This window comes from Sphingomonas folli (assembly GCF_019429525.1).
In the GTDB taxonomy this organism is placed as follows: Bacteria; Pseudomonadota; Alphaproteobacteria; order Sphingomonadales; family Sphingomonadaceae; genus Sphingomonas; species Sphingomonas folii.
Map to the genome: position 1 here is coordinate 53,104 of NZ_JAHXZL010000010.1, position 57,083 is coordinate 110,186.

General features: G+C 70.3%; 48 protein-coding genes and 1 tRNA gene (2 of these 49 only partly in view). 21 read left to right on the forward strand and 28 right to left on the reverse strand.

All coding sequences use genetic code 11. The features are described from left to right. Positions 1-644, reverse strand: partial view of an SDR family oxidoreductase gene (locus KZ813_RS15175; RefSeq protein ID WP_219755825.1) — the 5' portion only. Its footprint begins 355 nt before the window's first position; the window shows 644 of its 999 coding nt (coding positions 1-644); it begins with the start codon at positions 642-644; its stop codon lies beyond the left edge, outside the window. A 254-nt stretch (positions 645-898) separates the two neighbouring features. Between KZ813_RS15175 and KZ813_RS15180 the strand changes: the two genes are divergently transcribed. Further along, positions 899-4,018 carry a PAS domain S-box protein gene (locus KZ813_RS15180; RefSeq protein WP_258046839.1) on the forward strand — a complete coding sequence of 1,040 codons (3,120 nt, stop codon included), beginning with the start codon at positions 899-901 and terminating at the stop codon, positions 4,016-4,018. Positions 4,019-4,084: 66 nt separating this feature from the next. On the opposite strand, the gene KZ813_RS15185 is transcribed toward KZ813_RS15180, so the two are convergent. From KZ813_RS15185 to KZ813_RS15210, 6 genes are all read right to left on the reverse strand, one after another. Then, complete coding sequence (locus KZ813_RS15185) at positions 4,085-4,951, reverse strand: NmrA/HSCARG family protein (protein ID WP_219755826.1); 867 nt, start codon at positions 4,949-4,951, stop codon at positions 4,085-4,087. Between the two features lie 362 nt (positions 4,952-5,313). Beyond that, positions 5,314-6,015, reverse strand: coding sequence for a hypothetical protein (locus KZ813_RS15190; RefSeq protein WP_219755827.1), 702 nt, complete (start codon positions 6,013-6,015; stop codon positions 5,314-5,316). After that, on the reverse strand, positions 6,012-6,812 hold the full coding sequence (locus KZ813_RS15195; protein ID WP_219755828.1) for a metallophosphoesterase family protein: 801 nt from the start codon (positions 6,810-6,812) through the stop codon (positions 6,012-6,014). Before KZ813_RS15195 ends, KZ813_RS15190 begins: the two co-directional genes overlap by 4 nt. A gap of 27 nt (positions 6,813-6,839) precedes the next feature. Continuing rightward, entirely contained in the window at positions 6,840-7,760 is a 921-nt protein-coding gene (locus KZ813_RS15200) for a hypothetical protein (RefSeq protein WP_219755829.1), read from the reverse strand. 557 nt (positions 7,761-8,317) lie between these two features. Next, on the reverse strand, positions 8,318-8,473 hold the full coding sequence (locus KZ813_RS15205) for a hypothetical protein (protein ID WP_219755830.1): 156 nt from the start codon (positions 8,471-8,473) through the stop codon (positions 8,318-8,320). Positions 8,474-8,766: 293 nt separating this feature from the next. Next, positions 8,767-9,942 (reverse strand): glycerophosphodiester phosphodiesterase family protein, encoded by a 1,176-nt coding sequence (locus KZ813_RS15210; RefSeq protein ID WP_219755831.1) that lies wholly within the window; start codon positions 9,940-9,942, stop codon positions 8,767-8,769. A 397-nt stretch (positions 9,943-10,339) separates the two neighbouring features. Here KZ813_RS15210 and KZ813_RS15215 point away from each other — a divergent pair, with 397 nt between their 5' ends. Next, the gene (locus KZ813_RS15215) at positions 10,340-10,537 is read left to right on the forward strand and encodes a hypothetical protein (protein ID WP_219755832.1); all 198 of its coding nucleotides are present in this window, start codon (positions 10,340-10,342) and stop codon (positions 10,535-10,537) included. A gap of 1,186 nt (positions 10,538-11,723) precedes the next feature. Here the strand turns inward: KZ813_RS15215 and KZ813_RS15220 are convergent. The 10 genes from KZ813_RS15220 to cpdR all read right to left on the reverse strand — a co-directional run bounded on the left by KZ813_RS15220 (position 11,724) and on the right by cpdR (position 22,254). Then, positions 11,724-12,791: an AAA family ATPase gene (locus KZ813_RS15220; protein ID WP_219755833.1), complete on the reverse strand. Its 1,068-nt coding sequence runs from the start codon at positions 12,789-12,791 to the stop codon at positions 11,724-11,726. A 13-nt stretch (positions 12,792-12,804) separates the two neighbouring features. Continuing rightward, on the reverse strand, positions 12,805-13,017 hold the full coding sequence (locus tag KZ813_RS20495) for an AAA family ATPase (RefSeq protein WP_373369285.1): 213 nt from the start codon (positions 13,015-13,017) through the stop codon (positions 12,805-12,807). 121 nt (positions 13,018-13,138) lie between these two features. Then, positions 13,139-14,290, reverse strand: a complete 1,152-nt coding sequence (locus tag KZ813_RS15230; RefSeq protein WP_219755835.1) for a restriction endonuclease subunit S — start codon at positions 14,288-14,290, stop codon at positions 13,139-13,141. Beyond that, positions 14,277-16,394, reverse strand: a complete 2,118-nt coding sequence (locus KZ813_RS15235) for an HsdM family class I SAM-dependent methyltransferase (protein ID WP_219755836.1) — start codon at positions 16,392-16,394, stop codon at positions 14,277-14,279. The genes KZ813_RS15230 and KZ813_RS15235 overlap by 14 nt, the downstream gene beginning before the upstream one ends. Positions 16,395-16,689: 295 nt before the next feature. Next, positions 16,690-17,664 (reverse strand): hypothetical protein, encoded by a 975-nt coding sequence (locus KZ813_RS15240; RefSeq protein WP_219755837.1) that lies wholly within the window; start codon positions 17,662-17,664, stop codon positions 16,690-16,692. 120 nt (positions 17,665-17,784) lie between these two features. Next, positions 17,785-18,360 (reverse strand): recombinase family protein, encoded by a 576-nt coding sequence (locus tag KZ813_RS15245; protein ID WP_219755838.1) that lies wholly within the window; start codon positions 18,358-18,360, stop codon positions 17,785-17,787. A 756-nt stretch (positions 18,361-19,116) separates the two neighbouring features. Then, positions 19,117-19,932, reverse strand: coding sequence for a phage replication initiator YdaU family protein (locus KZ813_RS15250; RefSeq protein WP_219755839.1), 816 nt, complete (start codon positions 19,930-19,932; stop codon positions 19,117-19,119). Positions 19,933-20,583: 651 nt separating this feature from the next. Next, complete coding sequence (locus KZ813_RS15255; RefSeq protein ID WP_219755840.1) at positions 20,584-21,441, reverse strand: site-specific integrase; 858 nt, start codon at positions 21,439-21,441, stop codon at positions 20,584-20,586. A gap of 302 nt (positions 21,442-21,743) precedes the next feature. Continuing rightward, positions 21,744-21,818: transfer RNA gene (locus tag KZ813_RS15260), tRNA-Val, on the reverse strand. 58 nt (positions 21,819-21,876) lie between these two features. Then, a complete protein-coding gene (cpdR, locus tag KZ813_RS15265) occupies positions 21,877-22,254 on the reverse strand; it encodes a cell cycle two-component system response regulator CpdR (protein ID WP_219755841.1) in 378 nt (125 codons plus the stop codon). Positions 22,255-22,409: 155 nt separating this feature from the next. Between cpdR and KZ813_RS15270 the strand changes: the two genes are divergently transcribed. Next, on the forward strand, positions 22,410-23,252 hold the full coding sequence (locus KZ813_RS15270) for an N-formylglutamate amidohydrolase (protein ID WP_219755842.1): 843 nt from the start codon (positions 22,410-22,412) through the stop codon (positions 23,250-23,252). A gap of 186 nt (positions 23,253-23,438) precedes the next feature. Here the strand turns inward: KZ813_RS15270 and KZ813_RS15275 are convergent, their stop codons facing one another. The 3 genes from KZ813_RS15275 to KZ813_RS15285 all read right to left on the reverse strand — a co-directional run bounded on the left by KZ813_RS15275 (position 23,439) and on the right by KZ813_RS15285 (position 26,345). Continuing rightward, positions 23,439-23,981: a cytochrome b gene (locus KZ813_RS15275; RefSeq protein WP_219755843.1), complete on the reverse strand. Its 543-nt coding sequence runs from the start codon at positions 23,979-23,981 to the stop codon at positions 23,439-23,441. Positions 23,982-24,002: 21 nt separating this feature from the next. After that, on the reverse strand, positions 24,003-24,770 hold the full coding sequence (locus tag KZ813_RS15280; protein ID WP_219755844.1) for a SapC family protein: 768 nt from the start codon (positions 24,768-24,770) through the stop codon (positions 24,003-24,005). 81 nt (positions 24,771-24,851) lie between these two features. Further along, entirely contained in the window at positions 24,852-26,345 is a 1,494-nt protein-coding gene (locus KZ813_RS15285) for an FAD-binding oxidoreductase (RefSeq protein ID WP_219755845.1), read from the reverse strand. 31 nt (positions 26,346-26,376) lie between these two features. Here KZ813_RS15285 and KZ813_RS15290 point away from each other — a divergent pair, with 31 nt between their 5' ends. From KZ813_RS15290 to KZ813_RS15305, 4 genes are all read left to right on the forward strand, one after another. Further along, positions 26,377-26,850: a hypothetical protein gene (locus KZ813_RS15290; protein ID WP_219755846.1), complete on the forward strand. Its 474-nt coding sequence runs from the start codon at positions 26,377-26,379 to the stop codon at positions 26,848-26,850. Between the two features lie 307 nt (positions 26,851-27,157). Beyond that, positions 27,158-28,591, forward strand: a complete 1,434-nt coding sequence (locus KZ813_RS15295; protein ID WP_219755847.1) for a DEAD/DEAH box helicase — start codon at positions 27,158-27,160, stop codon at positions 28,589-28,591. A 62-nt stretch (positions 28,592-28,653) separates the two neighbouring features. Continuing rightward, complete coding sequence (gene ppk2, locus KZ813_RS15300; protein ID WP_219755848.1) at positions 28,654-29,454, forward strand: polyphosphate kinase 2; 801 nt, start codon at positions 28,654-28,656, stop codon at positions 29,452-29,454. 457 nt (positions 29,455-29,911) lie between these two features. Further along, on the forward strand, positions 29,912-32,041 hold the full coding sequence (locus tag KZ813_RS15305; RefSeq protein WP_219755849.1) for a M3 family metallopeptidase: 2,130 nt from the start codon (positions 29,912-29,914) through the stop codon (positions 32,039-32,041). Positions 32,042-32,310: 269 nt separating this feature from the next. Here the strand turns inward: KZ813_RS15305 and KZ813_RS15310 are convergent, their stop codons facing one another. Genes KZ813_RS15310 through KZ813_RS15320 form a run of 3 tightly spaced genes read right to left on the reverse strand, consistent with a single transcriptional unit; the run spans position 32,311 to position 36,106 of the window. Beyond that, positions 32,311-34,086 carry a heparinase II/III family protein gene (locus KZ813_RS15310; RefSeq protein WP_219755850.1) on the reverse strand — a complete coding sequence of 592 codons (1,776 nt, stop codon included), beginning with the start codon at positions 34,084-34,086 and terminating at the stop codon, positions 32,311-32,313. 4 nt (positions 34,087-34,090) lie between these two features. Then, a complete protein-coding gene (gene rpe, locus KZ813_RS15315) occupies positions 34,091-34,753 on the reverse strand; it encodes a ribulose-phosphate 3-epimerase (RefSeq protein ID WP_219755851.1) in 663 nt (220 codons plus the stop codon). Positions 34,754-34,783: 30 nt separating this feature from the next. Continuing rightward, complete coding sequence (locus KZ813_RS15320; protein ID WP_219755954.1) at positions 34,784-36,106, reverse strand: RsmB/NOP family class I SAM-dependent RNA methyltransferase; 1,323 nt, start codon at positions 36,104-36,106, stop codon at positions 34,784-34,786. 84 nt (positions 36,107-36,190) lie between these two features. Between KZ813_RS15320 and KZ813_RS15325 the strand changes: the two genes are divergently transcribed. After that, on the forward strand, positions 36,191-36,352 hold the full coding sequence (locus KZ813_RS15325) for a DUF1674 domain-containing protein (RefSeq protein WP_219755852.1): 162 nt from the start codon (positions 36,191-36,193) through the stop codon (positions 36,350-36,352). A 29-nt stretch (positions 36,353-36,381) separates the two neighbouring features. Here KZ813_RS15325 and KZ813_RS15330 read toward each other — a convergent pair whose 3' ends face one another. Beyond that, the gene (locus KZ813_RS15330) at positions 36,382-37,803 is read right to left on the reverse strand and encodes an alpha-L-fucosidase (protein ID WP_219755853.1); all 1,422 of its coding nucleotides are present in this window, start codon (positions 37,801-37,803) and stop codon (positions 36,382-36,384) included. A gap of 301 nt (positions 37,804-38,104) precedes the next feature. Between KZ813_RS15330 and KZ813_RS15335 the strand changes: the two genes are divergently transcribed. After that, a complete protein-coding gene (locus KZ813_RS15335) occupies positions 38,105-40,228 on the forward strand; it encodes a TonB-dependent receptor (protein ID WP_219755854.1) in 2,124 nt (707 codons plus the stop codon). Then, positions 40,228-41,310 (forward strand): PepSY-associated TM helix domain-containing protein, encoded by a 1,083-nt coding sequence (locus KZ813_RS15340; protein ID WP_219755855.1) that lies wholly within the window; start codon positions 40,228-40,230, stop codon positions 41,308-41,310. The genes KZ813_RS15335 and KZ813_RS15340 overlap by 1 nt, the downstream gene beginning before the upstream one ends. Positions 41,311-41,526: 216 nt before the next feature. Here the strand turns inward: KZ813_RS15340 and KZ813_RS15345 are convergent, their stop codons facing one another. The 3 genes from KZ813_RS15345 to KZ813_RS15355 form a co-directional block, all read right to left on the reverse strand. Then, on the reverse strand, positions 41,527-43,005 hold the full coding sequence (locus KZ813_RS15345; RefSeq protein ID WP_219755856.1) for a UxaA family hydrolase: 1,479 nt from the start codon (positions 43,003-43,005) through the stop codon (positions 41,527-41,529). Between the two features lie 188 nt (positions 43,006-43,193). Continuing rightward, entirely contained in the window at positions 43,194-44,225 is a 1,032-nt protein-coding gene (locus KZ813_RS15350; protein ID WP_219755857.1) for a ferritin-like domain-containing protein, read from the reverse strand. Positions 44,226-44,236: 11 nt separating this feature from the next. Then, positions 44,237-45,220, reverse strand: a complete 984-nt coding sequence (locus KZ813_RS15355; RefSeq protein WP_219755858.1) for a ferritin-like domain-containing protein — start codon at positions 45,218-45,220, stop codon at positions 44,237-44,239. Positions 45,221-45,471: 251 nt separating this feature from the next. Here KZ813_RS15355 and KZ813_RS15360 point away from each other — a divergent pair, with 251 nt between their 5' ends. From KZ813_RS15360 to KZ813_RS15370, 3 genes are all read left to right on the forward strand, one after another. Then, positions 45,472-47,259, forward strand: coding sequence for an aspartyl protease family protein (locus KZ813_RS15360; RefSeq protein WP_219755859.1), 1,788 nt, complete (start codon positions 45,472-45,474; stop codon positions 47,257-47,259). 117 nt (positions 47,260-47,376) lie between these two features. Then, a complete protein-coding gene (locus tag KZ813_RS15365) occupies positions 47,377-49,110 on the forward strand; it encodes a GMC family oxidoreductase (protein ID WP_219755860.1) in 1,734 nt (577 codons plus the stop codon). Further along, positions 49,107-49,811 (forward strand): gluconate 2-dehydrogenase subunit 3 family protein, encoded by a 705-nt coding sequence (locus KZ813_RS15370; protein WP_219755861.1) that lies wholly within the window; start codon positions 49,107-49,109, stop codon positions 49,809-49,811. Before KZ813_RS15365 ends, KZ813_RS15370 begins: the two co-directional genes overlap by 4 nt. Positions 49,812-49,824: 13 nt before the next feature. Here KZ813_RS15370 and KZ813_RS15375 read toward each other — a convergent pair whose 3' ends face one another. Further along, a complete protein-coding gene (locus tag KZ813_RS15375; protein WP_219755862.1) occupies positions 49,825-51,174 on the reverse strand; it encodes a NupC/NupG family nucleoside CNT transporter in 1,350 nt (449 codons plus the stop codon). 520 nt (positions 51,175-51,694) lie between these two features. On the opposite strand from KZ813_RS15375, the gene KZ813_RS15380 reads away from it, so the two are divergent. The 8 genes from KZ813_RS15380 to rdgB form a co-directional block, all read left to right on the forward strand. Then, positions 51,695-52,366, forward strand: a complete 672-nt coding sequence (locus KZ813_RS15380) for a queuosine precursor transporter (RefSeq protein WP_219755863.1) — start codon at positions 51,695-51,697, stop codon at positions 52,364-52,366. 38 nt (positions 52,367-52,404) lie between these two features. Further along, the gene (gene argB / locus KZ813_RS15385; protein ID WP_219755864.1) at positions 52,405-53,319 is read left to right on the forward strand and encodes an acetylglutamate kinase; all 915 of its coding nucleotides are present in this window, start codon (positions 52,405-52,407) and stop codon (positions 53,317-53,319) included. Between the two features lie 239 nt (positions 53,320-53,558). After that, positions 53,559-53,867: a YggT family protein gene (locus KZ813_RS15390; RefSeq protein ID WP_219755865.1), complete on the forward strand. Its 309-nt coding sequence runs from the start codon at positions 53,559-53,561 to the stop codon at positions 53,865-53,867. 32 nt (positions 53,868-53,899) lie between these two features. Next, positions 53,900-54,166, forward strand: coding sequence for a DUF167 domain-containing protein (locus KZ813_RS15395; protein ID WP_258046851.1), 267 nt, complete (start codon positions 53,900-53,902; stop codon positions 54,164-54,166). Continuing rightward, a complete protein-coding gene (gene folD, locus KZ813_RS15400; RefSeq protein ID WP_219755866.1) occupies positions 54,163-55,032 on the forward strand; it encodes a bifunctional methylenetetrahydrofolate dehydrogenase/methenyltetrahydrofolate cyclohydrolase FolD in 870 nt (289 codons plus the stop codon). The genes KZ813_RS15395 and folD overlap by 4 nt, the downstream gene beginning before the upstream one ends. A gap of 1 nt (position 55,033) precedes the next feature. Beyond that, complete coding sequence (locus tag KZ813_RS15405) at positions 55,034-55,651, forward strand: MarC family protein (RefSeq protein WP_219755867.1); 618 nt, start codon at positions 55,034-55,036, stop codon at positions 55,649-55,651. A gap of 130 nt (positions 55,652-55,781) precedes the next feature. Beyond that, a complete protein-coding gene (gene rph, locus KZ813_RS15410; protein WP_219755868.1) occupies positions 55,782-56,495 on the forward strand; it encodes a ribonuclease PH in 714 nt (237 codons plus the stop codon). After that, positions 56,492-57,083, forward strand: the 5' portion of a protein-coding gene (gene rdgB, locus KZ813_RS15415; RefSeq protein WP_219755869.1) for an RdgB/HAM1 family non-canonical purine NTP pyrophosphatase. It continues 35 nt past the right edge of the window; the window shows 592 of its 627 coding nt (coding positions 1-592); it begins with the start codon at positions 56,492-56,494; its stop codon lies off the right edge, out of view. Before rph ends, rdgB begins: the two co-directional genes overlap by 4 nt.

The following is a 57,083-nucleotide window of genomic DNA, read 5'->3' on the forward strand; positions in this document are numbered from 1 at the left end:
ACCGGCGGCGGCAGCAGCGCGGCGCCGTCGAGATGGTTCGCGGCGTGCTCGGCGATCGGCGTGTCGATCCCCGAGGGCTTCACCAGCGTCACCGAGATCGGCAGGCGATCGCCCTCGATCTCGATGCGCAGCGAGCCGACATAGCCCTTCACCGCGTGCTTGCTCGCGGCATAGGCGCCCATGCCGGCGGTGGGGATGTCCGACACGATCGAGCCGACCGTGATCAGCGCCCCGCCGGCGCGCTGGAGCTGCTCGACCGCGGTGAGGCAACCGTGCACCGCGCCGAGATAGTTGGTGCGCATCAGCCGCTCGTGCTCGTCCATCGGCGTGTCGACCAGCTTGGCGTAGATCGCCACGCCCGCGGCATTGACCCAGGTGTCGATGCGGCCGAACCGCTCCACCGCCTTGGCGGCGGCGCGCTGGACGTCGCGCAGGTCGCCGACGTCGGCGGTGGCGAACTCGGCCTGGCCGCCCGCGGCCTCGATCTCGCGCGCGATCGTCGCCAGCGCGTCGCTGTCGCGCGCGACCAGCACCACCTTGGCGCCGCGCGCCGCCGCGGTGCGCGCGGTGACCAGCCCGATGCCCGAGCTGGCACCGGTGATCAGGATCACCTGCTGGTCGATCGGCTTGAGCTGCGGGGTCATGGGGATCCTCTCGTCATTGTGCCGGAGGTAACCCGCGCGGGCGGCGATCGGTTCATCAGGCGCCCCCGGGCGCCCGACGGCGCGGGCGGGGTGTCCGCGAGCGACGTGGCACCGACCCTGCCCCCCCTTACGCGGGAGCCCTGGTGGCAATGGGACCGCTGGCGCGTCGCGCGCCGGTAACTATTCTGAAAGCCAACGTAGATCAGACACATCCCGCCTGCCACTGATTGACACAGGCGGGGCGGAGGCCAGACATGCCGGGCATGACCCAACGCCAGTCGCGCAACGTCTCGCTGACCCCCGAGCTGGAGTCCTTCATCAGCGACGCGCTCGGCTCGGGCGATTACGGCAACGCCAGCGAGGTGGTGCGCACCGCGCTCAAGCTGCTGCGCGACCGCGGCGCGCCGCGTGCCGCGCCGGCATGGCCGATCGGCGGCGGCGAGACGGGGGCGATGATCCGCGCGCGCGACTGGGCGCGCAGCGCGCTCGGCGCGCTCGCCGACTGGTCGCCGCAGCTGCGCACCACGGTGGCCAACGTGGTCAACTCGCCCGTGCCCAAGGTGCTGATGTGGGGCCGCGAGGGCGTGATGCTCTACAACGACGCCTATCGCGCGATCGCGGGCGCGCACCATCCCGCGGCGCTGGGCCAGACCGCGGCGAGCGTCTTCCCCGAGATCTGGGACTGGAACCGCGCCATCCTCGAGCGCGGCTTCGCGGGCGAGATCGTCTCCTACCGCGACCAGCCCATGACGCTGCTGCGCGACGGCGCGCCGGCCGAGCTGGTCTTCGACCTGTTCTACACCCCGGTCTACGAGGCCGACGGCGCGGTGGGCGGGGTGCTCTGCACCGTGATCGACAATACCGGGCGGGTCGAGCTGGAGCGCCGGCTGGCCGACGGCGAGGCCGAGCTGCGCACCGTCACCGACGCGCTGCCGCTGCTGGTCTCCTTCATCGACCGCGACCATGTCTTCCGCTTCGCCAACCGCTACTACCTCGAGTGGTTCGGGCTGAGCCCCGCGCAGGTCGTCGGCCGCCACGCGCGCGACGTGATCGGCGCGGAGAATTACGCGCAGCGCCGCGCGCTGATGGACCGCGCGCTGGCGGGCGAGACGATCGAGTCCGACTCGGCGATCCGCCACGGCGACGGCAGCCTGCGCCGCGCCGACGTGCGCTACCTGCCGCGCCGCGCCGCCGACGGCAGCGTCACCGGCTTCCAGGTGATCGTGCTCGACGTCGAGGAGCGTGTCCGCCGCGAGGAGGCGCTCGACGCCAGCAACGCGCGCTTCCGCGCCGCGATGGAGGCGATGCACGGCGTGTTGTGGACCAACGACGCGCACGGCCGGATGGTGGGCGAGCAGCCCGGCTGGGGGCTGCTCACCGGCCAGCGCGTCGAGGATTATCAGGGGCACGGCTGGTCCGCCGCGGTCCATCCCGACGACGTCGCGCCGACGCTGGCGGCGTGGGAGCAGGCGGTCGCGGCCCGGTCGACCTTCGTGTTCGAGCATCGCGTGCGGCGCCACTGCGGCACCTGGCGCACCTTCGCGGTCCGCGCGGTGCCGCGGCTCGACGAGCACGGCGCGATCGCGGAGTGGGTCGGGGTTCACACCGACATCACGCACCAGCGCGCCGCCGAGGCCGCGCTGCGCGACCATGCCGAGCAGCTCGAGCGCCAGGTGCGCCACCGCGAGCGCGCCGAGGAGCAGCTGCGCCAGCTCAACGAGACGCTCGAGACCCGCGTGATCGACGAGATCGCCACGCGCCGCGCCGCCGAGGCCAAGCTGGCGCAGGCGCAGAAGATGGAGACGGTGGGCAAGCTCACCGGGGGCGTGGCGCATGATTTCAACAATCTGCTCCAGGTCGTCTCGGGCAACCTGCAGCTGCTGCAGAAGGACGTCGCGGGGAACGAGCGCGCCGAGACCCGCGTCGCCAACGCGCTGGCGGGCGTGTCGCGCGGGTCGCGGCTGGCGTCGCAGCTGCTCGCCTTCGGGCGGCGCCAGGCGCTCGAGCCCAAGACGGTCAACGTCACGCGCTTCGTGCGCGGCATGGACGACATGCTGCGCCGCGCGATCGGCGAGGGGATCGAGGTGGAGACGGTGTTCGGCGGCGGCCTGTGGAACACCTTCATCGATCCCGGCCAGATCGAGAACGCGCTGCTGAACCTCGCGATCAACGCGCGCGACGCGATGGAGGGCCAGGGCAGGCTCACCATCGAGCTGGCCAACGCGCACCTCGACGACGAATATGCGCGCCGCCACGACGAGGTGACGCCGGGCCAATATGTCATGCTCGCGGTGAGCGACACCGGCAGCGGCATGACCCCCGAGGTGCTGGAGAAGGTGTTCGAGCCCTTCTTCTCGACCAAGGCCGAGGGCAAGGGCTCGGGGCTGGGGCTGTCGATGGTCTACGGCTTCGTCAAACAGTCGGGCGGGCACGTCAACATCTACTCCGAGCCGGGCCATGGCACGACGATCCGGCTGTACCTGCCGCGCGCGCTGGAGCGCGAGGACGTCGAGGTGGCGGTCGACACCGGGCCGATCACCGGCGGCACCGAGACGGTGCTGGTGGTCGAGGACGACGACGAGGTGCGCGCCACCGTGGTCGAGCTGCTCGCCGAGCTGGGCTATCGCGTGCTCAAGGCGGTCGACGCGCAGAGCGCGCTGAACGTGGTGGAGAGCGGCATCGCGATCGACCTGCTCTTCACCGACGTCGTGATGCCGGGCACGCTCAAGAGCCCCGAGCTGGCGCGCAAGGCGCGCGAGCGGCTGCCCGAGATCGCGGTGCTGTTCACCTCGGGCTATACCGAGAACTCGATCGTCCACGGCGGGCGGCTCGACGCGGGGGTGGAGCTGCTCTCCAAGCCCTATACGCGCGAGGCGCTGGCGCGGAAGATCCGCCACGTGCTCGCCAACCAGCATCAGCGCGCCGCGCTGCCGCCCCGCGCCCCCACTGCCGCCCCCGCCCCCGCCGCTCCCCTCGCCGTGCCGCCGGCGCCGTCACCGCGCGCGACGATCCTGCTGGTCGAGGACGATTCGCTGATCCGCTCGGCGACCGCGGAGGTGTTGCAGGAGGCGGGGCAGGTGGTGGTCGAGGCCGCCAGCGCGGAGGAGGCGATGGCGGCGCTGCAGACCGCGCCGATCGACGTGCTGATCACCGACATCCACCTGCCCGGCAGCTCGGGGCTGGCACTCGCCGAGCGCGCCGCCGCGCTGCGCCCGGGGATCCGCGTGGTGGTGGCGAGCGGCGACACCGGCTCGGTCGACGCCGCGGCGGCGGGGGTGCGGCTGCTGCCCAAGCCCTATGGCGCCGCCGACCTGCTGCGCGCGATCGGCGCGCCGGCGGCGCCGCGCGCGCTGGCGCGCGAGGGGGAGGCGTAGGTCCGACGTCGGACCGCCGGGGAGGCGAGGTGACGACGGTCGGCGGCCCCGCCGCCGCGGGTGGCGCTAGGCGGCGGCGAGCCGCAGCGCGGTCTCGCGGTACGTGTGCAGCGGCCGGCCGAGCAGCGCGGTGAGGCGCTCGCGATCGCCGTCGTGCGGGATCATCCCGTCGCTGACGTAGCGCTCCGCCATCAGCCGCATCTCATAGGCGGTCCAGCGCGGCATGACCGCCGCCATGGTCCGCTCGAAGCCGCTCGGATCGTCGCCGCCATAGGCGACCGGGCGGCCGAGCACGTCCGACCAGATCGCCGCGACGTCCGCGCCGGTGAGCGTCTCCGGGCCGACGAGGTTGATCGTCTCGAGCGGCAGCTTGCCCGGCGCGCGCTCGCGGCGGACCAGCTCGATCGCGGCGACCTCGGCGATGTCGCGCGCGTCCACCATCGCGATGCCCTTGCCGCCGATCGGCATCGGGTAGACGCCGTGCTGCAGGATCACGTCCCGCACCATCGCCTCATTGTCGATGAAATAGGTCGGCCGCAGGATCGTGGCGCCGGCGCCCGTCGCGGCGAGCATCCGCTCGGCCCCGGACTTCACCGCGAAATGCGGCACGTTGACTGCCTCGTCCGCGTCGAACACGGAGAGGTAGACGATCCGGTCCACGCCGGCCTCGCGCGCGACGTTGAGCGTGATGATCGCCTGGGTGAATTCGTCGCCCGTCACCGCGTTGAGCAGGAACAAGGTGGTGACGCCGTCGAGCGCGGCGCGCAGCGAGTCGATGTCGAGCAGGTCGCCCCGCACGGCCTCGACCGCGGCGGGGAAGTCCGCCTTGGCGGGGTCGCGCGTCAGGACCCGGACACCGGCGTCGCGGACGAGCAGCTGGTCGACGACGTGGCGGCCGACGCGGCCGGTGGCGCCGATGACGAGAATGGTCATGAGAGATCTCCTTCGTGGGTCATGCTGACGAAGGCGAAGATGCGTGTTCCACCGTGGCGCGAATAGCCCGCGATTCAGGACGCGGCGTCTCTCCCACGGAACAGTCGCGCGAGGATCAGGGCCGCTCGCGGCGGCGACCGATCGGGCGCGCGACCCGACGATGACCCTCGTCGCGCGGATTCGTCGGCGTGCTCGTGCGCCCGCGGGAGCCGAGGGCCACGCGCACCATCCCCGCGGCCCCGCACCCCGGCTCGCGCCGGCGCACGGTTCAGCTCGGGCGAAGCTCGTCCTGATCCGGGCGGTGGCGTGAGCTCACGGCGAGAGGCGCGCGCATCGGCCCGCCCGGGCGAGCGGCGCCACGCTCACCACTGCCGGCGGAAGCCGCGGATCGCCACCACCGACTCGCGCCGGGCGCGCTGGGTGCGCGCGGTGACGTCGGTCTCCTCCTGCGCGGGGCTGGCCATGGCCAGGGCGCCGCTCGCCGGCTCGGGCGACGGCGCCGGCGGCACCGCGACCGCGATCACCGCGGGCTCGACCGCGGCCGCGACCTGCACCGTCGGCACGACCGCGGGCGCGCGCGCGACCCCGGCGGAGGCGACGGATCGGTCGCGCGAGCGCGTGGCGCCCGGGTCGCGGGCGGGCATCGCCGCGGGCCGCGGACGCGGACTCGGCGCGACCAGCGCCAGCTCAGGGGCGGGGGCAGGAACGGCCGCGGGAGCGGGGGTCGAGGGTGCCGGCGCCGCGCCGGGCGGCGTTGCCGCGCGCGCCACCGCGCGCGGGCGCTCGCTCGCCGGCGCCACCCGGTCGCGGGGCGCGTCGGGGAGAGCGCCGGGCTCGACGATGAGGAACCCGACCGCCGCGAGCGCCCCCACGGCGGCGAGGCCGAGCGTGGCCGAGGCGCGGCGCGACCGCACCAGCGATCGCGCGAGCGAGCGGACGAGCCCGCGCGGCACGGACGCGGCGCTCTCCCGCCCGCCGACCGCCGCGGCATCGGGTTCGCCCAGCACGGACAGCAGCGCGGCGTCGAGCCGCGCGTCCTCGAAGGCGGCGGGCGGGCGGGTCATCGCGCCGCCGCCGCGGCCAGACGGTCGCTCGCGCCCGGGCGCACCGCCACGACCGGCTCGGTCGCGCGCGGATCCACCTGGAGGAACCAGCGCTCGCCGTCCTCCAGCCCCATCGCGGTGAGCCGCCCGGTGCGATACGCCCCGGTGTCGATCCCGACGCGGTTAGGGCGCACGTCCGGGCCGCCCTCGACGATCGTGTGGCCGTGCACCACGGTGACCCCGTGATCCTGGTGGGAATCGAGGAACTCCTCGCCGATCCACAGCAGGTCTCGCGCCGTCTGGCGCCCGAGCGCGACGCCCGGCCGGATCCCGGCATGGACGAAGAGATGGTCCTCGTGGCGCAGCGTCAGCGGCAACCGCTCGAGCCAGCCGAGCACGTCGCGGCCGACCAGCTGCGCCGCCGCGCGCAGCTCGCGCAGCGTCGGCAGCGCGTCGGTCAGCGCGGGCGCCGCGCCCCAGCTGAGCAGCGTCTCGCGCCCGCCGAAGTCGAGCCACGCGCGATAGGCCCAGAGATCGCCGCGGAGCGCGTGCACCATCATCTCCTCGTGATTGCCCTTGAGCACCGTGAACCGCGGGTTGAGCTGGCTCAGCCGCATGCACCCGCGCACCAGCCGCGCGCTGTCCGGGCCGCGGTCGACGATGTCGCCGAGCAGCACGATCCGGGTGGTGGCGCGCGCGCGCGCGGCATGGTCGCGCTCGATCGCGCGCATCAGCTCCCCGAACAGGTCCAGGCGGCCGTGAAGGTCGCCGATCGCGTAGATCCGACTCGCCTCGCCCGCGTGATCGCCGCCGCTCACCCCATCGTCACCCTCGTGCCCACGCGCTCACTCGCGCGCGCGTGATAGACCCACCGACACGGCCACGCCCGCCGAGAAGCTGGCCGCACCGCGCGACAGGCCCGCGGTGGTGAACCCGGTGAGCCGCAGCGGTGTTCCCGCCAGCCGCGTGGAGGCGCCCGCGAACAGCTCGTGCGCGTCTTCCACCAGCCGCGTCGCCGCGCGCGCATAATGGTAGGAGGTCAGCAGATACGCGTCGCGCCCGATCGCGAAGGAGGCGCCCGCCGAGGCCGCCGGGCCGTCGCGCAGGTCGTAGGACGCGGTGTCGCCGAGGAAGCGATAGGTCACCGACACGAACGGGGTCACCGCGCCGAGCGGCAGCGACGCGTCGGCGCCCAGCGCATAGTCGTTCTCGCCGCTGGAGAGCCCGCTGCGCCGCGTCGCGGTGTTGATCTTGGCGCGCCCCGACAGTTCGAGCTCGACCGGACTGCCCGCGGGCGCGATCGTGTAGGCGGCGCCGAGCGTGAGGTCGCCGATGCCCTCGGCGGTGCGCTTCACCGCCGAGGTGTTGGGCGCGACCAGCACCGGGGTGGCGTCGATGCCGGTGAAGACGGTCGAGCGGCTGCGGATGCGCATCCACGGCAGCGACGCCGAGAGCGTGAGATCGTCGAGCCGCAGCCGCGCGCCCAGAGCGGAACTCCAGATCGTCGTCGTCGAGCCGGTGCCGAAGTCGCCCTCGCCGTAGATGCCGCCGAGCGACACGTCGAGCGTCGCGTCGTCGCGGTCGAGCCGGTCCATCGCCTGGGGCACGGTCGCGGCGGAGACGGTCGCGGTCGCGCTCGACGGCGAGATCGCGCTCGTCGCGTCGTAGCGCACGACGCGCTCGGGCGGATCGAGCATCTGGGCCGCCGCCGGCGCGGCGAGGAGGGCGAGCGCGAGCGCGGCGAGCGCCGCTCCGTGGTGGGTCATCGTGTGTCTCCCTCGCGCCGGCATCGCGGCGCCGGCCGGGGTCGTGAAGGCCGCGGCGCTGTCTTGTTAACCAATGCCTTAACCGATCAAGTCCGGGGTGAGACAGCACCGATCGCGCCCTCGCGGCGCGTGCCGCGCTTGGACGCGACGGCCGGGTGCGTCGCGCGGGACAAGCGTCGCGGCGATCCAGGAGTCGTCGGCTCCCGGCAGCGGGCAGGCGGGTATCGCGGCGTCGCCGATCCCGCTCCCCGGCGCGATCGCGCGTCGGCGCGCGCCGCGCCGTCGCCGCACCATTGGTTCATTATGGGACAGAGGCGCGCGCGACGGGAGGACATCGCGTCCGGGTCGACCGATCTTCTCGGGAGCGGGCGCCGCGTTGCCCGCGCGCCGGGAGCGAAGCGGCCCCCGCCCCGGCGCGTCTCCTAAAGTCTGGTCCACCTCCGTCGATCCGTGCTCCGGCGAACGCCGGGTCCGAGTGCCGCAGGCGTGACGCTCGTGGCACTAAGCCCCTGCGTCCGAGAGGGCACCGCGTTGGCTTCCATCAGATGGACCGGCCTCTAGCACGCCGTCGTCGCCCCGCACGCCGTCGCGCCGCTCGCCCGGTCGGCCTCGGCGCGCTCGATCATGCGGATGCGGCTGCTCGCCTGGTCCGCGGCCTCGATCCGCTCGGCGGCGTGCCGGGCCTGCGCCTCGGCGCTCTCCGTCAGCGGCACGGTCGCCCCGGGGGGCGAGGCGGTGGGCGGGGCGGCGGCGCCGGGTCGCGCGCCCGGCGCCGGCGCGGATACGACGGTGACCCGACCGTCATCGGTTGGATCAGCGGCGTCGCGGCCGCGCGGCCGAACAGCGACGGCGACGGCGCCGGCGACCAGCGCGACGGCGACCAGGGAGATCAGCCGCCGCCATGAGCGGGACGGTAACGGGGGCATCGATCGATCCGGACAGGGTGGACGTGACGGTCGCGCGCGGTGGAGACGGCGCGCGGCAGATCACCGCGCGCTGCCGCCCGTCAGCAGAGGTTGGAGTCGAACTTGTTCGGGGAGACGTAGGAGACCTGGTGACCCACGTCGCCCATCACGTCCCAGACGATGAAGTCCGCGCCGGACTTGTCGGCGAAGTTGGTCTTGGCGGTGCGCGCCTGCGTGTTGAAATAGGCCGCGGCGTTGTCGTTGCCGCGGAACTGGAACAGCGTGCAGGTGCCGTTGATGGTGCGTCCGGCGTCGGGATTGGGGACGATCGACATGCGGCGCCGATCGTGGTTGGCCGCCCATTGCAGCGCCGCATAGGCGGCGTTCGTCGCGTTCGCGTTGTTGGCGGGCACGCTGGCGCTGACGATCGGCATCTCGGCGCCGTCGCTGCCCTTCGCCGCATTGGCCCAACAGGTCAGATAGTCGTTGATCGTGTACTTGGTGCCGAAGGCCTCGATGCCCGCGTCGTCGTCCTCGGTGATGTCCAACTCGCCGTCGTTGATCTGCGGGATGATCTTGACCCCCAGCAGCCCGTGCGATTTCTCATAGTCGTAGCAGGTGTTGGCGCCGCTCGCGGTCGCGTCGCCGGCGATCGCGCGATGGACGAAGAACTTGAGATAGACGTTGGCGGTCGAGTGGATGTCGCGGACCTGCTGCGCCGCCTTCGAGAAGACGGTCGCGTCCTGCACGTCGAGCACGATCATGAAGTTGCTCCTCATGATCTCGGGATGATTGTCCCACAGGGCCTTCAGCATCGAGTAGAGGCTCTGCACATGGTCGCCGTCGCCGCTGAGCGACGGATAGAAGACGGTGGCGCCGCGGCCGTACGCCTTGAGCGCCTTGCTGCGCCAGAACTCGGTGTCATGCTCGGCGAAATGGACCGTCGTGGCGCTGCCCTGGTTCTTGAGCAGAACGTCGACCGCGTTGAGCTTGCCGGCGTAATTGTCCTGCTCGGTCGAGCGACCCGAGAGGAAGTCGTGGACGATGAGGACATCGCCCGACGAATCGAGCCGCAGGTCGAGCTCGACCCCGCTCAGCCCGAGTTTGTACGCGCGCACCACGGAGTCATAGGAATTCTCGGGCAGCGTCTGGCGGCTGTCGACGTCGTGGAAGACGCCGCGATGCGCGATCACCGCCGGTGCCGCCGCGACGATGGTAGGTGTCAGCGGCGCGATCAGTGCCGCAGCGTGGGAGATCAATCGGAGGACCCGCTTCATCTTGTTGTTTTCCTGAATAAATGAATACCGCCGCCACGTGAGGGTGGCGGCGGTATGATGTACGCCGGTGATAGCGGGTGCATTGAACGCCTCCGCTACCGTCTCTATTGTAGCGCGGACGGGCCAGGACCGTGCCGAGGTGGAGCGGAAACATCGCGGGCCGAAGCAAACTCCTTGATCGCGCGCGAGACATGGCCGTGAGATCTGTCGGAGTACCGGCCGCGCGCGTTGCCCGGCCGAGGAGCCGGTCCCGAGATCGCGGTGGCGGGCCGCGATCGACGCGGCCGGATCGCGCGCTCGGGGGTAGGTCGACGATGTGCCGTTATCGCCCCGAAGTCGCGAAGCGGGCGCGCGTCGAGGACTCCCGGGAGGCGCACGGGCGTGTTAGGCAGGGTAGATGCTGAAAACCCGGATGAAGCGGCTCGCCGCCAGAGACTCGCGCGCCGTGCAGTTCCTCGCCGACGTCGAGCGGTCGATCGAGGGCCTGGAGAACGAGGACCTGCTCGACCTGGCCGACATCTTCAGGGGCGAGCGACGCGGCCCGCTGGGTGAGATCGCCGCGCGCGAGATGGCGCGGCGCGACATCAGTCTCTGAGCGCTCGGCGTGCCCGGGCCACGCCGGGCCGGCGAGGCGTGAGATCCCTCCGGGCTGACCGTCACCCGGCGGACGCGGGCGCGTGGCCCTGGGCTCCTTCGCGCGCAGGCGCACCCCGCTGGTTCACACCAGTCGGATCAGCCTCTGCCGCGCGGTCGGCCAGTCGCTCGCCGGACAGACGTCGCGCGGGCGGGCGGTCATACATCAGGGGAAATGCCGAAGTCGCTCTATCCGGTCCCTCAGCTGAGGCGCTGAGAAGGACCGGATAGAGCCGACTTACGTGGTGGGCGTGGCAAGGATTGAACTTGCGACCCCTGCGATGTCAACACAGAACAACCCAACTGCTCCGGTCAACAATTCACCAAAAAAGCCCTCACTTGCAGCGCCTTAGCCTGCACTCGCCCGTAAGTTAGCCGCGAGGGGAGTGCGGTGCAATAGCGCCAGTTCCACGTTCGTTGTGACAAGAATGTGATTGTTCTTGCCCCCCTGGTTCCCCCGAAAGTGGTCTTTCGGGTACCTTCGCAGGGATACCGAATTACACAAGAGAGGCGCGTGAGACCGGGTATGGAACCGCTCAGATCGATGGCCGGGTCTTCTGTACCACGTGCCGCCCCCTACCCCCACCCTCCGTGGAGGAGCAGCAATCCCGCAAGCTCGTAGGCGGACTAGTTTCGCCTGAATCTTCGCCGACGCGGAGTTGGCGGCACAACCGCTGATTGATACTGCCTCAACCCGGCATCGCTCGTTAGAATGCTCACCTGCATGCCCGATCGCGCATAATACGCTGCCACACTGGCGATGGTGGCGTCTCCGATGCCGACCTGACGGGCAGCCATGGCTGGCCAGTCCTCGACGAGCCTGCCGAGATGCTCCTCTGACCAAAGGCTGCTTTGCTCTACGAACGCTCCCCAAGGAGTGTCGGCGTTCAGGGCGGCTCGTAGTTGACCCATCAGTCGTAAGGCTGCTTCGTGGCGATGTTCGCTTCCATGTGCGATGAAGTTCCCGGCTTCGATGACCGCCGCAATCGGAAGAACGAGAGTTGCGCCGCTAGCAACAGCCGCGTCTAACTCCCGCGTAGCTCTCTCATAATCATAGCGTTCATCCCCGCTTCCAGCGGTTTCGCGGCCTGGGACCCGCAGCCAACAGCACAAGACTGATGTGTCGATGATGACTACCGACTGCGACATTACGAGTCAGCGTTCTGGCGGTGGATGGCTTCCTCGATCAATCCTTCGCTTGTGAGTCGGCCGACCTGGCCGTGTGCTAGAAGCTTAGGCAAATCTCTGATGTCCTCCAGCAGCGTAAGTCTGCTAAAGCCAGCTTCCGGGTCGCGGTGAGCAACCGTAGTCATTGGGATCATCTCCAATCCCATGCGGTCAAGCAGGGCTGGATTGTGAGTCGTCACGACGATGTCCACCGATCTCCGCGTGCCTACCGTCCTTAGAACATCAAGTAGCAACCCGGAACGCGAAGGATGAAGACCGTTGTCAACTTCCTCCACAACTAAGAGGCTGCCTTTTGGTCGAGTTAATAGAGCCACCACTATCGCTAGGAAACGAAGCGTGCCATCCGACATACCACGAGCATCGACAACGGGAGCTTCGTGACTCCCGTTCCACTGCTCCTCACAATACAGCATCGCGTCGCTTTTAAACTTGCCAACCACCTCAGCGTAGACCCGATTAATGTCTCTCTCTGGGAGCTGCTTGCCGTAATTAGTAAGTTCCTCCTCAACGGCTCGCCGCTCGTCGTGAGGCAGCGCGGCTAGAACACCCGCTATGTTCCGTGCGTCACTCTCCAGCCTATCTGAAAGGGGCGAGAAGCCACGCATATGAGACGGGATCGGATCCAGGATGAAGATGCTTTGTAAAGCGGCGAGAACTTGGCTAACGCCGTCCTCGATCTCAGATCTCAACTTCTGTCCGCGAAGCTGATGGAGGATGACGCTGGATCGGCTCAGCTGGCGAGGTGTGCCTCGCTTCTCATTGTATAAACGCGCCGTGATGTTCGGCGAGTCGGGAGCTAGTGGGTCAGTGGTGTAGAGCTTTATGCGGCCGCTTTCCGTGAACGTACCATCTCTTCTCGCGCGGTAGCGTACACGTTCAAGCTGCTCTGCCAGAAGCTCACAGCGATTGTCACGGATAACGCAACTAAGCTCGTACTCGTAGCTGGTGATGTCGCCGAGTTGAACGCCGACGGCGAGCTTGAAAGAGTCTCCGGGCTGCCGCGCGGCCCACTCCAGACCACCACGCATGCCGTTCGTTATGCTATCGCCCTGAAAGCGCGGACGTGAGCAGCAGCCCAGTCCCGCATCGGCTCAAGAACGTCAGAGCGTCGATCAGATTCGATTTGCCGCTTGCGTTCGTGCCGATCACTACCGTGAGCGGATCAATGTGGAGCCTCGCATCCTCGAAGCTCTTCCAATTCTCAAGGCGAACGAACGTGATCATAGGCGACCGGTAGCACGCGGTGGACACCATGAGGAAGACCAGCCAACCTCGCTAACCTCTCGTGCCGAGAAGCCGGCATGCGCCAGCTCGACGGACCGTCTTGTGACCGGTCGGCTGGCGGCTAAAGGGTCGTGCGAAGCGGCAGCGAGGCTTACCTTGGCTCGAATCCGGCGATCGTCACCCTCATTTTGGCAATGCGTTCTAAGCGGCTGATGACGAGCTGTTGCCTGCTTCTAAGTGCATTCATCTTGTCAGCGAGCTTTTGTTGCCGTTCGAGGTCCGGCAAACCGTATTGGTCCGTAGGAAGAGCAAAGCTGCACTGCTTCACCATGTCAGTTGTGACCCGAGTGTAATCAGGTGAACCGTCTTCTCGGAATCTTCCAATCGCTATGTCGAGGAACACTGGGGTAAGGACAAGCTCCATGTAGGGCAGGTATATCTTATCGCGGACATCGTCGCGGACGCGGAGGATGCCGCAATGAGAGTTCGCGCTGAAGGCGCCATCTCTCACGAACGTATGTCCAGCATATCCGTCCGCGGCCCACGTCAAGCACGGGCCTTCGAAATCAGCGGATGCGACGTACCCGGCGACCTCGTTTCGACGCGAAGATCCTGTGTAGACGGGGAACGGACCCGGAGTAGTCAATATGTACCTTTGGGTCATCTTCCCGCTTCCTCGAAACGGCTCCTCGAAGATGTCCAGAAGGGCGAATTCCTTGAAGGGTGGAGAGAGGCTCGGGTATGCGACATTCAATGAACTTACATGGTTGGACATCCCCGCCAGCTTGCGCTGGAAGGATGCAACCTTCTCGAACCGGCCAGCTACCTCCTCTTGAGCAGCTAGATCGGGCAGCTTGTCAGATGATATTGGCACGGATACGAACACGCCTGCGGCCGCGCCGGTGGCGATTTTAGTATAATCGCTTTCGCCATTTTCCTTCAAACGCCCAGTGGCGGCCGCCTTGAAGGCTGTTGTCAGCGCTGGAACGAAATAGGCAAGCGAGATACGGTCTCGGAGTTCTTTTTTGGGCGACAGAACGCCTACGTCGCGAGTTGCGCAGAACCGGCCATTGCGCCGGATGACCTCTCCCGCGTACCCGTTTGTTGTCCAAGTAAGACAATCTTCGTTAAAGTCGAAGCGGTCTACCCATCCCGCGACCGCGGCCTCGTCGGTGGAGGCTGAGAAAACGGGGTAAGGCCCTGGATGTTCTCGATAGTAGCGTTTGATGTAGCGAGTTTTACCTCGTCCAATGTCAAACAGCTCGTCGACGCGAAAGTCACGATAAGTCTCACTCGGCATCATCGATCCCCGAGATCAAGTCTCCAAGCTCAACGTACACAGCCCGGACGGAGTCGAAGAATTCCTCCTCCGTGATGGTGGTCAGCTCCTCGTGAATGCCAAGCGCAACCTTCTCTTCCGGTGTCCAGAAACGATCGACCGACCAGGAGCCTGACGTAAGAACGTCCGCCGCGGGGATCAGCTTAACCTTCGGTGATGAGAGGTGTGAGCCTGCCTCTGGATCCTCAGCAAACCGGCCTTTCACGCTGATAAAGCTGCGATAGAGCCGCGCCAACTCTGGCATGTCGGTTTCGTGGGTAGGAAACCGCATACCGTCCAGGCTTTCGCCAAAGGAGCCGACGAGGTATGCGAACACTGGATGGTTTTGGCCGGCACCTGGCTCTGACTTGCGAGTGATGCAAAGAACGTACGTCTTCTTCTTCACCGCATAGAAGGTCTTAACTGGAAGGGAGATAATCCCGTCTATCGAGCAGCGTTCCGCTACCCAGGCCCGGAGGCGGGCGTCGGCCGATCGCAAGAATACGCCGTCAGGGAGGATAATGAAGGCGCGTCCGTTCGGCGCCAACTCGCGGACGATCTTCTCGACGAAGAGACCTTCGAGGCCCGAGCCACCAGCCGTATAGCTCAACCCCGCCCGTCTGGCCGCATCCTTTATACTTCCAGCGCCACTGTTTAGGTATGGAGGGTTCGAGAGAACGAGGTGGTAGGCATCCTCATTTATTTCAGATAGCGATCCCAGGCTAGTTTCTGTATACGCCTGAAACACCTCATTGAAGCACTCCGCCATTGCGCGTGTGGCGTTGGGATGCTCAACGAGTAGGTCCGACTGATAAATAACGAAGTTCGCCTTGGCCAAGATAATCGCAAGGTTCTCGTCAAGGCGGTCGCTGCCCTTGTCGAAGCCACGATACTCTATGTCTGAGGTTACCTTCGGATGTTCGACCGTTCGGCGACCCTCCCTGCGGCGTTCGACCGAAAGACTAAACTCAGGTCTGTTTAATCGTGCTGCTCTGCGTGCCGCAGCCTCCAAGGGAAAGCCCCCTACGCCGCAAGCCGGGTCCGCGATCACCGAGCCTGCGGGCAACGACTCTACGTCGGCCATGTCGACAATGCCCTTCATCAGCCGTCGCGGCGTAAAGAATTGCCCTAAGGATCGCTGTCCAACGCTGCCCTTGAGGAAATCCTCAAACAGGCGTGACTTAAATTCCTTGTCAATGTGAATAAATTTACCGCCATCCTCGGAAAGTTCGTATTCCTTAAACTTTGTGAGAATGGACTTGAAAACGTAGTTGTGATCACTGTTGCCGGGGTTCAGGGCGAAGCCGTTAACAAGTGTAGTGCGGTCGACCTGACTTGACGGGAACTTATCCCGGATGCGATCTCGCACGTTCGCGCGATAATAGCGGAGGCATTGCTCCGCCGGCTTCGCAAGAACGGCCTCGAAGGATATCTCCGTGCCGTTATCATCGGTTGTCAAGATGCCTAGATCTGAAAGGTATTTGAACATAAATATTTCGACGAATGTGGACAGCGCCTGTGCTGGTGAAGGCGTGTTTCCGGCCGTGTATATGTCCTGCCAAACTGATCTCGCGAGTCCCGAGGGGTTAAGGCTTCTCCGTTCTGGAAGGACGTCCCCGTCTAGTCGCTCGTCAAGGCTCTCAACGAGTATGCGTGCGGCATCTACGCGGGCCTGATCTTGGTGGCCAGGTGAAAGAAATGGGGTGTTTAGGATGGTCCCATCAGCCCGGCGAATAGGATTGTACTGGCCCAGCTCAGCGGGAAGAAACCAGAACGAGGCAACGGTGTCGGACGAGATAGCGAATTTGGCACCTAAGGCGGCCGCAACTGTGGCCGCCTGTGCTATCCCGTCATCCCGACGAAGGTTGTCTTTGAACTCGATTACCGCCACAACACGGGGTTTGCCGCTGCGTTGATCAACGATCAGAGCATCAGGCTTGCGGTTCTCGAAACCTGTGTAATCCCGGGGCGGGATTAGCTTGGCTGCTTTCAAAGCACCCAGCGTCGTTGCGCCGATATTCAGGTATTCAAGGGGACCATATGGCTCTCCACCTTTCTCCAAACCACGCTGCTTTAGTTCTTCTGACATGAGCGTCCTACCGAGTGCGTACGAGGTGTTTTGGGCCGTTCTCGTTCTGGTCTGGGCGGCGAGTACACCACGGCTGCGATTTCTGAAGCCCCTAATCGCCGCGACATGGTGATAGTCAGACGCTCATGCGTCTCCCAGCAACCCTTGGCGGGCTAGGAGGGGCAGGGCCGCCACGTTGTCGACATGCGGACGTTCGGGTGGGGTAGAGCAAGGCGCCGGGGTGGCACGAGTCCGCCGCCAATGCGTGGGTGATCGCGCGTTCTAAGGAATTTCGCCGTGCGACCATCCCGCGAGCCTATATCGCTATCCGAATGATCTCCATCAATCGGCGGAACTCAGCGTCATCTGAGGCACCCTTCCATCGGTTGACAAAACGGCAGACAATCTGGACGTTTCCGGGTTCATAATGGCCGTTGCTGTCGATCCGATCGAGAGAGCAGCGCATTTCGTGGTCATCCCCTCCCGACAGCTGCATAGGCAGTTCGCTGATGGCGCACAGCCCGCCCTGAGCATCGTACAGGGCGTCCACGTAAGCCTCGGCCTCTCTTGGGCCTGCAAACCGAAAATCCTTGTTCTTTACGATACGGACACGGCTCTGGCCGTTTGCTGAAGATGCCGTGTACTGGGCGTTACGCACCATTTCCGCGATCGTTACCTCGCGAGCGTTGAAATTCCGAGCGGCTCCGGGCCGATTGGCCTGTTTCGCCTGCCACTCCGGGAGAGAGTGCCACGGTGTCAGATCATCGCCGTTGACGATCGCCAAGGCGTAACCCGCATACCGCTCGCTGAGCTGTTGAAGCGTCGCCTCAGTGGCAAAGAAGTCATGTGACTTGGGGTGTAGCCCCTTCCACTCGAGCCGCCTTCCACGTCGATCGTGACAAGCCCACGGCTGACACGGTTTGCGGTAGTAGTAAACGTCAGGACTGCCCCACGCCTTGGGTCTGAGGTCAGGCTCCAACGTGATCGTAGCTGGATCTTTATTGGTGATGGTCCACCACAGCATGTCTCCGTCTCGATGCAGCCAGAGGTCATCCTCGCTGCCAACGATGATAGATCCGAGGTTAAACCATCGACCAGCAACTGCGGGGATGGGAGCAATCCCTCGTGCCGTCTTCAGATTGCGAATCGCGTAATCGATATACGCGGCGCGATCTCCTGCTTGCCAGAAGGCATGAACACGCTCGTCCTGCATCGTGGCCACGACGTTGTTCTCACGACAACGTGGCCACTCATAGTTCTCCAAGCCGAAGTTTGCAACGTAGACGCGCATGCGCTTCTTATCCTCTCAAGATGTCGTGTTTCGTTGACCAAGGCTTTGCCGTTATCCGCCTTCGATCCTACGAATGCGATCGATGCTCCTGACGCGCCGCGCATCGGGCGGCCAGTCCCGTCAACTGGCAAGCTCCGCTGGTCTTGTGGGGCTGGCTGAACCAATTGCACGGTACACACTCGCGCGACCTATACCCAGCTCGCGGGCTATCTCCGCGGCTCTCTTGCCCGCTTCATGAAGCTCACGGACGCGTGCGACATCAACGCTGGGCTTTCGCCCCTTGTAAACGCCGGCGGCCTTGGCCTTAGCGATCCCGTCAGCCTGTCTCTCCTTGCGTATATCCGCTTCAAAGGCGGCGACGGCGCCGAGGATCGCAAGCATCAACCGCCCGGTCGAGCTATCCGTGTCCACTCCGGATTGCTGGAGACAGCGGAACCCGATTTTCTTCGCATCAAGCCGCTCTAAGATCGTAAAAAGGTCGACGACGGACCGAGCGAGACGATCGAGCCGCGTAACAACGAGGACGTCGCCCTCACGGACGAAGTCAATGCAGTCAGCCAGCGCCTGCCGGTCCGTGGTGCTTCGACCAGATCGTTTTTCGGAAAACACCTTCTCGCATCCGGCTTTCGCCAAAAGGTCGAGCTGTACGTCGAGGCTTTGGCCGACGGAACTGACGCGGGCATATCCGACAAGCATGTGGACTCCGTCTCGTTAGGGCTTAGAGGCTGCCATCTCAGAGTTTGCCGATTTTTGATCAACCCTATTGAGACGGGTTTAGCTGTCCCGTTTTGTGTCGCGTTGGAGTATACCCTACTGAGAGCCATCCTCCGGGGCAGTCTCACGCCGCGGACGGCCCTTCAAAGAGAGACGGATTGCCCTTCTCAGCGACGGACGATCGATCTCCGGCTGGTGCAAATGTGCGTGACCGTGCCACGGCTCGAAGGAGCGTCGTGAGGCGGCCAGGGTGGCGCGCCGCGGCTCATATCGTCGAAACCACAGAGGCGATCACATAGACTCGCATAGCGTCGTTTGAAGGGCTTCGTAGGCAGCTTGACCCGAGCCACTAACCACGCGCTACCGGCGCAACGCATGTCGCGTACGGCCCAACAACGGCAATTAGCATTATCTGGTGACCCGCCAGCCTCGATCCCTCCAGCGACGGCTATCACGGAAAGCCGGTGACTCGAAATGTCTGCTCCAAAGGCGTTCGGAAGCGACTTCGATGCTGACCGCCGAACACATGTCACGAACATGGCAGGGCATGGCGGAGGAACTGATCCAACCTGACGGCATGGCGGAGAACCTGATTGGGGTGCCTGCCCGATTGCGTTCGCCGCAAAGCCGCAGAGATCCGCCAGAAATGGCGCTTTCCCGCGCCGAGTTTTGGCAGCCTCAGCGGGAAGAAGAGGGGTTGGGGGGCTTTCGAGCGTCAAGCGCGTTCACCTTCGCAAGTTACAAGATGTGTTTGCCTCTGCGTGGTTCGCCATCGAAGTCAGTCCAGCGACGCTGTTTTGGCGTATTCGGTGGGTAGAACGTCTTCCAGTTTGCCGATATCGCCTTATTGATAATGTCATCCACAACGTAGCCCTCATGGAACAGCCGGCCGATATCAGCTATTTGAGATTCCATCTGGCTGCTCGTCAAGCGCCGACCCTGCGCTTCGTTGTGTTGTACCCATCGTCGCCACAAATCAGGCTTGATGGCTCCAGGAACAAAAACACCAAATTCCCTTTTGAGTTCTTCCTGTTCTTTCTTCTTTTTCTCTCCATGTGTTTTAGGTGTTATCTCTGTGGGCGTTTCCGTCCGGGTTGCAGGGGCCTTATCGTCCAGGTTGCTAGGCTCCACACGTCCAGGTTCGCTGGATGGTTCCTGCCTCAATGACGCGCTTTCGTGCCGGGTTGTCGTCGCCTGGTCCCGGACCGTTCCTGCCGGGATCGGCGAAGACCCGATCTTGCCCGCCCCGTCCTCTTCAAGAGGAGGAAGATTGTATGCTCCGGCAGAGTCCTCTCCCACGACCCCCTTCGGGAAGGTATGCACCTCAGCTCGCTCTCCGAGGAAGAGGCGGCGTCGTTTGCTGGTGCCATTCTCGACTCGGAGGACCTCGCTTGCGGCTAGGTTTGCGATCATCTCGCGGACTCTCCGCTCACCAACCCCAAGCATCTGGGCGAAGTGAGCATTGCTAGCGTAGCACCCCTTGCTTTTCTGCAGAATCCTGATCTCAGACACAAGCATTTTATCCGCCGCGGCCAGTATGTTGTTAAACAGCACCTCATTGGGAATCCAAAGACCTGTTTGCCTGTCTTTGGGAACTCCATTCTTGGCTTTGCGCGGCACTATTAGCCTCGGGCATTGATTCGACGTGTAATCGTCTAGAAGTTTGAGGGCGATCTCGTCAACTGCATTGGTAAATATTAGATTGTCTAGTGGAATGCACGTAAAAAACCGGCGGTATTTTTGATGGTCTGCGCTTATATTGTGGCCGATTTGATGGCTGTAAAACCACCCTTGATACTAGAAAATACGATCCTGTTTCAGGCCCGAGTTTTTCACTTGTTCATGCGTGAAGCACGCGTTCCTCTGTTGCTTCCTGTCACTTTCGGCGAGCCGATTGGCAGCCTCTCGCGCCTGGAAAGCTAGCCTGCTGGCAATACCTTCTTACCGGAATCGATCGCCTCGATCAGGGATCGCGGGCAGAACGACCAAGCGCGTCCTGCTTGAACGTACTAGACGCCACAGCGAGATAGGCAGAGGTGACCGTAATACGCTGGCGGAGATAAGCGGGTGGGGTAGGGGTCAGATTGAACCATCTCTCGCGTGGGAATGCAGGCAAGGAACAACCTCACTGGAGAGCCTTGTACGCATCACTCGTGTGGCGAGAGGGGAGCCTTTCGATCCCCTCTTCTCGCGAACAGGCAGCCCCTAGTCCGCCGGCACGGCGGCCGACCTCTCGGTCTGCGACCCACCCGGCCAACGCCTTCCCTTAAGCTTGTGAGCTAGCTCAACAGGACGGAGGTGCGTGTATCGAAAGAGCATACGGGGGTCGCGATGGCCGGAGATGATGGCAACCTCGGGCAGCGAGAGGCCCAACTCAAAGAAGCGGGAGATCGCTTCATGGCGTAGATCGTGGAAGTGAAGATCCAGAAGGCCCGATCTCCGCACCGCCCTTACCCACGCCAGCTTAAGCGCGTTCGAGGTAAGCGGGAAGACATGCGTTCCCAGCGATGGCGGCGTCTCTAGGATCTCGAGGGCATGGTCCGTCAGTGGGATGGTTCGTGGATTTCCGGTCTTAGTTCTCGGGATATGTGCCGTGCGTCGCGCGATATCGACCCAGCGCCATTCCAACGCGACGATCTCGCCCCTGCGCAAGCCAGTTTCGATCGCGAATCGGACCACGTTGGCAAGCCATGGATTGCGGGAAGCACCCATCGCATGTTCGAGTCGCTCAAGCTCCCCGTCCTCCAGGCGGCGGTGACGGGCGTTATTGAGGGGCGGTTGCCGTATGTCCTTCACCGGATTGCACGGAAGGCGGAAGCTCCACTCCTTCTGCGCGACGTCTAAGGCATGCTGAATGAGGGACAGCTCACGCCTGATCGTGCCTGCCTTCACCGTGAGCAGTCGCCGGTCCCGGTACTCCGCAACGTGCTGGGAGCTGAGAATCGACAGCGAGACCGCGCCAAGCGGATCCCGCTGGATCTGGCGTAGGCGATACCTTTCGGTGACCTCGCTGCGCTTCGTGGGTGTAACCTCTTCAATGTACCGGTCCAGCAGCTCGGACAACGAGATTGATCGCAGGACGCTAAGCGAGGTGGGCATCTCGCCTGCCTCGATTCTTGCTTCCTGAGCCGTCGCCCATGCTGAAGCTGCGGTCTTGGACGCAAAGGTTCGTGATTGCGCCGCCACGCCCTTTCGGCGGATTTGGACGGACCACCGCTGTCCGCGCTTTGTAATCGTAGCCATCGCATTCCTCGTGTGACAAAATTGCTTCACGAGCGAAGGCCAAGGCCGAAGTCAGGCGATTTCCTCACCGGCTGGTGAGACAGAAAATGCCAACATCCCAAGGGGATGCTGGCATTTTTTGGTGGTGGGCGTGGCAAGGATTGAACTTGCGACCCCTGCGATGTCAACACAGTGCTCTACCACTGAGCTACACGCCCGAGGGTGGCGCCTCTAACCGGCCGTGGCGGCGGGCGCAAGCGCCTTTTCGCGCGCGCGTCAGATCAGCTCGTTGGCGGCGTCGACGTCGAACAGCCGCTCCACCTCCAGCACGAGGTCGCGCAGGTGGAAGGGCTTGGAGAGCACCCGCGCCTGCGGCATCGCGTTGCCCGCCTTCAGCGTCACCGCGGCGAAGCCGGTGATGAACATCACGCGCATCCCCGGCGCCAGCTCCTGCGCCTTCTGCGCCAGCTCGATGCCGTCCATCTCGGGCATCACGATGTCGGTGAGCAGCAGGTCGAACCGCTCCTCCGTGATCAGCGGCAGCGCGGCGGTGCCGCGGTCCACCGCGGTGACGGCATAGCCCGATCGCTCCAGCGCGCGCGTGAGATACTCGCGCATCACCGAATCATCCTCGGCCAGAAGAATCCTGATCATCACGTGTCCATGCTCCCGAGCCGACGCTTATGCCCGATCCGCGTTGATTTTTCCACCAGCGGACATGGTGAACGGGCGACCTTGCCATACCGTGTCACCATAACGAGCGACGATGCGTTGCGGTGCCGCGACGGCTTCCATAGGGTCGCGCGCAGATGACGCGCAGCTTCCGACTGATCGGCGACACGCCGCCCGCCAGCCCGGTGGTGTTGTCGGTGCCGCACGCCGGGCGCGACTATCCCGCCGCGCTGCGCGACTCGCTGCGCGCGCCGCTGTCCTGCCTCGCCGCGCTGGAGGACCGGCTGGTCGACGCGCTCGCGCTCGCCGCGCGCCGCGACGAGACGCTGCTGGTGCAGGACGCGCCGCGCGCCTGGATCGATCTCAACCGCGCCGAGCACGAGCGCGACCCGTTGCTCGACGACGGCGCGCGCGGCGGCGCGCCGCTGTCGGCGAAGGTGCGCGCGGGCATCGGGCTGGTGCCGCGGCGCACCGCGGCGGCGGGCGAGCTGTGGCGCTGCAAGCTCAGCGCGGGCGAGGTGGAGGCGCGGATCGCGGCGGCGCACCGTCCCTATCACGCGGCGCTGGCGGAGGCCCTGTCGCAGGCGCGCGCGCGCTTCGGCTGCGCGGTGCTGCTCGACGTCCACTCGATGCCGCCGATCGCGGGCGGGCGCACCCGGCTGGTGATCGGCGACCGCTTCGGCCGCGCCGCGGGCGCGCGCTTCGTCGCGCGCGTGGAGGGCGCGGTGCGCGCGGCGCGGCTGAGCTACACGCTCAACACGCCCTACGCCGGCGGCCATATCCTCGAGCGCCACGCCGGGCCGCACCAGGGCGTGCACGCGATCCAGCTCGAGCTCGACCGCTCGCTCTACCTCGATCGCCGCCTCGACTCGCTCGGGCCGGGCGCGCCCGCGATGGTGGCGCTGCTGCGCGCCACGATCGACTCGCTCGCCGACGAGGCCTTGGCGGCGACGGGCAGCACGCCGCTCGCCGCCGAATGAAAAAAACCACCGCGTGCGAGCACGCGGTGGCCTAGGTTCAGGGAGGAGACACGCCAGAGGCGTGTCATACGGGCTCGCGAAAGGGGGGACACGAGCGCCGTACGTCATTAACTTAGGAAGGCGGTTTTTGGTTGCAACCCCCGCGACGCGAAATGTCGCCGCGCTGCGACGAACCGAGCGCGCGGCTCACGCCCCCGGCAGCATGCGCGCCAGCACGCGGTCGCGCAGCACCAGATGGTGGCGCAACGCCGCGGCGACGTGGAGCAGCACCAGCGCCAGCATCACCCAGCCGAGCAGCCCGTGCGCCTTGGCCGCGCCCTCGGCCGCGGGGGCGGTGGCGGGCAGGTAGGGCAGGTCGAACGCGCCGAACCAACTCAGCGGCCGGCGGCCCTGCGGGCCCGACACCATCACCCAGCCGCTCAGCGGCAGCGCCACGAGCAGCAGGTAGAGCGTCCAATGCGTCGCGTGCGCCGCGCCGCGCTCCCAGCCGGGCGTGTCGGCGGGCAGCGGCGGCGGACGGTGCGCCAGCCGCCAGGCGACACGCAGCGCGGTGAGCGCCAGCACGGTGATCCCCACCGCCTTGTGCGCGGGCATCAGCGCGCGCAGCGCCGGGATCGGGTCATGCCCCAGCCCGACGGCGATGTTGAAGATCACCAGCGCGGCGATCGTCCAGTGGAAGGCGATGGCGACGCGCGAGTAGCGCTCCGCCCGATATGCCCGCGTCGCCATCGCCGTCTCTCCCGCTGGTGGTTACATCGTCAGCTGCGGCTGCGGCACCTTGCCCAGCCGCACCTGCCGCGCGAAGATATCGCGCATCAGCGACAGCGAGAACAGGTGCGCGTACAGCAGCGGCAGCAGCCCCGACTGCGACATCTTGCGCAACTGGTCGCCGCGCAGGTCGACCAGCTTCTGCTCGTCGATCATCTGGAAGCCGCGGTAGACGAACGGCTGCTCGACGCCGTCCTGCTGGATCGTCACCTCGCCCTCCATCAGCAGGCCGAGCTCGCGCACCTCGTTCATGAACTGCGCCGTGCGCGCCGCGGCCTGCTCGAAGTTCTCGTTGAACTGCAGGATGTTGCGCGTCAGCTCCGTGGGCTGCCCGCCCTCGAACAGCGCGTCGCCCTCGGCGAAGGCGCCGATCGTCGGCGAGGTCGGGTCGAAGCACAGCGACAGCTCCTGCGCGTCCGGGGTCAGCCGCGCCAGCATGTACGGGTAGCGACGCACATAGGCGGGGACGTAGATCGTCTCTTCCAGCAGCTTGCCGCCGTCGTCGAGGAAGACGTTGACGCCCTCGTTGAGCCCCATCAGCGCCAGCGGGATCGCGTCGTCGCCCGAGGAGAACACGATCGGCATGTGCCGCTGCACCAGCGGGAATTCCTCGACCGTGAGCGGGATCGCGTGCTGGTTGGCGAGGAAGGGCGCGACGGTCGAGGGCTGCACCTTGTAATCGGCGTGCGTCTCGCTCGAGAGCGGCTCGAGCCCGTTGTAGAAGAGCGGCAGTTGCGGCGCGCTGGCCATGGGAATCTCCAGTGGACGGTGAGGGTTGGCAGTCAGGTCGCGGCGCGTCGCCCCGGGTCGCCGCGCGGATGGCCGCCGGGGTTATTCACTGCCGCGGTCGGGCGCAAGCGCGACGAGCTTGCCCGGGTTGAACAGCTGGCCCGGATCGAACGCGCGCTTGATCGCGCGCAGCGCGTGGAGCCGCGCCGGCGGGCCGAGCCGCTCGAGCTCGTCGCGCTTCATCTGGCCGATGCCGTGCTCGGCCGCGATCGAGCCCCCCGCCGCGACGACCAGGTCGTGGACGAAGCGCGACACCTGCGGCACCTGCTCGGCATACCAGCGCGCCGGGTCGGTGCCGGGCGCGGCGCGGACGTGGAAATGGACGTTGCCGTCGCCGAGATGGCCGAAGCCCGAGGCGCGCGTGCCGGGGAAGCGCGCGTCGCACGCCGCCGCGGCCTCGACCATGAAGCGCGGCATCGCCTCGACCGGCACCGCGATGTCGTGCTGCGCGGCGGGCCCGGTGGCGCGCTCGGCGTCGGAGATGGACTCGCGCAGCCGCCAGAAGGCGTCGGCCTGCGCCTCGCTCTGCGCCGGCGCGGCGTCGGCGATCTCGCCGGCGTCGAGCGCGGCGGCGAGCTGGGCCTCGACGAGCGTCGCGGGGTCGTCGCCCGCGGCGTCGGCGGTGACCTCGAGCAGCACGTGCCAGGCGTGGCGCGCGCCGAGCGGCGCGCGCGCGTCGGGCAGATAGGCCAGCACCGCGGCGAGCGACTCGTCGGGCAGCAGCTCGAAACTCTCCAGCGCGGGCGTGGCGCGCTGGAAGCGGCGCAGCAGCGCCATCGCCGCGTCGGGCGAGGCGACCCCGACCCAGGCGACCGCGCGCGCCAAGACCGCGGGCACCAGCCGCAGCGTGGCCGCGGTGACGACGCCCAGCGTCCCCTCGGCGCCGATCAGCAGCTGGTCGAGGTCGTAGCCGCGATTGTCCTTCCTCAGCGCGGCCAGCCCGTCGTGCAGCGTGCCGTCGGGCAGCACCGCCTCGAGGCCGGCGACCAGCCCGCGCATCGTGCCGAAGCGCAGCACCTGCGTGCCCCCCGCGTTGGTCGAGACCAGGCCGCCGACCGTGGCGCTGCCCTTGGCGCCGAGCGAGAGCGGGAAGCGCCGCCGCTCGGCCAGCGCGGCGGCGTGGAGGTCGGCGAGCACCACCCCCGCCTCGGCCACCACCAGCCCGGCGGCGGGATCGAGGCGGCGGATCCGGTTCATCCGGCGCAGCGAGAGGATCGCGGCGCTGCCGTCCGCCGGCGGGGTCGCGCCGCCGACCATCGAGCTGTTGCCGCCCTGCGGCACCAGCGGCACCGCGAGCTCCCGCGCCGCGGCGACGATCGCCTGCACCTCGGCCACGTCGCGCGGCTGGAGCAGCAGCGTCGCGCGGCCGTGCCAGCGGCGGCGCCAGTCGACCAGCCAGGGGGCGATCGCGTCCGGATCGGTGACGATCGCGCCGGGCGCGAGCCGGCCGGCGAGCGTCTCGGCGAGGCGGTGGTGCGCGTCGGTCACGCTCCTGCCCTTGCCCGAGAAAGCGGCCGCGTTCAATTCAGGCGGCATTCAACCGACTCTCCGCAACGGGCCATGCCGCATGTTCCAGCGCTTCCTGCCCGTCCTGACGCTGCTGGCCGCCGCCCCGCTGGCGGTGTCGGCGCGCGCGCCCGATCCGGCGTGGGACGGGGTGCGCTATGCCCAGCTGACGATCCACGAGCGGCTGATCATCCGCATCCCGCGCGTGGCCCCGGCGCCGCGCGGCGCGCGCGTGGTGACGCCGGCGCCGGTCGAGTGGGACGAGAAACGCGGCCCCGAGTGCCTGCGCGTCACCGCGCTGACCGGCGCGGCGATCGACACCAAGGGCGACGTCGACCTCGTCATCGAGGGCGCGCGCCGGATCCGCGCCAAGCTCGACGACGACTGCCCGACGCTCGACTTCTACGCCGGCTTCTACCTGCGCCCGACCAGCGACGGCCAGATCTGCGCGGGCCGCGACGCGATCCGCTCGCGCTCGGGCGCGCTGTGCCCGATCAGCAAGTTCCGCACGCTCGTGCCGAAGAAGCGGAAGTAGCGCGAGGCGACTTACCCGGCACCCCGGACTTGGTCCGGGATCCACCGTCCCGCAGGTGCGGCGGCTGCCGGGTGCGCGGCGCGGTGGATCCTGAGACGAGCTCAGGATGACGCCGTCGCGGGGGTGACATCCGGGTATGCCACGAGCATCACGCCGAGACAGGAAGGCCCGCGCCGCGACCCGCCCGCACCGCCGCCCATACCCCCGTCACCCCGCATTCTCCTTGACTTCTCATCGCGGATAGGGAAGCGCTCGGGGCCAGGCTATCCCTGCGGTTCCGCCCGCGCCCCACAGCCCGGACATCTGCATGAGCTTCGCCGATCTCGGCCTCTCCGACGAACTTCTCCGCGCCGTCGGCGACACCGGCTATACCGAGCCGACCCCGATCCAGGCGAGCGCGATCCCCCCCGTGCTGATGATGCGCGACATCATCGGCATCGCGCAGACCGGCACCGGCAAGACCGCCAGCTTCGTGCTGCCGATGATCGACATCCTCGCGCACGGCCGCAGCCGCGCGCGCATGCCGCGCAGCCTGATCCTCGAGCCGACGCGCGAGCTGGCCGCCCAGGTGGCCGAGAACTTCACCATCTACGGCAAGTATCACAAGCTCTCGATGGCGCTGCTGATCGGCGGCGTGCAGATGGGCGACCAGGTCAAGGCGCTGGAGAAGGGCGTCGACGTGCTGATCGCCACGCCCGGGCGGCTGATGGACCTGTTCGGCCGCGGCAAGATCCTGCTCACCGGCTGCTCGATGCTGGTGATCGACGAGGCCGACCGCATGCTCGACATGGGGTTCATCCCCGACATCGAGGAGATCTGCACCAAGCTGCCGGCGACGCGCCAGACGCTGCTGTTCTCCGCGACGATGCCGCCGCCGATCAAGAAGCTGGCGGACCGCTTCCTCAGCAACCCCAAGACGATCGAGGTGGCGCGCCCGGCCTCCACCAACGTCAACATCACGCAGTGGGTGGTGCCGGTGAAGGGCACGTCGCTCGAGAAGCGCCGCGTCCTGCGCCAGCTGCTCGAGCGGGACGACGTGCGCAACGCGATCATCTTCTGCAACCGCAAGACCACCGTGCGCGAGCTCAACAAGAGCCTGCAGCAGCACGGTCTCGCCAGCGGCGAGATCCACGGCGACATGGACCAGCCGGCGCGCCTCGCGGAGCTGGACAAGTTCAAGAAGGGCGAGGTCAACATCCTCGTCGCCAGCGACGTCGCGGCGCGCGGGCTCGACATCAAGGGCGTCAGCCACGTCTTCAACTTCGACGCGCCGTGGCATCCGGACGATTACGTCCACCGCATCGGCCGCACCGGCCGCGCCGGCGCGACCGGCGTCGCCTACACGCTGGCGGCGCCCGACGACCTCGAGAACATCGAGAATATCGAGAAGCTGACCGGCCAGAAGATCGCGCGGATCGACGCGCTGCCCGGGGCCGAGGCCGGGGCCGAGGCGGGCGCGGACGCGGTCGCGGAGGAGCGTCCCCGTCGCGGCCGCGAGCGCGGCGCCCGCCGCCCCGCGCGCGCCGAGCCACCGGCCGAGGCGGTCGCCGCCGAGCCGGCCGAGCGCCCGCGTCGCGCGCCGCGCGACGAGCGCCCGGCGCGCGCCGAGCGACCCGCGGCCGAGCCGCGGCAGGAGCGCTACGCCGACCGCCGCCGCGACCGCGACCGCGACGAGGCGCCCGACGACGGCGGCTGGAACGGCCCCGTGCCCGACTTCCTGCGGGTGGCGCTGACCGTCTGAGCGCGCATCCTCCCGCCGCCGGTGCGTTATAGCCGCAGCTGAGGCGACGGAGCGCGACACGGATGGGCAAGGATCACGGCGACAAGAACGGCGACGGGCATGGTGGCGGGCATGGCGGCGCGCACGCCAGCCTGGAGGAACTGCAGCTCGCGCTGGTGCACACGCAGCAGGCGGCGGCGCGCAGCGGCGAGCGCGTGGTGCTGGTGCTCGAGGGGCGCGACGGCGCGGGCAAGGACGGCGCGATCAAGCGGATCGTCGAGCACAGCTCGGTCCGCGCCACGCGCGTGGTGGCGCTGCCCAAGCCGTCCGACCGCGAGCGCACGCAATGGTATTTCCAGCGCTACGTCGCGCATCTACCCGCCGCGGGCGAGTTCGTGATCTTCAACCGCTCCTGGTACAATCGCGCCGGGGTCGAGGTGGTGATGGGCTTCTCCACCGCCGCCGAGCAGGCCGAGTTCCTCCGCGACGCCCCCGATTTCGAGCGGATGCTGGTGGAGAGCGGGATCAAGCTGGTGAAGCTGTGGCTCGACATCGGCAAGGAGGAGCAGCGCGAGCGGCTCGAGGCGCGGCGCGAGGACCCGCTCAAGGCGCTCAAGGTCTCGGACATGGACGCGGTCGCCCAGTCGAAGTGGGACGATTACACCGCGGCGCGCGACGTGATGCTGACGCGCACGCACACGCCGCTGGCGCCATGGCACTGCGTCCGCGCCGACGACAAGAAAGCGGCCCGCCGCGCGATCTTGGCGCACCTGCTCCACCGCGCCGCGCCGCCCGAGATCGCGCGCGAGGTACCGCTGCCCGACCCCGAGGTGCTGTTCACCTTCGAGGCGGCGGCGCTCAAGGACGGCCGGCTGGCGGACTGAGGCGCACGGGCGGGGGGCTATCGTCGATGGAGGCGGGACGCACCGGGCGCGTCTCGCCCCGCCGTCGTCTTACGCTCACGCGGCACCGGCGCCCCGGGCGTGCGCGCCAGCCGTGGCTCCCAGGTCGCGCCCGGAAAGGCGGGATGGGTCCGGCGCGCTACGGGGATGGCTCCGCGCTTCGCGGGGGCGACCGGCCTGGGCGGTATCGATGTTCTGACGATCCTCCCCTGCAAGGGGAGGTGGCGCGCGCAGCGCGTCGGAGGGGTGACGCCGCCGGTGAGGGAGAGCCCGACTCACTCTCCGCGACACTGCTCCGTCAGGCCTGCGGCCTGCCACCTCCCTTTGCAGGGGAGGATCTGAGAACGCCTCGCCAACGGCGATTCACCTAGGGCAGCACCCTTGCCGCTACCCCCGAGGGGGTGCATCAGGCGCGCATCCTCCAGCTCAAGGAGCAACGATGCGTTCCCTCGCCGTCGCCACCGTCGTGGCGCTGATGTCCTCCTCCGCGGTCGCCCAGACGATGAGCCCGACCAACCCCTTCGCCCAGCCCAGCACGCTGCCCTATCAGGCGCCGCCCTTCGACCGGATCAAGGACTCGGACTATCTCCCCGCGCTCGAGGCGGGCATGGCCGAGCAGCGCCGCGAGATCGCCGCGATCGTCAACGTGCGGTCGATGCCGACCTTCGAGAACACGATCGCGGCGCTGGAGAAGTCGGGCCGGCTGCTCGAGCGCGCGGCCCTCGCCTTCTCGGGCGTCAACGGCGCCAACACCGACGACGTGCTGCAGAAGACGCAGGAGGTGCTCGCGCCCAAGTTCGCCGCGCACCAGGACGCGATCAACCTCGATCCGCGCCTCTTCTGGCGCGTCAAGACGTTGTACGACCGGCGCGACACGCTCCAGCTCGACGCCGAGCAGCGCCAGGTGCTGACGCTGACCTATGAGAACATGGTCCACGCCGGCGCGCAGCTGAACGACGCCGACAAGAAGGCGCTGAGCGCGCTCAACGCGCAGCTCTCCACGCTGGAGACCGCGTTCCAGCAGAAGCTGCTCGCCGCGGCGAAGGCGGGCGCGCTGGTGGTCGACGACCGGGCCAAGCTCGCCGGCCTCTCCGACGCCGAGATCGCCGCCGCGGCGGACGCCGCCAAGGACCGCGGCCTCGCCGGCAAATACGTGCTGACGCTGCAGAACACGACGCAGCAGCCGGCGCTCGCCTCGCTCACCGACCGCGCCACGCGCGCGGCGCTGTTCAGCGCGAGCTGGACCCGCGCCACGAAGGGCGACGCCAACGACACGCGCGCGACGATCAGCCAGATCGCGGCGCTGCGCGCGCGGAAGGCGAAGCTGCTCGGCTTCGCGACCTGGGGCGACTACGTCCTCTCGGACCAGATGGCGAAGACGCCCAGGACCGCGCTGGCCTTCATGCGCCAGCTCGGCGCGCCGGTCGCCGCCGAGCAGAAGCGCGAGGCGGGCGAGCTCCAGGCGCAGATCCGGGCCGAGGGCGGCGACTTCGCGCTCAAGCCGTGGGACTGGGACCTCTATTCCGAGAAACTGCGCAAGGCCAGGTACGACCTCAACCAGGACGAGCTGAAGCCCTATTTCGAGATCAACAAGGTGCTGACCGACGGCGTCTTCTACGCCGCGAACCAGCTCTACGGCGTCACCTTCAAGCGCCGCACCGACATCCCCGTCTACCATCCCGACGTGATGGTCTACGAGGTGTTCGAGGGCGACGGCCGCACCATCGGGCTGATGTACTTCGATTACTGGAAGCGCGACAACAAGAACGGCGGCGCGTGGATGTCGAACTTCGTCAACCAGGCGAAGCTGCTCGGCACCAAGCCGGTGATCTACAACGTGGGCAATTTCACCAAGCCCGCGGCGGGCCAGCCCGCGCTGATCACCTTCGACGACGTGACGACGATGTTCCACGAGTTCGGCCACGCGCTGCACGGGCTGTTCGCCAACCAGACGTATCCGTCGGTCTCGGGCACCAACACCGCGCGCGACTTCGTCGAGTTCCCGTCGCAGTTCAACGAGCATTGGGCGCTCGATCCCAAGGTGCTGCCGCATTACGCGGTGAACTATCGCACCGGCGCGGTGATCCCGCCCGAGCTGGTCGGCAAGATCAAGCGCGCCGCGACGTTCAACACCGGCTACTCGTTCGGCGAGGCGCTGGCCGCGGCGGAGATGGACATGAGCTGGCACTCGCTCCCCGCCAGCGCGGGGCCGCAGGACGCCGACGCGTTCGAGGCCAAGGCGCTGGCCGAGACTGGGCTCGACACCGCCGACGTGCCGCCGCGCTATCGCTCGAGCTATTTCCTCCACATCTGGGGCAACGGCTATTCCGCCGGCTATTACGCCTACCAGTGGACCAAGATGCTCGACGCCAACGCCTACGACTGGTTCGAGCGCAACGGCGGGATGACCCGCGCCAACGGCCAGCGCTTCCGCGACATGATCCTGTCGAAGGGGCATACCGAGGATTACGCCCCGATGTTCCGCGCCTTCTACGGCAAGGACCCGGAGGTGGCGCCGCTGCTCCACAACCTGGGGCTCAACGCCGACGGCTCGCGCGTCGCGCCGTGAGGGGGTGAAGGGCGACGCAGTGACGCCGCGGGGCGACCGGCGTGGAGCGGCACTCGCGACCTAGCCCCTCCCCTTCAGGGGAGGGGTCGGGGCGGGGCGCATCCGCGAACGCTGCGCCTGCGGAGAAGCCCCACCCCAGCCCTCCCCTGAAGGGGAGGGAGTCGGTGAGAGCAGCGCTACGTTTCTCCGCGACAGTCTGGCGTGAGAACCGCTTAGCGAAGCTCCGCTCCGATGAACCGCGCGCAACCAACCCGTCGACAGCCACCCGCCTACCGCGCCCGGCGCAGCACCCAGGCGATCGTCGCGCCGCCGGCGGGGGCGAGCGAGTCGATCACGATCTGCCTGGTCGGCACCAGCCGCCCGTGCGGGTCGCTCCACACGCTGTCCTCCACCGTCAGCCGGTCGGCGCGCGCGCGCAGCTGCCAGAAGGCGCCCGACGGCGTGCGCAGCATCGCCGCCTGCGCGTCCGCGGTGGCGACCGCATCGACCCCGGGGCCGAGGTGAAAGCGCAGCGCCAGCGGCGTCATCGCGCCCTCGACTCGGCGGCCCCAGCGCGCCGGCTGCGGCGCGGGCAGCACCGCGTCCTCGCCGCGCAGCTCGCGCCCGTCGGCGGTGAGCAGCAGCGTGCGCTGGTGGACGAAGCCGAAGCGGCGCGCATAGCCGTCGTGGCGCGCCTCGATCCGGCTGCCCGCGTCCGATTCCTGCCGCGCCAGCTCCACCGCGGTGACGCCGCGGCCGAGCGTGCCGTCGGGGTTGAGCGCGGTCGAGTTGGTGTCGGCGATCACCAGCGTCGAGTGCGCCGCGGTGGTGCGCAGCGCCTGCGCCATCGCGTCGCTGCCGCGCGCGCGGGCGTGGCCGGCGCCGCCGCAGCTCACGATCAGCCGCTCGGCGCCGTCGGAGAATTCCAGCGCCAGCGTCGCGGCGCAGCCGCCGTCCGCCACCGTCGCGGCGGGGGGCGGGGCGGCGTCGACCAGCAGCACGGCGCCGCCCGCGCTCAGCCGCTGATAGCCCCAGTCGCGCGACTGGCGCAGCGGCCGCCCGAACGCGCCGCTCGCCTGCAACGCGTCGTTGATCCGGGTGGCGTCGAGCGGCAGCCCGCCCTGCCAGCTCGCCAGGCCGCCGTCGCCCAGCGCGCTGCCGAGCAGCGCGGGCGTGGCGCGCGCCAGCGCCGCCGCGGGCGCCTCGGGCAGCGGCTCGCGACGCGAATCGTAGAGCGCGCGCAGCAGCCCGATCGTCTCCATCACCGCGAGCAGCTGCGCCGGCGAGCGGCTGATCACGCCGCCGTCCTCGGTCAGCGCGCCCGCCAGCGCGCGCGCCAGCCCGTCCTCGCCGACGCTGCGCCGCGTCTCGCCGCCGGGCAGCAGCAGCCCCGCCGCCACCACGCCGCCCCAGGCGAGCACGCGCGCCGCGCCGGGGGGCGCCTTGTCGGCGGTGCGATCCAGGTGACGCGCGCCGCGCGCCATCGCGGTGAGCACGCGCGAGCGCGCCACCAGGTTGCTCGACGAGAGCAGCAGCGGCGCGTGGAACAGCAGCATCAGCAGCCGCCGCGCCGCCACGTCGGGGCGCCACGCCGGCTCGGTCGGCCGCTCGCCGTGCGCCATCAGCCAGCGCTGCGCCAGCGTCTCCGCCACCGCCGCGGCGCGCTCGCGCTCGCCCGTCGCGGCGAGGTCGCGCAGCCAGGCGAAGCCGTGGAGATAGTCGGTGAAGCCGGGCCGCGCCGGGGCGAGCGGGTCGAGCTCGGCGATGGCGCGCTGCTCGCCCGCGGCGAACAGCCAGCCCTCGAGCAGCGCCTCGCCCGCCAGCTCGTCGCCGGGGAAGGGATCGACCGGGGCCGCGAGCAGCTTGGGCGGGTGCTGCCCGTCGAGCCGGCGGTCGTGCAGCGGCGTGCGCCAGGTCAGTCGCTCGAACCAGCGCACCACCTGCTGCGCCAGCGGGGCGCCCGCCGCGGGCGCGGCGCGCACCAGCCGCTTGCCCGGCTCGATCTCGTCGTGGTGCGGCTGTCCCGCGCGCGCCTCGGGGCCGCGGTCGCGTCCGTCCGTGCCCATCGCGTCAGCCGCCCCGCAGCGCGCGGATGTTGGCGGCGTAGCAGTCCGGCCCGCCGCGGAAGGTGGCGGTGCCGGCCACCAGCGCGTCGGCGCCGGCGTCGATCGCCCGGCGCGCGGTGTCCGGGTCGATGCCGCCGTCGACCTCGAGGTCGATCGCGCGGCCGGTCGAGTCGATCATCTTGCGGATCGCGGCGATCTTGCGCAGCTGGCTGTCGATGAAATGCTGGCCGCCGAAGCCGGGGTTGACGCTCATCACCAGCACCAGGTCGACCATGTCGATCAGATAGTCGAGCATCTTGGCCGGGGTGGCGGGGTTGAGCACGACGCCCGCGCGCTTGCCCAGCGACTTGACGTGCTGGATCGTGCGGTGGACGTGCGGCCCCGCCTCGGGATGGACCGTGATCGTGTCCGCGCCCGCCTCGGCGAAGGCGTCGAGATAGGCGTCGACGGGCGAGATCATCAGGTGGACGTCGAACGGCTTGGCGGTGTGCGGGCGCAGCGCCTTCACCACCGCCGGGCCCATCGAGATGTTGGGGACGAAATGGCCGTCCATCACGTCGATGTGGATCCAGTCGGCGCCGGCGGCGTCGATCGCGCGCACCTCCTCGCCCAGCCGCGCGAAGTCGGCGGAGAGGATCGACGGGGCGATGCGCACGGGTCTGGTCATGCGCGCGGGGTAGCGCGATGCGGCGCCGGGTTAAAGCCGCTCGAGCCGCGCGACGAAGAAGCCGTCGCACCCGCCCACCGCCTCGACGGTTCCGGGCAGCGTCCGCACCCAGCCCTCGCGCGTGGGAGCGACCCCCTGCGGCAGCTCGCCCGCGGCCGGCGGGACGAGCGCGAAGTCGGCGCGCGCGGCGAGGAAGCGCGCCAGCTGCGCCTCGCCCTCGGCGGGCTCGAGCGAGCAGGTGGCGTAGACCAGGGTACCGCCCGGCGCGACCCAGTCGGCGGCGCGGTCGAGGAGCCGCGCCTGCAACTCGGCCATCTCGGCGATCGTCGCGTCGCCGGCGCGGTGGAGTACGTCGGGGTGGCGGCGGAAGATGCCGGTGGCGCTGCACGGCGCGTCGACCAGCACCGCGCGCGCGGGCGCGTCGGGGGCCCAGTCGAGCACGTCGGCCAGCGCGATGTCATAGGCGAGCCCGGTGCGCTCGCGATTGTCGCGAAGTCGCGCGGCGCGACTCTCCGACACGTCCACCGCGGTGACGGCATAGCCCGCCGCGGCGAGCTGGAGCGTCTTGCCGCCCGGCGCGGCGCACAGGTCGAGCGCGCGCGCCCCCCGCGCGGCGCCGCGCGCGAGCAGCCGCGCCGGGATCGAGGCGGCGAGGTCCTGCACCCACCAGGCGCCCTCGGCATAGCCGGGCAGCTCGGTCACCGCGCCCGCGTCGGCGGGGAGGCGGACATGGCCGGGCGCGAGGCTGGTGCCACCGAGCCGCTCGGCCCAGTCGGCGGTGACGGCGGGGTCGCGCAGCGTGAGGTCGAGCGGCGGCGGCGCGGCGATCGCGCGCGCCGCGGCGGTGGCCATGTCGTCGCCCCAATGCGCGCGCCAGCGCTCCGCCACCGCGGGGAGCAGGGTCGGCACCGCGGGCAGCGTCGCGCCGCCGCGCATCAGCGTGCCGAAGACACCGTGGACCAGTCGCTTGGGCCCGCCGTCGACCAGCGGCAGCACGGTGGCGATCGCGGCGTGCGGCGGCGTGCCCAGCGCCAGCGCCTGGACGAGCGCGACGCGCAGCACGAAGCGCGCCTTGGCGTCGTCGGGCAGGCGCTGGCGCGTCGCCGAGTCGATCAGCGCGTCGAGGTCGGTCAGGCGGCGCAGCGTCTCGGCGGCGATGGCGTGCGCCAGCCCGCGGTCGGGGCCGCCGGGCAGCGCGCGCGTGGCGAGCGCGAGCGCGGACTCGAGCGGCTCGCCGCGGCGGAGCACCGCGTCGAGCAGGCGCAGCGCGGCGCGGCGCGCGGCGGTGCCGAGCGGGTCGGGGCCGCGGGCGGGGCGGGCGGGCTTGGCGGGCCGGGCGGCGGTGCGCGCCATCAGCGCGGCGCGCGCGGGTTGAAGCGGGTCATGCCCGCGCATATGTCCCTGTCGACGCGAGCGATCAATCGGAAGGACGTCCGCATGGGCCAGCGCCCCGACCACGTGAAGCCGCCGGCGCATCTCAGCCCCAACCCGCCGGTGCCCGCGCCCGAGCCGCTCGACCGGCCCGCGAGGGACCCGCTCGGTCGCGACCCGGTGCGCTACGGCGACTGGGAGCGCGACGGGATCGCCATCGACTTCTGACCCGCGGGTCGCCGCGCCCGCCCTCGCGCTCAGCGCCTGAGCCGAAGCGCCACCACCTGGTCCCAGCGGTCACCCAGCGGCGGCAGGCCGGCGAGCTCGATCGCGCCGCCGCGCGCGGTGACCGTCACCGCGCCGCCGTCGAGCAGCCGCGCCGAGGCCACCCGCGCCGCCAGCGGCAGCCGCACGCGCCCGTCGTGCGCGCGCAGCAGGTGGACGTAGACGGTGTCGCCGCGCCGCGTCGTCACGCCATAGTCGCCGGGAGGCACCGGCCCGCCCCGCGTGCCGTACACGCTCTCGCCGTACCGTTTCATCCACTCGCCGATGGCGTGGAAGGTGGCGAGGTTCTCGGGCTGGATCTCGCCGTTGGGCATCGGCCCGGTGTTGAGCAGGAAATTGGCGTTGCGCCCGGCCGCGCCCACCATCGTGCGCACCAGAGTCTCGGGTGACTTGTACTGGTCGTCGACGAGGTTGAAGCCCCAGCTGCCGTTCATCGTCTCGGCCATCTCGAGCGGCAGCTTGCCGATCGTCGCCGCGTCGCCGTTGAAGCCCATCTTGTTCTCGCCGGGCAGGTCGCGCTCGAAGGTCTGATAGTCCTCGCCCGGGAAAGGCGCGTGGTGATGGTTGTTGACGATCAGCGCGGCGGGCTGGAGCGAGTGGATCAGCGCGTAGGTGCGGTCGAGCCGCCAGCGATCGCGCAGCGGCGTCTTCTCCTGATCCCACCAGCCGTCGAACCAGATGCCGCCGATCGGGCCATATTGGGTGAGCAGCTCGCGCAGCTGCGCGTCCTGATAGCCGAGGTATCGCTCCCAGTCGCCCGACTCGGGCCGCCCGGTGGTGTGGCCGGTGCGACCGCGCGGGAAATAGTCCGGGTTGTGCCAGTCGAGCTGCGAGTAATAGAAGAACAGCTTCACCCCCTGGCGCCGGCACGCCGCGGCGAGCTCGGCGATGGGGTCGCGCTTGAACGGGGTGGCGTCGACGACATTGTAGCGCGACACCTTGCTGCCGAACATCGCGAAGCCGTCGTGGTGCTTGCTGGTGATCACGATGTAGCGCGCGCCGGCGTCCTTGAAGGAGCGCACCCACGCATCGGCGTCGAACTTGGTCGGGTTGAAGAAACGCGCGAGCCGCTCGTATTTGTCGGCCGGGATCTTGTTCTCCTGCATGATCCACTCGGCCAGCCCGGCCGAGCCGCTGCCGCCCAGCTCGCTGTACAGGCCCCAGTGCAGGAAGACGCCGAACTTGGCGTCCTGGAACCAGGTGCGCGCCGCGAGATTGGCGGCCACGGGCGTGTAGGTCGTCGCGGTGGAGGAGGCGGGGGCCGCGTCGGGCGCGGGGGCAGGTGTTGGCGCGGGTGTTGGCGCGGATTGGGCGCTCGTGCCGCTCGGCACCGCGAGCACCGCCATCATCGCCGCCGCCATGGCCGCGCGGCGGCCCCTCTCACCCCATGCCATCTCCGTCTCCCCTCTCCGACGCGTTCGCCTCGGGGCGGAGCGTAGCACAGCGGGGCGCGGGCGCCAGCGATCGCGCGCGGCTCGGGACGGCCGGGCCCTAATGCGATCGACTTGCATTAGCTTGGTCGTCGGGTTATCCCCCCGCGCGGGATCGGCGCCCCGGTCAGCCGTCGTTCGCGCGCCAGCGCGGGAACCCAGCGCCAAGCGGGAGCGACGCCCCGCGGCGCTCGAGGGCTGGGCTCCCGCGTGCGCGGGCGCACGGCGGACGGCGGGGGAGCATGGGGCGGGAAAAGGGGACGAGATGCGGATCACCTGGGGCGTGATGGCGGGGCTGTGCGCCTCGGGGGCGAGCGCGCAGCTGCCGGGCGACGCCGCGGACGCGCCGGCGCCGCGGGACGAGGTCGTCATCACCGCGGCGCGCACCGTGCTGCCCGCCAGCGCGCTGCCGCTGACCGTGGACGTGATCGACCGCGAGACGCTGTCGCGCCAGGTGGCGGTGTCGGGCTCGGTGGTGGACGCGGTGTCGGCGCTGCTCCCCGCTTTCTCGCCGACGCGCGAGAAGATCACCGGCGTCGGCGAGACGCTGCGCGGCCGCTCGCCGCTCTACGCGATCAACGGCATCCCGCAGACCACGCCGATCCGCGACGGCGCGCGCGACGGCTACACGATCGATCCCTTCTTCATCGACCGGGTCGAGGTGATCTACGGCTCCAACGCGCTGCAGGGGATCGGCGCGACCGGCGGCGTGGTCAACCAGGTGACGGTGCGCGCGCCCGAGCGCGACGGCTGGAGCGGGCGCGCGCTGGTGCAGGGCAACGCGGGAGACGATCTCTCGGGCGAGTCGCTCGGGGGCAAGCTCGGCGCGCTGGTCAACTATCGCGCCGGGCGAGTCGACGTGACCGCGGGCGCGGCGTTCGAGCGGCGCGGCGCCTTCCTCGACGGGCGCGGGCGCCGCATCGGCTATGACGGCAACCAGAGCGAGATCCAGGACACCGACACGCTCTCCTTCTTCGCGCGCGCGGGCGTGGCGCTGGGCGGCAGCGCGCGGCTGGAGGTGGTGGCGAGCCGCTTCCACCTCGAGGGCAACGACCATTATGTCCCCGTCGACGGCAGCCGCGCGCTCGGCCTCCCGGCGACGACGCGGCGCGGGTCGACCCCGGGCCAGCCCTCCACCGGCGTGGCGCAGATGGTGTCGGCGTCGCTCACCGACGGCGCGCTCGCGGGCGGCGCCTTCACGCTGCAGGGCTTCTACAACCGCACCAGCGACACGTTCGCGGGCGGCGTGCTGGCGACCTTCCAGGACGCCGCGATCGCGCCGGTCGGCACCCTGTTCGACCAGTCGCGCAACGTCTCGCGCAAGCTCGGCGGCAAGCTGAGCTACGAGCGCGCGGTGCCGGGATGGGAGGCGCTGACGCTCACCGCCGGGCTCGACGCGCTGGTCGACCGCACCGCGCAGACGCTGGTGCAGACCGAGCGCGCGTGGGTGCCGCGCACCGACTTCCGCAGCCTCGCGCCGTTCGCCCAGGGCAATCTGAAGCTGGCCGACGGGCTCGTCCGGCTGGCGGGCGGCGTGCGCTACGAGACTGTCCGGCTCGACGTGCCCGACTACACCACGCTGGCGAGCTCGGGCGCGCGGCGCGTCACCGGCGGCACGCCCGGGTTCGAGCGCGCGCTGTGGAACGGCGGCCTGGTGCTCGAGCCCGCCTCGGGCATCCGCGCCTATGGCAGCTACGCCGAGGGCTATACGATCGCCGACATCGGCCGCGTGCTGCGCGCGGTGAACCAGCCGAACGTGCGGATCGACGACTTCCTCGATCTCACCCCGGTGATCTCGAACAACCGCGAGCTCGGCGTCGAGCTCAGGCGCGGCCCGCTCACCGCGAGCAGCACCTATTACTGGTCGTCGAGCGAGGCGGGGTCGGTGCTGGTCCGCGGCGACGACGGCATCTTCAACGTGGTGCGCCAGCCGATCGATATTCAGGGTCTGGAGATCAACCTCGACACGCTCACCCCGCTGCCCGGACTGACCCTCGCGCTCGGCTACAGCCACGTCACCGGGCGCACCGACGCCGACGGCGACGGGCGGCTCGACGCCGATCTCGACGGGGCCAATATCTCGCCCGATCGGCTCAACCTCAGCGCCGACTATCGCGCTGGCCGGTTCAGCGCGCGGGTGCAGGGGCGCTATTACCTCTCGCGTCGCTTTCGGGGGCAGCCGATCGCCAACGACTTCGCCGGCTATCGCCTGTTCGACGCGTATTTGGCCTATGACGCGCCGGTCGGCCGGCTGATGCTGAGCGTGCAGAACCTCGGCGACACCGACTATGTCACTTACTACAGCGACACGCAGGGGCCGACCGACAACGCGCGCTTCTACACCGGGCGGGGGCGCAACGCGACGCTGAGCTGGCAGGCGAGCTTCTGATGCGCGCGCTGGCGCTGCTGCACCGCTGGGTGGGCGCGATCGTCGGCGCGCTGCTCGCGCTGCTCGGCACCACCGGCGCGCTGCTGGTGTGGCGCGACCCATTGACGCTCGTGCCGCACGCCGGCGACGCGCCGCTGCGTGACCCCGCGACGCTGGCGCGCGTGCTCGACTCGCTCGCCGCGGGCGCGCGGCCGCTCGATCGCGTGACGTTGGCGGGCGAGGGGCTGGGGGTGCACCAGGTCGTGTTCCGCGACGGCGGCGGCGCCTATCTCAGCCAGGGGGGCGAGGTGGTGGCGCGCTGGTCGAGCGCGTGGCAGCGGCCCGAGCTGCTACTGTTCGACCTCCACCATCGCCTGCTGCTCGGCGAGGCGGGCGAGACAGTGATCGGCGTCGCGGCGCTGGTCGGCTTGGTGCTGGTGGTGAGCGGCGCCGTGCTGTGGTGGCGGACTCGCGCGCGCTTCCGCCCGCGGCCGTGGCCGGCGCGGATGACCTCGGGGGCGATCGTCCACCACCACCGCGACCTGGGCGTGCTGACCGCGCCGCTGCTCGCGCTGTCGCTGCTGACCGGCGCGATGATGGCGCTGCCCGCGGTAGAGCGGCTGCTGCTGGCGCCGCTCGGGGCGAGCGACCGGGTCCGGCCGCCGCGGCTGCCGGCGACGCGCCCGTCGGCCGCGCCGGCGCCGCGTCTCGCGCCGCTGCTCGCCGCCGCGGCGCACCGTTTCCCCGGCGCCGAGCTGCGGAGGGTGCAGTGGCCGCGCGGCGCGCGCGCGCCGCTGGCGCTGCGGCTGCGGCAGTCGTTCGAGTGGACGCCGAACGGGCGCACCTTCGTCTACGCCGACCCGGTGACGCTGCGGATCGTCGGGGTCGCCGACCCCGCGGCGGGCGGCGCGCACGAGCGCGCGCGAGAGAAGCTCTACCCGCTCCACGCCGCCAAGGTCGGCGGCCTGGCGTGGAAGCTGGCGATCACCGCCTCGGGGCTGGCGCTGGCGCTGCTCGGCAGCCTGGCGGTCTACGGCTTCTGGGCGACGCGCGCGCGGGTGAGCGCGGCGCGGCGGGGGAGGCGGGCGGCGGCGGCGGGGTGAGATGGCGGGCGCGACCTGCTCATCCTCCCCCTGCGAGGGGAGTGCGCGCTTTGGCTTACCTTCGGCGAGCCGAAGCCGGCACGGGCAGCGGGTGACGCTGACCGAGGGTGTCGCCGCCGGTGAGACCAGGGACGCTCGTTGGCCGCGTCACGCCCCGTCAGGCACCTCCGCTCGCAGGGGAGGATCCCGGGGCATGCGGCACCCGGCGGACGGCCCTCACAGCGTCACGCCGCGCTTCCAGATCGCGATCTCGCGCTCGCCGTTGCGCTCGGCCGCGGTGGCCTCGCCCGAGGCGATCGCGACGATTCGCGCCAGCAGCGCGTCGGCGGTGGCGTCGAAGCCGCGCTCCAGCACCGCGCCCGCGTCGAAGTCGATCCAGCCGGGCTTGCGCGTCGCCAGCCCGCTGTTCGAGGCGATCTTGACCGTCGGCACGGGAAAACCGAGCGGGGTGCCGCGCCCGGTGGTGAACAGGATCACAGTCGCGCCCGCCGCCGCCAGCGCGGTGGACGAGACCGCGTCGTTGCCCGGCGCCTCCAGCAAGGTCAGCCCGCGCGCGCGCGCCGCGGCGCCATAGCCGATCACGTCGCTGATCTGCCCGCGCCCCGCTTTCTGCACCGCGCCGAGCGACTTCTCCTCCAGCGTGGTGATCCCGCCCGCGACGTTGCCGGGCGAGGGGTTCTCGGAGACCGTCTCGCCGTGGTCGAGGAAGTAGCGCTTGAAGCCGTTGACCAGCCCGGCGATCCCGTCGAACACGCGCGCGTCGCTGGCGCGGTCCATCAGCGTCTGCTCGGCGCCGAAGATCTCGGGGATCTCGGTGAACACCACGCTGCCGTCCGCCGCGACGACACGATCGCTGATGCGGCCGACCAGCGGGTTGGCAGTGAGCCCCGACAGGCCGTCCGAGCCGCCGCACTTCACGCCGAGCACCAGCTCGCCGAGCGCGCAGGGCACGCGCGCGGCGCGCGCCGCGGCGGCCAGCTCGGCGACGAGGGCGACGCCTTCCTCCACCTCGTCCGCGCTCGCCTGCGCGGTGAGCGCGCGCACGCGGCCGCGCGCCGCCGGTGGGATCGACTCGATCAGCGCGGCGACCTGGTTCTCCTCGCAGCCGAGCCCGACGATCAGCACGCCCCCCGCGTTGGGATGCGCCGCCAGCGCGGCGAGGATCGCGCGCGTCCCGCCCAGGTCCTGTCCCAGCTGCGAGCAGCCGTGCGGGTGGGTGAAGGCGTGGACGCCGTCGACCGCGTCGCCCACCAGCGCGGCGGCGCGCGTCGCGATCCGCTCGGCGGTGCGCGCGACACAGCCGACCGTCGGCAGCACCCAGATCTCGTTGCGCGTCGCGACGCGACCGTCGGCGCGGCGATAGCCCTGGAAGGTCGTCCCGCTCGCGCGCCCCAGCGCCGCGGGCGGGGCGGGCGCGTAGCGATAGTCGAGCGCGGCGTCGAGCGCGGTGGCGAGATTGTGCGAGTGGACGTGCTCGCCGGGGCGGATCGGCGCGGTGGCGTGGCCGATCGGATAGCCGTATTTCATCACCGCCTCGCCCGGCGCGAGCGCGGCCACCGCCACCTTGTGCCCGCGCGCCACGTCCTGCGCGAGCGTCAGCACCGTGCCGGCGAGCGCGACGGTCTCGCCCGCGCGCGCGTCGTCGAGCAGGGTGGCGACGCTGTCGCCGGGCGCGATCTTGAGGGCGCTGGCCATCTCACCTCCGGGTCGGGACCGATCGCTCATCCCCTACAGCATGCGCCGCCACGTTTGAACCGCCGCCTTCTGGACCGCCCCGCCTGGGCCGCGAGCGCGCTCCTCGCAGGGGCCCAGGGCCAGCGGGATGGCGCTCGCGGCCCTGGGCTCGGGCGTTCGCCGGAGCACGGTGGACGGCCCGCCGCCCGTCAGCCGCCGGCGCCGCTCGTCACGATCGTGCCGTTGAGCCCGGCGGGGAAGAAGCCGCCGCCCGTCACCGCGGCGCCGCTCTGGAAGACGACGTTGAGGACCTGCGCCGCGCTGCGCCCCAGCACCAGCCCGTCGGCGTCGGTGGGGACGAGGTTGGCGGTCGCGGCGGTGCCGATGTCCTGGTCTGTGTCGCCCGCGCCGTCGAGCGAGTCGCGCAGCGCCGAGATCTGGCTCACCCGCGTGTAGACGCTCGGCACGGTCAGGCCGCGGCGCCACAGCTCGGCGCGGATCGTCGCGTCATGGTAGCATTCGGCCGCGAGGATGCCCGCGCTCGCCTCGAGATAGGTCTTGTCGGTGAGCAGCTTCGCCGCGCCGCGATAGGCGCTGACGCCGACGTCGGTGAGCAGGTAGGCGCCGATCAGGAAGCTCTCGTCGTCGGCATAGGGGTCGAAGATGTCGCCCGCGCCGATCACCCCCGCGGCGCGCGCCGCCGCGGTGAAGGCGCCGACCACCTGGGTGCCGCCGACGCTCACGCTCGCGCTGCCCGAGATGTTGATCGCCGGCTGCGCCACGCGCGCGCCGCCCAGCGTCTCGCGCAGGAAGCGGATATGGCCGATCTCGTCGGCGGCGATCTCGCGCGCATATTCGGCGACGACGTCGTCGCCGAAGTCGACCGCGCGCGCCGCGCCCGCGCCGCTGCCGGTCACCACCGCGCCCTGCGTCCCCATGCCGGTGAGCAGCGCGCCGTCCACGCCGCCGCCCGAGACGGCATAGGCGTAATAAGCGCCCTCGAGATATTCGAGCTGGAGCGCGAAGTTGAGCACCGCGACATCGGTGATCGCGCCGCTCGGCGTCGGCGTGGGGGAGGGAGCCGGCGAGGCGTCATTACCGTCGTCGCCGCAGCCCGACAGCAGCGCCAGCCCGCCCGTCGCCGCCGCGGCGCCGCCGCACAGCCGGATGAAGTTCCGGCGCGCTTGGCGCTGCTGCTCGGCGCGCTCCATGAGGTCGAGGAACTCGATCGGATCGTTCATCGCGCCGCTCCTCAGTTCGCGCCGGAGCGACGCAGCGCCGCGTTGGCATTGTTGGTCCCCGCCGGGAAGAAACCGCCCGCGCTGACCTGGTCCTTGGTGAGATAGGCGATGTTGTGGACCTGCTCGACGGTGCGGCCGAACACCAGCCCGCGCCCGTCCGTGGGCACCACGTTGGCGGCGCGGCCGTAGATCGAGGTGACCGGCGAGATGCCCTGGTCGTCGTCGCCCTCGCGGCGCGGCGGGCCGTCCGATTGGTCGTCGCCGTCGAGATCGTCGCGCGCGTCGGAGATCTTGTCGGCCTTCTCGCGCAGGTCGTCGACGTCGACGCCGCGGCGGTAGAGCGCGCTGCGGATCAGCCCGGCGTGGAACGCCTCGGCGGCGAGCAGCCCGGCCGCGGCGTCGACGATGGCATTGTCGCTCAGCAGCGGCGCCGCGCCCTTGTAGGCGGTGACGCCGACGTCCTCGAACAGATAGGCGGCGAGCAGGAAATTGTCGTCGCTGGCATAAGGGTCGAAGACGCCGCCGCTCGCGTCCAGGTCGATGTCGGCGGCCTCGGCGACGGCGGTGAAGACGCTGGTCGACAGGTCGATCGCGGGCTGCGCCACCGCGGCGCTCCCCAGCGCGCGGCGCAGCAGCGCGACGTGCGCGACCTCGTCGGCGGCGATCTCGCGCGCATATTGGATCACCGCGGGATCGCTCAGCGCGGCGCGGCGCGCGCCGGTGACGGACCCTTGCGTCTGCGTGCCGGTGAGCTGGTCCGCCGCCAGGCCGGTGCCGGTGACCGCGTAGCTGTAGAATTGCGCCTCGAGATATTCGAGGTTGAGCGCGAAGTTGAGGATGTCGGCGTCGCTCGGCGCGGTCTGCGCGCTGGCCTCGCGCGCGAGCACCAGCCCGCCCGCGCCCAGCACCACCGCGGTGGCGGCGCCGCGGAAGAAGGCGCGGCGCCCGGCGCGGCGGCGCGCGTGCGCCTCGATCAGTCTCTCGCCCGCGGCCATCCGACGCTCTCCCTCTGCGACATGAACCGACGTCGCGCGAAGGGGATACGAGGGGGCGGCGAAAAGGATGCGTCAGGGCCGGAACGATCGTGTCGCGACCCGCCGCGGCGAACGTGCCGACTGTCTCGCCGGGCCGTCGACTAAGGGGAATGAGGTCCGGGTCGGATCGGAGCGGGAAGCGCCGCCGCGGTCGTCACTGGGCGCTTGCCTCGCGACGGGCGCCACGCGACGATCCGTGGCGGAGGTGGGTGATGCGGGGCAGACGGGTGCGACAGGGGCGGGCCGCGGCGCTGGCCGCGGCGGCGCTGGCGGGCGGGGCGGCGATGGCGCCGGCCGCGGCGCACGCCGACTGCCAGGTCAGCAAGATGCTGGAGCTGCCCGTGACGATGGCGGGGCGACGCCCCATCGTGCAGGGGCGGATCGGCGCGCGCGAGGTCTCGTTCATCCTCGACAGCGGCGCCTTCTACAGCACGTTGTCGCGCGCCAGCGCGGCCGAGCTCGGCCTCAAGGTCGAGCCGCTGCCGCCGTCGTTCAAGGTCAAGGGGGTCGGTGGGCTCGCCAGCGCGGCCGTGGCGGTGGCGCGCGACTTCTCGCTGGGCGGCGTGACGCTGCCGCGGGTCGAGTTCGTCGTCGCCGGCAGCGACACCGGCGCGACCGGGCTGCTCGGGCAGAACATCCTCGGCCTGGCCGACGTGGAATATGACCTGCCGCACGGCATGGTGCGGCTGATGCGGTCGACCGGCTGCGGCAAGGTGAACCTGGCCTATTGGTCGGGCGACAAGCCGGTCACGACACTCAGGCTGGAGCGGCCCGACGGCGGCGGCCCGTTCAAGCCGCACACGATCGCGCGCGTGACGATCGACGGCAAGCCGGTGCGCGCGGTGTTCGACTCGGGCGCGGAGCAGTCGATGCTGACGCTCGCGGCGGCGCGGCGGATCGGTGTCACGCCCGAGACGCCCGGAGTGGTGGCGATCGGGCAGGGCATCGGCGTGGGGCGACGCGGCGTGGCCGCGTGGCGCGCGCCGCTCGGCAAGATCGAGATCGGCGGCGAGGCGATCAACCGCCCGCAGATCGTCATCGCCGACGTCGAGCTGGGCGACACCGACATGCTGATCGGCGCCGATTTCTTCCTGACGCACCGCCTGTTCGTCAGCAACGCGGCGCGGACGATGTACGTCACCTACGAGGGCGGCCCGATGTTCGGCCTCACCCCGCGCGGCGCGCGGACCGCCGCCGGCGAGGCGATCGACCTCACCGACCGCGCCGGCGCGCCGACCGACGCCGAGGGGTTCAGCCGGCGCGGCGCGGTGCTCGCCTCCAACCACAAGCTGGCCGAGGCGCTGGCCGACTTCGACCGCGCCGTGGCGCTCGCGCCCAAGGAGGCGCGCTACTATCGCCAGCGCGCCATGGCGCGGCTCGCCGAGCGGCAGCCGCTGCCCGCGCTCGCCGACCTGGACCGCGCGGTCGAGCTCGCGCCGCAGGACGCCGACGCGCGGCTCCAGCGCGCGATGCTGCGGCTGAACGGCGGCGACCGCCCCGGCGCCACCGCCGACCTTGAGGCGGCCGACGCGGCGCTGGCGCCCTCCAGCGCGATGCGGCTGACGCTGGCCGGGCTGTGGGACCAGGTCGACCGCCCCGGCGCGGCGCTCACCAGCTACGACGCGTGGCTGCGCGCGCATCCCGAGGACGCGCGCCGCGCCAACGCGCTCAACGGCCGCTGCTGGGCGCGCGCGCAGCTCAACCGCGATCTCGACGGCGCGCTGGCGGACTGCGACGCCGCGCTGAAGCTCGCGCCCGGGCGCCCCGCCTATCTCGACAGCCGCGCGCTGGTGCGGCTGCGGCGCGGCGAGGTGGACGCCGCGCTGGCCGACTATGACGCGGCGCTACGGCTGGCGCCGCGCATGGCCTGGTCGCTCTACGCGCGCGGCCTCGCCGCCGCGAGGGCGGGGCGCGCCGCGCAGGCCGCGCGCGACCGCGCCGCCGCGCTGGCGATCGAGCCGCGCGTCGGCGAGCGCGCCGCGCGCCTCGGGCTGGAGTGAGGGCCTATCCCGCTGACATCGCTCGTCTCCCGTGCCGGCGCCGCGGCACTCAGGGGATTGCGCTGCCTGCCCCGACCATTAGGTAGGGCGACGAGCGTGGGTGGAGTGGGAGAGAGCATGTCGACACAGGCCCGAGCAGCGGGCGCCGCACCGGCGCGCGCGGGTGCCGCCGACGCGCCCGCGGACGTGATCATCGTCGGGTCGGGCGCGGCCGGCGCGATGGCCGCGCACAGCCTCACCAAGGCGGGGCTGCGCTGCCTGATGCTGGAGGCGGGGCGCGACTATGACCCCAAGGCCGAGGTCAACATGTTCGCGCCCGAGAGCGACGCGCCGCTGCGCGGTGCCTCGACGCCGGACAAGCCCTTCGGCTATTTCGACGCCACCGTGGGCGGCGGCTGGGAGGTCGAGGGCGAGCCGTATACGTCGCGACCGGGCAGCGACTTCCGCTGGTATCGCCCGCGCATGCTGGGCGGGCGCACCAACCATTGGGGGCGCCACTCGCCGCGCTGGGGCCCGTACGACTTCAAGCCTTACTCGCGCGACAAGCTCGGCGTCGACTGGCCGATCGGCTACGACGACGTCGCGCCTTATTACGACCGCGTCGAGCGGATGATCGGGGTCAACGGGGGCAAGCTCGGGCTGGAGAACCACCCCGACTCGCCCGACGGCTGCCTGCTGCCGCCGCCCAAGCCGCGCGTCACCGAGATGATGATCAAGGCCGCGGCGGAGAGCATCGGGATCCCGGTGCGCGCCGCGCACACCGCGGTGCTGACGCGCGACATGCCCGACGACGTCGCGCCGCGCAGCGCCTGTTTCAACGCCACGCCGTGCACGCGCGGTTGCACCATCGGCGCGATGTTCCAGACGACCACGTCGCTGCTGCCGCAGGCGAGCGCGACCGGGCGGCTGCGCGTGATCACCGACGCGATGGTGGCGCGCGTGCTGACGGGCGCGAACGGCCGCGCCACGGGGGTCGAATATGTCGACCGCAGGACCGGGCAGCGCCACCAGGTGAGCGCGCGCGCGGTGGTGCTGGCGGCCGGCACCGGCGAGACCGCGCGGCTGCTGCTCAACTCGGGCCGGGACCGGCGCGGGCTGGCGAACGGCTCGGGCGAGCTGGGGCGCAACCTCACCGATTCCACCGGCGCCTCGTTCAGCGCGTACATTCCCAAGCTCGCCGGCCGGCCGCGCTACAACGAGGACGGGATCGGCGGGCAGCACATCTATATTCCCTTCTGGCAGTACCAGGAGCAGGCGCGCGGCGAGCTCGACTTCGCGCGCGGCTATCATTTCGAGATCGGCGGCCGCTTCGACATCCCGCCGCCCGCGACGCTGCCGCGCGCCTATGGCAGCGCGCTCAAGCAGGCGGTGCGCCAGTCCTCGGGCGCGACGCTGCGGCTCACGCTGCGCGGCGAGATGATCCCCAACAAGGACACGTTCTGCGAGATCGATCCCGGGGTGAAGGACAAGTTCGGCATCCCGGTGCTGCGCTTCGCGTTCAGATGGTCGCAGAACGAGGTCAACCAGGTGGCGCACGGCCGCCGCTCCGCGCACGCGGTGTTCGAGCGGCTCGGCGGGACGATCCTCAGCCCCGACCTGCCGGTCGAGCAGATCATGACCGCGGGCGGCGAGATCATCCACGAGCTGGGCACCGCGCGCATGGGCGCCAGCCCGCGCGACTCGGTGGTGAACAGCTACGGCGAGGCCTGGGAGGTGCCCAACCTCGTGCTGATGGACGGCGCGGTGTTCGCCTCGGGCGCGCACAAGAACCCGACGCTGACGATCCTCGCGCTCGCGCTGCGCAACTCGGAGCGGCTGGCGCAACGCATCAAGACGGGAGCCCTCGCGTGACCCTATCGCGCCGTACCACGCTGCAGTGGCTCGCCGCCGCGGCCGCGCTGCCGCTGTTCGAGCCGCCCGCGCTGGCGCAAGGCGCCGCCGCCGCGGTCGCGCCGCCCTTCGCGGTGGTCGACTGGCCGGCGGTGCTGCCCGCCCCGCCCGCGCCCGGCTACGGCCGCGACCCCAAGCTGATGGAGCCGAGCGTGCCGTGGCCGCTGACGCTCGACCGCGCCCAGCGCGCCACGCTCGACCTGCTCGGCGACCTCATCCTGCCGGGCGAGGGCGATACGCCGGGCGCGGGCAAGCTGGGCGTCGGCGCCTTCGTCGACGAGTGGATCAGCGCGCCGTACCCGGTGCAGCGCGCCGACCGCGAGCGGGTGCTGCCCGGGCTCCTGTGGCTCGACGCGCAGAGCCGCGCGCTCGGCGGCCGCTCGTTCGTCGCGCTCGCGCCGGCGCAGCGCACCGCGCTGATGGACGCGCTGATGGTGGCGACGCCGGCGCCGCGGATGGTCGCGCCGGTCGCCTTCATGGACAAGCTGCGCTACCTCTTCGTCGCGGGCTATTACAGCCTGCCCGAGGGCAAGGCCGACATGGGCTATATCGGCGACCAGCCGACCGAGGGCCCCTATCCGGGCCCCACGCCCGAGGCGCTGGCGCATCTCGACCGCGTGCTCGGCGAGCTGAAGCTGTCGCCGGCGGTGGCACGCGCCTGAGCGCGCGCGCCGCTCAGCCGATCAGCAGCCCCGCCAGCGCCGCGCTCATCAGGTTGGCGAGGCTGCCCGCCGCCAGCGCGCGCAGCCCGAGCCGCGCGATCGTCGGCCGCTGGTTGGGCGCGAGGCTGCCGGTCACCGCCATCTGGATCGCGATCGAGGAGAAATTGGCGAAGCCGCACAGCGCGAAGGTGACGATCGCGATGGTGCGTGGGCTGAGCTGCGCGGCCTGCTTGCCGAGATCGATATAGGCGACGAACTCGTTGAGCACGATCTTCTCGCCGAACAGACCGCCGGCGATCCCGGCCTCGCGCCACGGCACGTTGAGCAGGAACATCACCGGCTGGAAGACGTAGCCGAGCAACCCCTGGAAGCTCAGCTCGGGGTGGCCGAACCAGCCGCCGACGCCGCCGAGCAGCCCGTTGGCGAGCGCCACCAGCGCGACGAAGGCCAGCACCATCGCGCCCACCGCCACTGCCAGCCTCACCCCGGTCTGCGCGCCCTGCGCCGCCGCCATGATGAGGTTGGCGGGCTTCTCCTCGTCGTGGGTCGCGTCGGGGAGCGGCTCGCCCGCGACCGGGTGCGCCGCCTCGCTCGGCAGCGCCGCCGGCCCGATCCCCGCGGCGGTGCGGCGATGGTCCGCCAGCGCGACGTCGCGCGGCGCGCCCGGCACGTCGCCCAGCGCGAGCTCGCCCTCGGGCGTGGCACGCCGGTCGGGCATGATGATCTTGGCCATCAGGATCCCGCCCGGCGCCGCCATGAAGCTGGCGGCGAGCAGATAGTCGATGCTGATCCCCATCGAGGCATAGGCCGCCAGGATCGTCCCCGCCACGCCCGCCATGCCGCTGGTCATCACGGTGAAGACCTGCGGCGGGGTCAGCCCGGCGAGATAGGGGCGGATCACCAGCGGCGACTCGCTCTGGCCCACGAAGATGTTGGCGGCGGCGCACAGGCTCTCCACCTTGCTGGTGCCGATCAGCCGCTCGATCGCGCCGCCCAGCCAGCGCACCACCAGCTGCATCACGCCGAGATAATAGAGGATCGACACCAGGCTGGCGAAGAAGATGATCACCGGCAGCGCGGCGATGGCGAAGCTCTGCCCGCCCACCGCGGGGCTGGCGAGGTTGCCGAACAGGAACTCGGTGCCGCGCTGCGAGTAGCCGAGCAGCGCCGCCACCCCCGCGGAGGCGCCCGCGAGCGCGGCGCGACCGGGCGTCCAGTAGAGCACGATCACCGCGATCAGCGCCTGGAGCGCGAAGGCGCTGCCGACGACGCGCGGGCGGATCGCGCGGCGGTCGGCGGAGAGCAGCACCGCGAGCAGCAGGATCACCGCGATGCCCGCGAGACCGATCAGGATTCTCTGCATTCTTCTTCTTTGATGTGAGCCGCGTGGAGGGCGCGCGGCGAGGGCGCGCACGCGGGGCCGGATCATACAGCGGTGGCCGCGCGCCGCCAGCCATGTTCGCGCGAGCCGGGGAAGGGTGTGCCGGATCCGCGACGGGTCGGGGAGAGGCTGGGATCCTCCCCGCTTGGCCGGGGGCTCGCGCGGAGCGCGGTGGACGAGGGGCTCTCCTCGCGGTGCCGGGATCCTCCCCGCTTGGCGGGGAGGGGATAGCAGCGCTGGGATCCTCCCCGCTCGCGGGGAGGGGGACCGCGCCCGCAGGGCGTGGTGGAGGGGGCTGTCCGCGGACGCCGCCCTCGGAGACGAGGCGAGCACGATCGGGGCCGCCCACCCCTGCCACGAGGCGCCGCGCCCGCGGAGCCCCTCCTCCACCACCCGGCTGCGCCGGGCGGTCCCCCTCCCCGTGCCGGGGAGGATCTCCGGCGCATGGCTCGCCGCGCGCGACACCTTCCCCGCACCCCCCGCGCCCGCTACGACGCCGACGATGCCCTCTTCGCCCCACGCCCCGATCCCGCGCTCGCTGTTCGCCCTGTCGATCTTCTACGGCGGGATGGTCTGCATCGCGGGGGTGCTCGGCAACAAGCAGGTGTCGCTCGGGCCGATCTCGGCGCTGGGGCCGCTGGTGGGGCTGCCGCCGCTCGCGGTGGAGGCGGGGATCTTCGCCTTCCTGCTGCTGGTCGTCACCTCCAGCGCGGTGGCCGAGCTGCACGGGCAGAAGGTCGCCGGGCGGCTGGTGCTGATGGGCTTCGTGCCGCTGCTCGTCTCGATGGCGCTCACCCTGGTGGTGCTCGAGCTTCCCGCCGCGCCCGAGATGGACCGCGCGCATCTCGCCGCGTTCGAGCAGATGATGGGCGCGACGCCGTGGATCTGGGCGGGCGGGATCGTCGCCTACGGCGTGTCGCAGACGCTCAACGTCACGATCTTCTCCTGGCTCAAGGGGCGCGAGGGCGGGCGGCTGCTGTGGTTCCGCGCCGCCACCGCCAGCGCGCTCAGCCAGATCGTCGACTCGGTGCTGTTCATCTCCATCGCCTTCGGCCTCTCGGCGGTGGGCTGGCTGATGGCGGGGCAGATGCTGGCCAAGGTGGTGCTGTCGATCGTGCTGGTGCCGCCGCTGATCTACCTGATGGTCGCGCTGGGCCGCCGGCTCGACGGCTGACCTTTCGCCCCCGCGCCCGCGCCGCTATGGCGCCGCGGATGACCGATCCGACCCCCGCCGCCCCGATCGCTGCCGTGCCCCCGTCGCTCAAGGCCGAGACGCTGGTCGAGGCGCTGCCCTATCTCCAGCGCTACGCCGGCAAGACCTTCGTGGTGAAATACGGCGGGCACGCGATGGGCGAGCCCGAGGCGCAGGCCGATTTCGCCGAGGACGTGGTGCTGCTCAAGGCGGTCGGCATCAACCCGGTGGTGGTGCACGGCGGCGGCCCGCAGATCGGCAGCATGCTCAAGCGCCTGGGCGTCGAGTCGCGCTTCGTCGACGGGCTGCGCGTGACCGACGCCGAGACCGCGCAGATCGCCGAGATGGTCCTGGCGGGCTCGATCAACAAGGAGATCGTCGGCTGGATCGGCCGCGCCGGCGGGCGCGCGGTGGGTATCTCGGGCAAGGACGCCGGCCTGGTCCAGGCCGAGAAGGTCGGCGGGCGCGAGGCGGACCCGCTGCAGGGGATCGAGCGCAAGGTCGACCTCGGCTTCGTCGGCGAGCCGGTCGCGGTCGATCGCCGCATCATCGACTCGCTCAGCGGCGACGGCATCATCCCGGTGATCGCGCCGATCGGCATCGGCGCCGACGGCCACACCTACAACATCAACGCCGACACGATGGCGGGCGCGATCGCCGCGGCGCTGGGCGCGGCGCGCTTCTTCCTGCTGACCGACGTGGCGGGCGTGCTCGACCGCGACGGCGCGCTGCTCACCGACCTGGACCCGGCCGCGATCAAGCGGCTGCGCGAGGAGGGCACGATCAAGGGCGGGATGATCCCCAAGCTGGAGACCTGCGTCGCCGCGGTCGAGGCCGGGGTCGACGCCGCGGTGGTGCTCGACGGGCGCGTGCCGCACGCGATGCTGCTCGAGATCTTCACGCGGCGCGGCGCGGGCACGCTGATCCGGCGGTGAGGGGATAGATCCTCCCCGGCACGGGGAGGGGGACCGCTCGCGAAGCGAGTGGTGGAGGGGGCTCGCCGCGAACGCGCCGGCTCGTATGCGGGAGCCCCCCTCCACCACCGGCCTGCGGCCGGCGGTCCCCCTCCCCGCGGGCGGGGAGGATCTGAGCTTCGAAAGCCACCCCACGCCCCGCTGGCACAGGCCCCGCCAGTGCCCTATATGACCGACACACCATCACGGAGACGCCGCGCGTGCTGACGCTCACCATCATCCAGATCCTGCAGGTGCTGATCTCGTTCGTGCGCTGGATCATCATCATCCAGTTCATCCTGTCGCTGCTGATCGTGTTCAACATCATCAACACCTCGAGCCCGTTCATCCGCGGGCTGCACGACGGTCTCGACCGGCTGACCGAGCCGCTCTACCGCCCGATCCGCCGCATGCTGCCCGCCACCGGCGGGATCGACTTCGCGCCGATGGTGGTGCTGCTCGGGCTGGTGATCCTCAACATCATCCTCAACAACATCGCCGCGAGCGTGCTGGTGGGCGGCACCGTCTGAGCGCCTGGCGCGCGACCGCGGACGGGATCGCGCTGACGCTGCGCGTGACCCCGCGCGCCGGGCGCGACTCGCTCGCCGCGGGGACGGACGAGCACCTCGCCGCGCGGCTCGCCGCCGCCCCGGTCGACGGCGCCGCCAACGACGCGCTGGTGGCGCTGGTGGCGCGCCACTTCGGCGTGGCGCGGCGCGACGTGGCGCTGGTCGCGGGCCAGACCGCGCGGCTGAAGAGGCTGACGGTCAGGGGCGATCCCGCGGCGCTGGCACAGCGCGCCGCTTCGCTCTATGCGCCTCCCTCATGACCGCCCGCCTCATCGACGGAAAAGCCTTCGCCGCCGCGCTGCGCGACCGTGTCGCCACCGCCGCCGCCGCCTTCACGCAGGCCGCCGGGCGCCGGCCGGGCCTCGCGGTGGTGCTGGTCGGCGAGGATCCGGCCTCCTCGGTCTACGTCCGCTCCAAGGGCAAGGCGACGCTGGCCGCGGGCATGGCGAGCTTCGAGCATCGCCTGCCCGCCGACACCGCGCAGGACGCGCTGGTCGACCTCGTCGACCGGCTCAACGCGGACCCGGCGGTCGACGGCATCCTCGTCCAGCTGCCGCTGCCGCGCCACATCGACGAGCGCTCGGTGATCGCGCGGGTCGACCCCGACAAGGACGTCGACGGCTTCCACCCGCTCAACGCCGGGCGGCTCGCCACCGGGCTCGACGCGCTGGTGCCGTGCACCCCGCTCGGCTGCCTGATGCTGCTGCGCGACGTCCACCCGCATCTGGCCGGGCTGGAGGCGGTGGTGATCGGGCGCTCGAACATCGTCGGCAAGCCGATGGCGGCGCTGCTGCTGCAGGAGAGCTGCACGGTGACGACGGTGCACAGCCGCACCCGCGACGTGATGGCGCACGTGCGCATGGCCGACATCGTCGTCGCCGCGGTGGGCATCCCCGGCTTCGTCCAGCCCGAGTGGGTCAAGCCCGGCGCGACCGTGATCGACGTCGGCATCAACCGCACCGAGGCGGGGCTGGTCGGCGACGTCGACCCGCGCGTCGCGGCGGTGGCGGGGGCGATCACCCCGGTGCCGGGCGGGGTCGGGCCGATGACGATCGCGGTGCTGCTGCGCAACACCGTCGTGGCGGCGTCGCGGCGCGCGGGGCTGGCGGCGGACGCGTCGCTCTGAGATGGTCGAGCTGTTCGTCTCGTCCTTCGTCACGCTCTTCCTGATCATCGACCCGCCCGGCTGCGCGCCGATCTTCGCCGGGCTGACCGCGGGCGCCGCCCCGGCGCATCGCCGTGCCATGGCGATCCGCGCGGTAGTGGTGGCGGCGGGGATCCTGCTGCTGTTCGCGCTGGCGGGCGAGCCGTTGCTCCACGCGCTCGGGATCGAGCTCGCCTCGTTCCGCATCGCGGGCGGGCTGATGCTGTTCCTGATCGCGCTCGAGATGGTGTTCGAGAAGCGTACCCAGCGCCGCGAGGACCGCGCCGCCAGGGTGACCGCGGAGGAGGCCGACGACGTCTCGATCTTCCCGATGGCGATGCCGATGATCGCGGGGCCGGGCTCGATCGCGACGGTGATGCTGCTGATGGCGCGCAGCAACGGCCTCGAGCGCTCGGCGGTGGTGATGGCGGCGCTGGGGGCGAACCTGCTGCTGATGCTGGGCTCGCTGCTGGCGGCGGGGCCGATCATGCGCGTGCTCGGCGCCAAGATCGAGGCGGTGATCACGCGGCTGCTCGGCGTGCTGCTGGCGGCGCTGGCGGTGCAGTTCGTGATCGACGGGGTGGTCGAGCAGCTGCGGTGACGGGCGCGCGCGGGCGGCGTCCGCCGCCGCGCGCCTCCCCGGGTGAGGGGACGGGAGCGGCGCGCAAGCCGCTGGCGCGCCGGCGGCAACGCGGCTAGGGGCTGCCCCACCCGAGCTTCAGGAGAGTATCATGCGCCCCAGCGGCCGCGCCCCCGACCAGATGCGCGCGATCACGATCGAGCCGCGCTTCACGCGCCACGCCGAGGGATCGGTGCTGATCGGCTTCGGCGACACCAAGGTGCTGGTCACCGCCTCGGTCGAGGAGCGCGTCCCCCCCTTCCTCCGCGGCAAGGGCCAGGGCTGGGTCACCGCCGAATACGGCATGCTGCCGCGCGCCACGCACACGCGCAGCAGCCGCGAGGCCGCCAAGGGCAAGCAGTCGGGCCGCACCCAGGAGATCCAGCGGCTGATCGGCCGCTCGCTGCGCGCCGTGGTCGACATGACGCTGCTGGGCGAGCGCCAGATCACGCTCGACTGCGACGTGATCCAGGCCGACGGCGGCACGCGCACCGCCTCGATCTCGGGCGCCTGGGTGGCGCTGCGGCTCGCGGTGGACGCGCTGCTGAGGGACGGCAAGCTCGCCGCCGACCCGATCCGCCAGAAGGTGGCGGCGGTGTCGTGCGGCATCTACCAGGGCGACCCCGTGCTCGACCTCGACTATGACGAGGACTCGAACGCCGACGCCGACGCCAATTTCGTGCTGCTCGAGAACGGCCATATCGCCGAGGCGCAGGCCACCGCCGAGCACGCCACCTACGACGAGGAGGCGCTGCTGCGGCTGCTGCGGCTGGCGCGGATCGGCTGCACCGACATCTTCGCCGCGCAGGCGAAGGCGGTCGCGTGAGCGGCGAGGGCAAGGAGCCGCAGGCGATCCGCCGGCTCGCCCCGGGCAGGCTGGTGATCGCGAGCCACAACCAGGGCAAGGTGCGCGAGATCGCCGCGCTGCTCGAGGGGCACGGGCTCGACGTGATCTCGGCGGGTGAGCTCGACCTGCCCGAGCCCGAGGAGACCGGCACCACCTTCGTGATGAACGCCGAGCTGAAGGCGCGCGCCGCGGCGGACCTGTCCGGGCTGCCCGCGCTGGCCGACGACAGCGGGCTGTGCGTCGACGCGCTGGGCGGCGACCCCGGCATCTTCTCGGCGCGCTGGGGCGGCGAGAACAAGGACTTCGGCCGCGCGATGCGGCTGGTCGAGGACAAGCTCGCGGCGCTGCCCGACGCGCCGCGGACGGCGCATTTCGTCTGCGCGCTGGCGCTGGCTTGGCCCGACGGCCACGTCGAGTGGTTCGAGGGCCGGGTCGACGGGACGCTGGTGTGGCCGCCGCGCGGCGACAAGGGCCACGGCTACGACCCGGTGTTCCGGCCCGACGGGCACGACGCCACCTTCGGCGAGATGGACGAGCCCGCGAAGAACGCCATCAGCCACCGCGGCG

Coding starts and splice junctions, on each gene's coding strand:
- KZ813_RS15180 (WP_258046839.1), top strand. CDS start 899: ATGCCGGGCATGACCCAACGCCAGTCGCGCAACGTCTCGCTGACCCCC.
- KZ813_RS15185 (WP_219755826.1), bottom strand. CDS start 4,951: ATGACCATTCTCGTCATCGGCGCCACCGGCCGCGTCGGCCGCCACGTC.
- KZ813_RS15190 (WP_219755827.1), bottom strand. CDS start 6,015: ATGACCCGCCCGCCCGCCGCCTTCGAGGACGCGCGGCTCGACGCCGCG.
- KZ813_RS15200 (WP_219755829.1), bottom strand. CDS start 7,760: ATGACCCACCACGGAGCGGCGCTCGCCGCGCTCGCGCTCGCCCTCCTC.
- KZ813_RS15210 (WP_219755831.1), bottom strand. CDS start 9,942: ATGAAGCGGGTCCTCCGATTGATCTCCCACGCTGCGGCACTGATCGCG.
- KZ813_RS15215 (WP_219755832.1), top strand. CDS start 10,340: ATGCTGAAAACCCGGATGAAGCGGCTCGCCGCCAGAGACTCGCGCGCC.
- KZ813_RS15220 (WP_219755833.1), bottom strand. CDS start 12,791: ATGCGTGGTGGTCTGGAGTGGGCCGCGCGGCAGCCCGGAGACTCTTTC.
- KZ813_RS20495 (WP_373369285.1), bottom strand. CDS start 13,017: ATGGTGTCCACCGCGTGCTACCGGTCGCCTATGATCACGTTCGTTCGC.
- KZ813_RS15230 (WP_219755835.1), bottom strand. CDS start 14,290: ATGATGCCGAGTGAGACTTATCGTGACTTTCGCGTCGACGAGCTGTTT.
- KZ813_RS15235 (WP_219755836.1), bottom strand. CDS start 16,394: ATGTCAGAAGAACTAAAGCAGCGTGGTTTGGAGAAAGGTGGAGAGCCA.
- KZ813_RS15240 (WP_219755837.1), bottom strand. CDS start 17,664: ATGCGCGTCTACGTTGCAAACTTCGGCTTGGAGAACTATGAGTGGCCA.
- KZ813_RS15245 (WP_219755838.1), bottom strand. CDS start 18,360: ATGCTTGTCGGATATGCCCGCGTCAGTTCCGTCGGCCAAAGCCTCGAC.
- cpdR (WP_219755841.1), bottom strand. CDS start 22,254: ATGATCAGGATTCTTCTGGCCGAGGATGATTCGGTGATGCGCGAGTAT.
- KZ813_RS15270 (WP_219755842.1), top strand. CDS start 22,410: ATGACGCGCAGCTTCCGACTGATCGGCGACACGCCGCCCGCCAGCCCG.
- KZ813_RS15275 (WP_219755843.1), bottom strand. CDS start 23,981: ATGGCGACGCGGGCATATCGGGCGGAGCGCTACTCGCGCGTCGCCATC.
- KZ813_RS15280 (WP_219755844.1), bottom strand. CDS start 24,770: ATGGCCAGCGCGCCGCAACTGCCGCTCTTCTACAACGGGCTCGAGCCG.
- KZ813_RS15285 (WP_219755845.1), bottom strand. CDS start 26,345: ATGCCGCCTGAATTGAACGCGGCCGCTTTCTCGGGCAAGGGCAGGAGC.
- KZ813_RS15290 (WP_219755846.1), top strand. CDS start 26,377: ATGTTCCAGCGCTTCCTGCCCGTCCTGACGCTGCTGGCCGCCGCCCCG.
- KZ813_RS15295 (WP_219755847.1), top strand. CDS start 27,158: ATGAGCTTCGCCGATCTCGGCCTCTCCGACGAACTTCTCCGCGCCGTC.
- ppk2 (WP_219755848.1), top strand. CDS start 28,654: ATGGGCAAGGATCACGGCGACAAGAACGGCGACGGGCATGGTGGCGGG.
- KZ813_RS15305 (WP_219755849.1), top strand. CDS start 29,912: ATGCGTTCCCTCGCCGTCGCCACCGTCGTGGCGCTGATGTCCTCCTCC.
- KZ813_RS15310 (WP_219755850.1), bottom strand. CDS start 34,086: ATGGGCACGGACGGACGCGACCGCGGCCCCGAGGCGCGCGCGGGACAG.
- rpe (WP_219755851.1), bottom strand. CDS start 34,753: ATGACCAGACCCGTGCGCATCGCCCCGTCGATCCTCTCCGCCGACTTC.
- KZ813_RS15320 (WP_219755954.1), bottom strand. CDS start 36,106: ATGGCGCGCACCGCCGCCCGGCCCGCCAAGCCCGCCCGCCCCGCCCGC.
- KZ813_RS15325 (WP_219755852.1), top strand. CDS start 36,191: ATGGGCCAGCGCCCCGACCACGTGAAGCCGCCGGCGCATCTCAGCCCC.
- KZ813_RS15330 (WP_219755853.1), bottom strand. CDS start 37,803: ATGGCATGGGGTGAGAGGGGCCGCCGCGCGGCCATGGCGGCGGCGATG.
- KZ813_RS15335 (WP_219755854.1), top strand. CDS start 38,105: ATGCGGATCACCTGGGGCGTGATGGCGGGGCTGTGCGCCTCGGGGGCG.
- KZ813_RS15340 (WP_219755855.1), top strand. CDS start 40,228: ATGCGCGCGCTGGCGCTGCTGCACCGCTGGGTGGGCGCGATCGTCGGC.
- KZ813_RS15345 (WP_219755856.1), bottom strand. CDS start 43,005: ATGGCCAGCGCCCTCAAGATCGCGCCCGGCGACAGCGTCGCCACCCTG.
- KZ813_RS15350 (WP_219755857.1), bottom strand. CDS start 44,225: ATGAACGATCCGATCGAGTTCCTCGACCTCATGGAGCGCGCCGAGCAG.
- KZ813_RS15355 (WP_219755858.1), bottom strand. CDS start 45,220: ATGGCCGCGGGCGAGAGACTGATCGAGGCGCACGCGCGCCGCCGCGCC.
- KZ813_RS15360 (WP_219755859.1), top strand. CDS start 45,472: ATGCGGGGCAGACGGGTGCGACAGGGGCGGGCCGCGGCGCTGGCCGCG.
- KZ813_RS15365 (WP_219755860.1), top strand. CDS start 47,377: ATGTCGACACAGGCCCGAGCAGCGGGCGCCGCACCGGCGCGCGCGGGT.
- KZ813_RS15375 (WP_219755862.1), bottom strand. CDS start 51,174: ATGCAGAGAATCCTGATCGGTCTCGCGGGCATCGCGGTGATCCTGCTG.
- KZ813_RS15380 (WP_219755863.1), top strand. CDS start 51,695: ATGCCCTCTTCGCCCCACGCCCCGATCCCGCGCTCGCTGTTCGCCCTG.
- argB (WP_219755864.1), top strand. CDS start 52,405: ATGACCGATCCGACCCCCGCCGCCCCGATCGCTGCCGTGCCCCCGTCG.
- folD (WP_219755866.1), top strand. CDS start 54,163: ATGACCGCCCGCCTCATCGACGGAAAAGCCTTCGCCGCCGCGCTGCGC.
- KZ813_RS15405 (WP_219755867.1), top strand. CDS start 55,034: ATGGTCGAGCTGTTCGTCTCGTCCTTCGTCACGCTCTTCCTGATCATC.
- rph (WP_219755868.1), top strand. CDS start 55,782: ATGCGCCCCAGCGGCCGCGCCCCCGACCAGATGCGCGCGATCACGATC.